Below are 57,671 nucleotides of genomic sequence, written 5' to 3'. Positions count from 1 at the left end.
CTGCTCAAGCAACTACTGCCGGTCGTGCTGCCAATTGTGTTGGCGTACATAGGCAAACAACTTGGATCGGACGGCGCCGCCGCCGAGACCACGGCGTCGCAGCAACGGACGTCCGGTGGCGGGCTGGGAGACATCCTGGGCAGCATCCTCGGCGGCGGCAACGACAAGTCACTCGGCGGCATCCTGGGCAGCGTGCTGGGCAATAAGGGCGGTGGCCTCGGGGACATCCTCGGCGGGCTCCTCGGTGGCAAGAAATAGACTGTGCGACAACAGGATTGCGCTGAGTGCAAACCTGTTTCGGGCGCAGCAAGATGGGTAAGTCTGTGTTCAGGGGTACCAGGACGGACGGTCGGCGGGTGTCGACCGTACTTGGAAACGACAGGGATGGAGAGGGTAAGTCATGTCAGACACGCTCACCGAAGGACAGAAGCTGGTCAGAGGGGAGTCGCTGGTCTCCAACAACGGCGCCTACACCCTGACCCTGCAGGACGACGGCAACCTGGTGCTGGCCGCTCGGGGAAAGCCGTTGTGGGACACCGGGACCAACGGTCAGAATGTGGTGCGCGCCGAGGTGCAGACCGATGGCAACTTCGTGCTCTACACGTCGGACAAGCCGGTGTGGCACAGCGACACCAAGGGCAAGAAGCAGGTCCGGCTGGTCCTGCAGGACGACCGCAACCTGGTGCTCTACGCCGGTGACGGTAAAGCCGCGTGGTCGACCAAAACCGAGACCGACGCGCCCCCGCCCCCCGAGCCGGTCGCCGAGGCAGAGAAGTCCGGTTCCGAGTCCGCCAAGGGCGGTTGGTGGGGTTCAGACGAGCCGGCCCAGAACGCCGTCGCTGAATCCCACGAAGAGGCACCCGCCGAACCGCCCCCGGCCGAGCCTGCTGCCCGTACCCACACCGTCGAGTCCGGCGACACGCTGTGGGCCATTGCCGAGCGCTTCTACGGCGACGGCAGCAAGTACCAGCTGATTGCGGACGCCAGCGGCATCCCCAACCCCGACTTGATCTACCCCGGTCAGGTGCTCACGATTCCGTAATCGGCTCCGGTCTCGGAGGCCCAACCCGGCGGCGCGGCTGGCGGTTCCTAGAATTGTGCGGTGACCGCCAGCCCCCGCCCCGCCGACGACCAGCTGCCCAAGTCGTGGGATCCGGCCGCGATGGAGGGCGCCATCTACCAGAAGTGGCTGGATGCCGGCTACTTCACCGCGGACCCGCACAGCGACAAGCCGCCGTACTCGATCGTGCTGCCGCCGCCCAACGTGACAGGCACGCTGCACATGGGTCATGCGTTGGAGCACACCATGATGGATGCGCTCACCCGTCGCAAGCGCATGCAGGGCTACGAGGTGCTGTGGCAGCCGGGCATGGATCACGCCGGCATCGCCACCCAGAGCGTGGTGGAGAAACAACTCGCGGTCGACGGCAAGACCAAGGAAGACTTTGGCCGTGAACTGTTCGTCGAGAAGGTGTGGGACTGGAAGCGGGAGTCCGGCGGCGCGATCGGCGGTCAGATGCGCCGGTTGGGCGACGGCGTGGACTGGAGCCGTGACCGGTTCACCATGGACGAAGGTCTGTCGCGGGCGGTACGGACGATGTTCAAGCGGCTCTACGACGCCGGGCTGATTTATCAAGCCGAGCGACTGGTCAACTGGTCACCGGTGCTGGAGACAGCCATCTCCGATCTCGAGGTCAACTACCAGGACGTCGAGGGCGAGTTGGTGTCGTTCCGTTACGGCTCCCTCGACGACGCCGAACCCCACATCGTGGTCGCCACCACCCGGGTCGAGACGATGCTGGGTGACACCGCCATTGCGGTACACCCCGACGACGAGCGCTACCGTCAGTTGGTCGGGACCAAGTTGCCGCACCCGTTCGTCGACCGCGAGATGATCGTCGTTGCCGACGCGCATGTGGATCCCGAATTCGGTACCGGCGCAGTCAAAGTCACCCCCGCCCACGACCCGAACGACTTCGAGATCGGATTGCGGCATCAGTTGCCGATGCCGTCGATCCTGGATACCAAGGGGCGCATCGTCGGCACCGGGACGCAGTTCGACGGCATGGACCGCTTCGAGGCCCGGGTCGCGGTGCGCGAGGCACTGGCGGCGCAGGGCCGAGTCGTGGCCGAAAAACGGCCCTATCTGCACAGTGTCGGGCACTCCGAGCGCAGTGGTGAGCCGATCGAGCCACGGTTGTCGCTGCAGTGGTGGGTCCGGGTGGAGTCGCTGGCCAAGGCGGCCGGCGACGCGGTTCGCAACGGGCACACCGTGATTCACCCCGCCAGTCTTGAACCGCGGTGGTTCGCGTGGGTGGACGACATGCACGACTGGTGCATCTCGCGCCAGCTGTGGTGGGGTCACCGCATCCCGATCTGGTACGGGCCCGACGGCCAGCAGATGTGCGTCGGTCCCGACGAGACACCGCCCGACGGGTGGGAGCAGGACCCCGACGTGCTGGACACGTGGTTCTCTTCGGCACTGTGGCCGTTCTCCACTCTGGGTTGGCCGGAACAGACCGCCGCACTGGAAAAGTTCTACCCGACAAGCGTTCTGGTCACCGGCTACGACATCCTGTTCTTCTGGGTGGCCCGGATGATGATGTTCGGCACGTTCGTCGGCGGCGACGACACCATCACCCTCGCCGGTCAGCGCGGCCCCCAGGTGCCGTTCACCGACGTGTTCCTGCACGGTCTGATCCGCGACGAATTCGGCCGCAAGATGAGTAAGTCCAAGGGCAACGTCATCGACCCGCTGGACTGGATCGACAAATACGGCGCGGATGCGTTGCGGTTCACGTTGGCGCGGGGGGCCAGTCCCGGGGGTGACCTGGCGATCGGCGAGGACGCCGTCCGCGCGTCGCGCAACTTCGGCACCAAGCTGTTCAACGCCACCCGGTACGCGCTGATGAACGGCGCGGCAGCAGCCTTCCGGGCACCTTTCCCCGCCCTCGACGAGTTGACCGACGCCGACCGCTGGATTCTGGGCAGGCTGGAACAGGTTCGGGCCGAGGTGGATTCGGCCTTCGACAGCTACGAGTTCAGCCGCGCCTGCGAGTCGTTGTACCATTTCGCCTGGGACGAATTCTGCGACTGGTACGTCGAACTGGCCAAAACGCAACTCGCGCAAGGTAATCCGCACACTGCGGCGGTGTTGGCCGCTGGGCTGGACGCCCTGCTGCGGCTACTGCATCCGGTGATTCCGTTCCTCACCGAGGCGCTGTGGCAGGCGCTCACCGGTCAGGAGTCGCTGGTCATCGCCGAATGGCCGAGTTCGTCCGACATCGAGCTGGACAACGTTGCCGCACAACGGATCACCGACATGCAGAAACTGGTGACCGAGGTGCGCCGGTTCCGTAGCGACCAGGGTCTGGCCGATCGGCAGAAGGTGCCGGCACGGTTGGTCGGTGTCCAGGACGTCGATCTGAACGAGCAGGTGCCCGCCGTGACGTCACTGGCCTGGCTCACCTCACCGGGTGCGGACTTCGCGGCCTCGGTGTCGCTGGAGGTGCGGCTGAGCGCGGGGACGGTGGTCGTCGAGCTGGATACGTCGGGCACCATCGACGTCGCCGCCGAACGGCGTCGGCTCGAAAAGGACTTGGCGGCGGCGCAAAAGGAACTGGCGTCCACCGCCGCCAAGCTCGCCAACGCAGACTTCCGGGCCAAGGCGCCCGAAGCCGTCGTCGGTAAGATTCGCGACCGACAGCAGTTGGCGCAGGAGGAATCCGACCGCATCACCGCGCGATTGGCGGCGCTGCGGTGAGTTCCGAGGCATCCGACTGGTCCGAACAGGCCACCGACGCGGCGCCGACCCCGGACGAGATCGCGTCGTTGTTACAGGTGGAACACCTGCTGGACCAGCGCTGGCCGGAGACCCGCATCGAACCCAGCCTGACCCGGATCAGCGCGCTGATGGATCTGCTCGGTTCGCCGCAACTGAGCTATCCCGCCATCCACATCGCCGGCACCAACGGCAAGACCTCAGTCGCCCGCATGATCGATGCGCTGCTCACCTCGTTGCAGATGCGCACCGGGCGCACCACCAGCCCGCATCTGCAGTCCGCGGTCGAGCGCATCTCGATCGACGGCACGCCGATCACCCCGGCGCGTTACGTCGAAACCTACCGGGAGCTCGAGCCGTTCGTGCAGATGGTCGACGAACAGTCGCAGGCAACCGGGGGCCCGGCGATGAGCAAGTTCGAGGTGCTCACCGCAATGGCGTTCGCCGCGTTCGCGGACGCGCCCGTCGACGTCGCCGTCGTCGAGGTGGGCATGGGCGGCCGGTGGGACGCCACCAACGTGATCAACGCGCCGGTGGCGGTCATCACCCCGATCAGCGTCGACCACGTCGACTATCTCGGCGACGACATCGCCGGGATCGCGGGGGAGAAGGCGGGCATCATCACCCGCGCGCCCGACGGCGCGCCCGACACCGTCGCGGTCATCGGCCGGCAGACGCCCGAAGCCATGGAGGTGCTACTGGCGCAGTCGGTGCGCGCCGATGCCGCAGTGGCCCGACAGGATTCGGAGTTCGCGGTGCTGCAACGTCAGGTCGCCATCGGCGGCCAGGTGCTGGAACTGCAGGGCCTGGGCGGGGTGTACTCCGATATCTACCTGCCGCTGCACGGCGAACATCAAGCGCACAACGCGGCGCTGGCGCTGGCCGCGGTCGAGGCCTTCTTCGGCGCCGGCGCCCAGCGCCAACTCGACATCGACGCCGTGCGGGCCGGCTTCGCCGCCGTCGCCAGCCCGGGACGGCTGGAACGGATGCGCAGCGCCCCAACGGTTTTCATCGACGCCGCGCACAATCCCGCCGGGGCTGCCGCGCTGGCCCGGACGCTGACCGACGAATTCGACTTCCGCACGCTGGTCGGCGTGCTCAGCGTGCTGACCGACAAAGACGCCGACGGCATTCTGGCGGCCCTGGAACCGGTGCTCGATTCCGTCGTCGTCACGAATAACGGCTCACCACGCGCGCTGGACGTCGAGGCGCTCGAGCTGGCGGCGCAGCAGCGGTTCGGTCCGGACCGGGTGGTCACGGCCGAGAACATGCGCGACGCCATCGACGCCGCAACCGCCCTGGTCGACGATGCCGGTGCCGAGGACGGGATCGCGTCAGGAGCCGGGATCATCATCACCGGGTCGGTGGTCACCGCCGGGGCGGCACGAACCCTGTTCGGGCGTGATCCGCAGTGACTGAACAGGGGCCGCCGCGGCCCGACCCGTGGAAGAGCTTCGCCGGGGTGATGGCCGGGACCCTGATCCTGGAAGCGATCGTGGTGCTGCTGGCGATACCGGTGGTGGGCGCGGTCGGTGGCGGCTTGCACGCGGCGTCACTGAGCTATTTGATCGGGGTGGCCGTGCTGCTGGTGGTGCTGTCCGGACTGCAGCGCAAGCCCTGGGCGATCTGGGTCAATCTGGGGTTCCAGCTGGCGCTGGTGGCCGGCTTCCTGCTGGATCCGGCCGTCGGCTTCATCGGGCTGCTGTTCACCGGGGTGTGGGCGTTGATCGCCTATCTGCGGGCCGAGGTGCAACGCCGGCAGGCGGCTCAGGCCCTCGAACCGCCGCCGGATTAGTGCCAGGACCGGCGGGCCTCTACTCTTGGGCACCGTGAGCGAACGGACCCTGGTACTGATCAAGCCCGACGGTGTGCAACGGCAGTTGATCGGCGAAATACTCAGCCGCATCGAGCGCAAAGGCCTCACCATCGCGGCGCTGGAGCTCAGGAACGTCGACGACGAGCTGGCCCGCAGCCACTACGCCGAGCACGAGGACAAACCGTTCTTCGGGTCGCTGCTGGAGTTCATCACGTCGGGACCGGTGGTGGCCGCGGTCGTCGAGGGGCCCCGCGCCATCACGGCGTTCCGGCAACTCGCTGGTGGCACCGACCCGGTGGAGAAGGCCACACCCGGCACCATTCGCGGTGATTTCGGGCTGGAAACGCAGTTCAACCTGGTGCACGGGTCCGATTCGGCCGAATCGGCGCAACGCGAGATCGGCCTCTGGTTCCCCAGCTCCTAACCGCTTCTCAGGCCGGTTTGCCGGCCATCGGTCTCCGGGGTGACGGACTTCATTCCCGGGTGTGGGATACTGACTCTCGGGTGAACGGCGTCGAACTGGCGGCGGACACCCGAATGAAGACTTGGGCAAGCGCGACCATCGCCAGTCCGCTATGCGGCGCAGCATGTCAAGCCGTCATTCAGTACGGTGCCGAGTGGGTCCGATCTGGGTCGCTCGGCGCGAGACCATCACAAGTCCGGGAGAAGTGACCCGGACCCATAGCGAAGCCCTCGCGTGGCCGCGTCGATAGGACGCGCCCGGGGGCCTGAGGAGAAACGTGGTAGACGGTGCCCCATCTTCAGACCAGACAAATGAGCCGACACAGGAACTGCCGGACCGCCTGAGAGTCCATTCGCTCGCGCGCACCCTGGGGACCACCAGCAGGCGGGTCCTCGATGCCCTGGCCGCGCTGGACGGACGAATCCGCAGCGCGCATTCCAGCGTGGACCAGGTCGACGCGGTACGGGTTCGGGATCTCCTGGCGGCCCAGCCCGACACCGTCCCCGACGCCCCCGCGACCGCTGCGGCACCCGATGCCGGTGCCGAGCCGGAATCGCGGCTGATGCTGGAAACCGCGGAAGGCGTCGTCGAGCGACCGCCGTACATGCCGCTGTTCGTCGCCCCCCAGCCGGTGCGGGTCGAGGCCAGAGTCGACGTGGCAGTGGATGACGACGAGTCCACCGACGACTCCGCCGACGATTCCGACGACAGTGACGGCGCCGGCGATGCTGACGACGAGGGAGCGGGAGATCGTCCGGCCAACAAGCGGCGTCGCCGGGGACGTCGTGGCCGTGGTCGCGGTCGTGGCGAGCAGGGCGGCGACGGTCCCCAGGACAGCCCGAACGGGGACTCCGCAGGCCCCAGCGGCGACCAGCGTGCTGGCGAGGCGGACGGTGCCGACCAGGACGAGGACTCCGACGATGCCGACGAGTCCGATGACTCCGACAACGGCGACGACGAGAACGGTTCGGCCGACGGCGGTAGCCGCCGCCGGCGGCGCCGGAGACGGCGCAAGTCCGGAGCCGCCGAGGAAGGCGACGACAGTCCTTCGCCGGACGATCCGCCCAACACCGTCGTGCACGAGCGGGCACCGCGCAGCGGTGGCGGCAAGCAGGGCGGCGACAACGGCAGCGGTTCCGGTTCCAACGAGATCAAGGGAATCGACGGTTCCACCCGTCTGGAAGCCAAGCGTCAGCGCCGCCGGGACGGGCGCGACGCCGGCCGGCGGCGCCCGCCGGTCCTGACCGAAGCCGAATTCCTCGCCCGCCGTGAGGCCGTGGATCGGGTGATGGTGGTGCGTGACCGCGTCCGTACCGAGCCGCCGCACCCCGGCGACCGCTACACGCAGATCGCGGTGCTCGAAGACGGCATCGTGGTGGAACACTTCGTGACCTCTGCGGCTTCGGCATCGCTGGTCGGCAACATCTATCTGGGCATCGTGCAGAACGTGTTGCCGTCGATGGAGGCGGCGTTCGTCGACATCGGCCGTGGCCGCAACGGCGTGCTCTACGCGGGCGAGGTCAATTGGGAGGCCGCCGGTCTGGGCGGGTCCGACCGCCGCATCGAACAGGCCCTCAAGCCCGGCGACTACGTGGTGGTGCAGGTCAGCAAGGACCCGGTGGGGCACAAAGGCGCGCGGCTGACCACGCAGGTGTCGCTGGCCGGACGTTTCCTGGTCTATGTGCCGGGAGCTTCGTCGACCGGTATCAGCCGCAAACTGCCCGACACCGAACGTCAACGGCTCAAGGAGATCCTGCGCGAGGTGGTGCCGTCGGACGCCGGGGTCATCATCCGCACCGCATCCGAGGGAGTCAAAGAAGAGGACATCCGCGGCGACGTCACCCGGTTGCAGGAGCGCTGGAACGAAATCGACGCCAAGGCCGCCGAGACCAAGCAGAAAGCGGCCGGCGCCGCGGTCGCTCTGTACGAAGAGCCCGACGTCCTGGTCAAGGTCATCCGGGACCTGTTCAACGAAGACTTCTCCAGCCTGATCGTGTCCGGCGACGAGGCCTGGACGACCATCAACGAGTACGTGAATTCTGTTGCCCCCGAGCTGGTTTCGAAGCTCAACAAGTACGAGCCGGCGGACGGCAACGGGCCCGATGTGTTCGCGGTGCACCGCATCGACGAGCAACTCGCCAAGGCCATGGACCGCAAGGTGTGGTTGCCTTCCGGTGGCACGCTGGTGATCGACCGGACCGAGGCGATGACGGTGATCGACGTCAACACCGGCAAGTTCACCGGTTCCGGGGGAAACCTGGAGCAGACCGTCACCAAGAACAACCTGGAGGCGGCCGAGGAGATCGTGCGACAGCTGCGGCTGCGCGACATCGGCGGCATCGTGGTCATCGACTTCATCGACATGGTGCTCGAATCCAACCGCGACCTGGTGCTGCGCCGGATGACCGAGGCGCTGGCCCGCGACCGCACCCGCCACCAGGTGTCGGAGGTGACCTCGCTGGGCCTGGTCCAGCTCACCCGCAAGCGGTTGGGCACCGGGTTGATCGAGGCGTTCTCGTCATCGTGTCCCAACTGCGCCGGCCGTGGGATTCTGCTGCACGCCGATCCGGTCGACTCGGCCCCGGCGACCGGGCGCAAGTCCGAGACCAGCGGCCGTCGCAACCGGCGGTCGAAGAAGAACCGGTCCGAAGAATCCGTGGAGAAGGCGGTGGTGGCGAAGGTCCCCACGCACGCGCCCGGAGAACACCCGATGTTCAAGGCGATGGCCGCATCGTCGCGTGACGACGACGATGACGCCGACGACGCGGGCGAGGACGCATCTGTCGAGGCCGAGCAGACCACCGAGGGCGCGGTTGCGGATGCTGATGCCGCCGTCGAAGTCTTCGAGGACATCGAAGACACCGACGAGGACGACGACGACGCGGACGATGACGACACGGACGATGACGACACGGACGATGACGACACGGACGACGAGGAAGATGCTGACGACGACGAGGACCTCGATGACGATGACGAGGACCTCGACGACGAAGATGTCGACGAACTCGACGACGAAGACCTCGAGGACAACGACGATGAGGACAGCGACGACGACGAGGACGGTGAAGACGAGGACAGCGACGACGACGAGGACGACGTGGTCAGCGTCGCCACCGGCGTCGAGCAGGTGTCCGCGCCGGTGTCGGTCGCACCGCGCCGGCGGCGTGCGGCCGGCCGGCCGGCCGGGCCACCCATCCACGGGGACTGACGGCCGGGGTCGGTTTGACCCTGTAGCCGCTGGTCACGTACCCTAGGACAGTTGTCGTCAGGCCGTGCGGACGCTGGCCGACGACAGCGGGACACGCAAGCCCGCACCAGACCACCCACCGCGCAGAGTCGCTGGCACGTGCGCGAGCCAACGCAGGCAGCAGAACAGGCAGGAGTGAGACCGATGGCTACCTACGCAGTCGTCAAGACCGGCGGTAAGCAGTACAAGGTTGCCGTCGGCGACGTCGTCAAGGTCGAGAAGATCGAATCCGAGCCGGGCTCGAACGTGTCGCTGCCGGTCGCCCTGGTCGTGGACGGCGCCGACGTCACCACCGACGCCGATGCGCTCGCGAAGGTCGCCGTCACCGGCGAGGTGCTCGAGCACACCAAGGGCCCCAAGATCCGGATCCACAAGTTCAAGAACAAGACCGGCTACCACAAGCGTCAGGGACACCGTCAGCAGCTGACGGTCCTCAAGGTCACCGGAATCAAGTAAAAGGGCGGCAGACATGGCACACAAGAAGGGCGCTTCCAGCTCACGCAACGGCCGGGATTCCGCAGCTCAGCGGTTGGGCGTCAAGCGGTTCGGCGGTCAGGTCGTCAAGGCCGGCGAAATTCTGATCCGCCAGCGCGGCACCAAGTTCCACCCCGGCGTCAACGTCGGGCGCGGCGGTGACGACACCCTGTTCGCAAAGGCGGCCGGGGCGGTCCAGTTCGGCGTCAAGGGCGGCCGCAAGACCGTCAGCATCGTCGGGCCCAGCTCGGACTAGTCCGGGCCCGAGTGCCGCGGGTGCGCCCGCCGGCTTATTGAGGGGAAGCCCGATGGCTCGATTCGTCGATCGGGTGGTCATTCACGCACGCGCGGGTTCCGGCGGCAACGGCTGCGCGTCCGTCCACCGCGAGAAGTTCAAGCCCCTGGGCGGGCCCGACGGCGGCAACGGCGGCCGCGGCGGCAGCATCGTGTTCGTCGTCGACCCGCAGGTGCACACCCTGCTGGACTTCCATTTCCGACCGCATGTCACCGCGCCGTCCGGCAAGCAGGGGGCGGGCAACAATCGCGACGGCGCCGCGGGTGCCGATCTGGAGGTCAAGGTTCCCGACGGGACCGTGGTGTTGGACGAGAACGGCCGACTGCTGGCCGACCTGGTGGGCATCGGCACCCGGTTCGAAGCCGCCGCCGGCGGCCGCGGTGGTCTGGGCAATGCCGCGCTGGCCTCGCGTGCCCGCAAGGCGCCCGGCTTCGCACTGCTCGGTGAGCCCGGGCAGGCCCGGGATCTCACCCTCGAGCTCAAGACCGTCGCCGACGTCGGGTTGGTCGGGTTTCCCTCGGCCGGAAAGTCTTCGCTGGTATCGGTGATCTCAGCGGCCAAACCCAAGATCGCCGACTACCCGTTCACCACGCTGGTGCCCAACCTGGGCGTGGTGTCGGCCGGCGAGCATGCGTTCACCGTCGCCGACGTGCCGGGTTTGATTCCGGGCGCTTCGGAGGGCCGCGGCCTGGGTCTGGACTTCTTGCGGCACATCGAGCGCTGTGCGGTGCTGGTGCACGTAGTGGACTGTGCGACGGCAGATCCCGGTCGCGACCCGATCTCCGACATCGATGCGCTGGAAGCCGAACTCGCCGCGTACACGCCCACTCTGCAGGGCGATGCGGTGCTCGGTGACCTGGCCGAGCGTCCGCGTGCGGTGGTGCTGAACAAGATCGACGTTCCCGAGGCGCGTGAGTTGGCCGAGTTCGTCCTCGACGAGATCGCCGAACGCGGCTGGCCGGTGTTCCTGGTCTCCACGGCGACGCGGGAAGGCTTGCAGCCGTTGATCTTCGGGCTGTGGAAGATGGTCTCGGAATACAATGCGGCGCGGCCGGCGCCGGTGCCGCGCCGGCCGGTGATCCGTCCGGTTCCTGTCGATGAGAGCGGTTTCACCGTCGAACCCGACGGCGCGGGTGGCTTTGTGGTGACCGGTGCGCGTCCCGAGCGCTGGATCGGTCAGACGAACTTCGACAACGACGAGGCCGTCGGCTATCTCGCCGACCGCCTGGCCCGCCTCGGCGTCGAGGATGAACTGCTGCGACTGGGCGCGCGGCCCGGCTGCGCGGTGACGATCGGTGAGATGACGTTCGACTGGGAACCGCAGACTCCCGCGGGAGTGCAGGTTCCGCTGACCGGTCGGGGCACCGATGTCCGGCTGGAGCGCAATGATCGCGTCGGCGCCGCGGAGCGAAAGGCCGCTCGGCGCCAACGCCGCGAGCACGAGTCGTGATCAGCGAGCACCGCAAGGCCATCCGAACGGCGCGCAGTGTCGTCGTCAAGGTCGGCACCACCGCACTGACCACCGAGACCGGCATGTTCGACGCCGGCCGGTTGGCGGTCCTCGCCGACGCCATCGAGACCCGCATGAAGGCGGGCACCGACGTCGTCATCGTGTCCTCGGGTGCCATCGCCGCAGGCATCGAGCCGCTCGGATTATCGCGTCGGCCCAAGGATTTGGCGACCAAACAGGCCGCGGCCAGCGTCGGGCAGGTGGCCCTGGTGAACTCCTGGAGCGCCGCTTTTGCCCGCTACGGCCGCACCGTGGGGCAGGTGCTGTTGACCGCGCACGATATCTCGATGCGGGTGCAGCACAACAACGCTCAGCGCACCCTGGACCGGTTGCGGGCACTGCACGCGGTCGCGATCGTCAACGAGAACGACACGGTGGCCACCAACGAGATCCGGTTCGGCGACAACGACCGGCTCTCGGCGCTGGTGGCGCATCTGGTGGGTGCCGACGCGTTGGTGCTGCTGTCCGACATCGACGGGCTCTACGATGCGGATCCGCGAAAGTCCGCCACTGCCAGGTTCATTCCGGAGGTGCGGGGTCCGCAGGATCTGACCGGAGTGGTCGCCGGGCAGAGCAGTCATCTGGGCACCGGCGGCATGGCATCGAAGATGTCGTCGGCGCTGCTGGCCGCCGACGCCGGGTTGCCGGTGTTGCTTGCTCCGGCAGCCGAAGTCGCTCAGGCGCTCACCGACGCGTCGGTGGGCACGGTGTTTGCGCCGCGCGCCGAACGGATGTCGGCGCGACGATTCTGGGTGCGGTATGCCGCCGAGTCCACCGGGTCACTGGTCCTGGACGACGGCGCGGTGCGCGCCGTTGTGACGCAACGGCGTTCGTTGCTGCCTGCCGGCATCACCGGGGTTTCGGGCAAGTTCTTCGGCGGCGACGTCGTCGAATTGTGCGGATCGGAAGGGGTGGTGGTGGCCCGGGGTGTGGTCGCGTACGACGCGGGTGAACTGGCCGGCATGATCGGCCGTTCCACCTCGGACCTACCCGGTGAATTACGCCGTCCGGCGGTACACGCCGACGATCTGGTAGTCGTGCAACAACTTCAGTAGGTCACTGCGCAGGCTGTAGATACAGTGAGCCCCAGACTATTTCAGTCAGGGTCGCGGCCAGCTGGGTGTCGTACTCCGACGGCTGGACCGGCAGGTTCTGGTGGCAGGCCCGCTCGACCATCCAGGTCAATGCGCTGGCGGTGGTCACCGCATGCAGCTGCGGACGGATCGACCCGTCGGCCTGGCCTTCTTCGATGACCCGCGTCAAGCGCCCGCTGACGTTGTTCAGCAGGTCGCGGTAGGCCTGCGCGGTCGTGGGGTCGTAACCGGAGACTTCGTTGAGCGCCACCAGAACTGGTTGGTGACGACGGAAATTGGCGATGATGCTGGCCATTGCCACCCGGGCGTCATCGGGATTATGCCGCCAGGCCACGTCCCACCAGCGCTCTCCACTGGTAGTCAGGTCGTCGAGTACCTGATTGGCGAGGCGGCGCAACAGGTGGCCCTTGTCTTCGAAGTAGATGTAGAAGCTGGCCCGCGAGATGCCGGCCTCGGTGGCCAGGCGATCGACGCTGAGTTCGGTGAAGCTGGTGCCGTCGCGCATCAGCCGTTCGGTGGCCTCCAACAGCCGGCGTTCCATCTGCTCTTGCCGCTGCTCACGCTCCTGCTGGCGATTGCCCTGGGATTTGCGTGTCACGGCCGGCATTCGACGAGCATAACCGACCCATGGACGTCTTGACTAGACGAAGTGTCTAAGCATATCGTCGAATCAACGGAAGGACGCATTCATGAGCACATCTGTGCAGCCCGCCACCCGCCCTTATGATGCGATCGACCTGTCCTCCAAGGCTTTTTGGTCGACGACGGCCGCCGACCGGGAACGATCTTTCGCCACATTGCGAGCCGAGCGGCCGGTCAGCTGGCAGCCGCCGGTAGAAGGCGACCTGATCGACAATCCGGCCGATCCCGGCTACTGGGCGGTGACCCGCCGTGCGGACATCGTCGAGGTCAGTCGCACCAATGAGGTGTTCCTGTCCGGCAAGGGCGTCATGTTCGCCGACATCCCCGAAGAGTTGCTGGAGGCGTCGCAGTCCTTCCTGGCGATGGACCCGCCGCGGCACACCAAACTTCGCAAGCTGGCCAGCGCGGCGTTCACCCCCCGACAGGTCCGGCGTATCGAAGATTCGATCAAGCACAACGCCAAGGTCATCGTCGAGGAACTGCGGGCCGCCGGCAGCGGCGCCGACTTCGTCGACATCTGCGCCAAAGAACTGCCAATCCGCACCCTGTCGGACATGATGGGCATCCCGGAATCCGAGCGCCACCAGGTGGCAAGCGCGGCCGACGCCGTGGTCTCCTGGGCTGATCCCGAATTCCTCGACGGTCGCAACCCGCTCGAGTTGCTGTTCCAGAATCAGCTGTACCTGCACCAGGTGGCCGGAGCGCTGGCCGCGCAGCGCCGCGAACAGCCAGGAGACGATCTGTTCAGCAGCCTGGTGACCGCCGAAGTGGACGGTGATCGCCTGACCGACGCGGAGGTGGCCGCCTTCTTCGTCCTGCTCGCCGTGGCCGGCAACGACACCACCCGCCAGACCGCCAGTCACGCATTGAAGGCGCTCACCGACTTTCCCGACCAAAAAGATTGGCTTTCCAGTGATTTCGACAACCGCATCGGCACAGCGGTCGAGGAGTTCATCCGGTGGGCCACCCCGGTGATGACCTTTCGCCGTACTGCGGCAAAGGATTACGAACTCGGTGGTCAGACCATCCGGGCCGGGGAGAAGGTCGCCATGTTCTACGCCTCGGGAAACTGGGACCGCGACGCCTTCGACCATCCCGAACGGTTGGACCTGGGCCGCAATCCCAATCCGCATGTGGGCTTCGGCGGTGGTGGCGTGCACTTCTGCCTCGGCGCGCACGTGGCGCGAGCACAGCTGCGTGCCCTGTTCGGCGAACTACTGCGCCAGGTGCCGGAAATTCAGGCCGGCGAACCGTCTTACGTCGTCGGCAATTTCATTCACGCCATCCGGCGCATGCCCTGCACTTTCTGACAGCTCGGCGCAACAGGAGTACAGTCGCGCACGCTTGTAGGGCTGTGCTCCTGACCCGTCCGACCACGGCGCTGTCGCCGGTCTGGTCGTCGCCAAGAATCTGTTGAGAATCCGCACAGTCGCTTCCGAGAAGCTCGTCACATCAGCGAGTTGGTCACCCTGACCGGTCGCACATGCCAGAGATTCGGAGAAGACCATGTGGGCATTGACAACATCGAACGGACTGCGCGTCGACAACATCCGGTACGAGCACGACGCCCGGATGGCCGTTCACAACCTGGGTTATCCGCGAGTCATCGGTCCCTACTCCTGGCAGGTGATCGACAACCAGGGCCGCCAGTTCGTCGCCGAGGTCAGAAGGGCGCGTTGACGCTCAGTTCGGTGACTAACAAGCTCAACATCTCCGAACAGCCCCCGTCGACCTTGACGTCAGCCATGTCGTCACCCCGGGTGCGACCCCGATTGACGATCGCCACCGGCGTGCCGGTGGCGGCGGCGTGGCGCACAAATCGGTACCCGGAGAACACCGTCAGCGACGAACCTGCTACCAACAGGGCATCAGCCTGATCGACAAGTGAATAGGATTGAGCGACGCGGTCTTTCGGTACGCTCTCACCGAAATACACGATGTCGGGTTTGAGCATGCCGCCGCACCGCGGACAGTTCAGGTAGCGGAACGAGTCGGTCTCTTCGACGACGGCGTCGGCGTCCGGAGCCACCGCCAACCCACCGACGGCTTCGGCACGTTCGGTGAAGCCCGGGTTGAGCGCTTCGAGTTCGTCCGCCAGCGCCTCGCGGCTCATGGTGAAGCTGCAGTCCAGACAGGCCACCTGCGCATAGGTGCCGTGCAGATTGATGACGTGCCGGCTGCCGGCCTTGGTGTGCAGCAGGTCGACGTTCTGGGTGATCAGCCCGGTCACCGCGCCCGCCTGCTCCAACGCGGCCAGCGCCCGATGCCCGGCATTGGGCCGGGTGTCGTCCATGTGTCGCCAGCCGACGTGGTTGCGCGCCCAGTACCGCTGCCGGAACGCGGGGTCGGAGGTGAACTGGCGGATCGTCATGGGATTGCTGGGCGGCGACTCCGGACCCCGATAGTCGGGGATGCCGGAATCGGTGGACAGCCCCGCGCCGGTGAGTACCGCCACGCGCCGACCGCTCAGCAGCGCGACCAGTTCGGGGGATTCCACCCCTTCGAGGATAGAACGCTGCGGGGTCCCGCCGAGCCGGCGACCACGGCTCGAGCAGCCCTTCGCGGTTCGGATGTTTGCCCGAACTCTGCGGGGGCAACATCGGGCGTAGTAGTGGGCCACGTGACAATGAGGGGCGATGAGCTTCTATTCCGCATATCAGCACGGGTTCGTGCGCGTCGCCGCATGCACGCACCAGACCACAATTGCCGACCCGGCAGCTAACGCCAAGTCAGTACTGGAGTTGGCGCGCGCCAGTCATGAGGAGGGTGTCGGGCTGGCGATCTTTCCGGAGCTGACGCTGACGGGATATTCGATCGAGGACATCCTGCTGCAAGATGCCCTGCTGAACGCAGTCGAGGAAGCGTTGCTCGACATCATTGCGGCGTCCGCGGACCTACTGCCCGTGCTGGTCGTCGGCGCGCCGCTGCGGCGACTGCACCGCATCTACAACACCGCTGTCGTCATTCACCGCGGCGCGGTGCTCGGGGTGGTGCCCAAGTCCTATCTGCCGACCTATCGGGAGTTCTACGAGCATCGGCAGATCGCGCCCGGGGACAGTGAGCGGGGCACGATCCGATTCAGGGACGTCGAAGCCCCGTTCGGTGCCGATCTGCTGTTCGCCGCCTCTGATGTGCCAGGCCTCGTGCTGCACGTCGAAGTCTGTGAGGACATGTTCGTTCCGGTCCCCCCCAGCGCTGAGGCGGCGCTGGCGGGCGCGACGGTGCTGGCCAATCTTTCCGGCAGTCCGATCACCATCGGGCGTGCTGAGGACCGTTGCCTGTTGGCGCGGTCCGCATCGGCGCGGTGCCTGGCCGCGTACCTCTATGCCGCGGCGGGGGAGGGCGAGTCGACAACGGACCTGGCTTGGGACGGTCAGACGATGATCTGGGAGAACGGCACCGAGCTTGCGTGTTCGGAGCGCTTTCCCAAGGGGCCGCGCCGGTCGGTCGCCGACGTCGACCTGGAGTTGCTGCGCTCCGAGCGGCTACGGATGGGCACCTTCGACGACAACCGTCGCCACCACCGGGCGACCGCCGACTCGTTCCGTCGCATCGACTTCCGGCTCGACCCACCCGACGGCGACATCGGCTTGCTGCGCAACATCGAGCGGTTTCCCTTCGTCCCGGCCAATCGTGAACGGCTGGAACAGGATTGCTATGAGGCCTACAACATCCAGGTGTCTGGCCTCGAGCAGCGGCTACGCGCACTGGATTATCCGAAGCTCGTCATCGGTGTGTCCGGAGGTTTGGATTCCACCCACGCCCTGATCGTCGCGGCCAAGGCGATGGATCGGGAGGAGCGTCCCCGCAGCGACATCCTGGGATTCACCTTGCCCGGCTTCGCCACCGGCGATCACACCAAGAACAACGCGATCAAACTCGGTGAAGCGTTGGGAATCACCTTCGAGGAGATCGACATCCGCGAAACCGCCAACCGCATGTTCGAGGAGATCGGCCACCCGTTCGCCCGCGGCGAGAAGGTCTACGACGTCACCTTCGAGAACGTGCAAGCGGGACTGCGCACCGATTATCTGTTCCGCTTGGCCAACCAGCGCGGCGGCATAGTCCTTGGCACCGGCGACCTTTCGGAGCTGGCACTGGGGTGGTCGACGTATGGCGTCGGCGATCAGATGTCGCACTACAACGTCAACGGCGGTGTACCCAAGACGCTCATTCAGCACCTGATCCGGTGGGTCATCTCGTCCGAGCAGTTCGAGCAGGAGGTGTCCGATGTGCTGCAGTCGGTCGTCGACACCAAGATCACCCCGGAACTGGTGCCTGCCGGCGAGGAGGAAGACCTGCAGAGCAGCGAGGAGAAGGTCGGACCGTATGCACTGCAGGATTTTTCGCTCTTCCAAGTACTGCGGTACGGATTCCGGCCTTCCAAGATCGCCTTCCTGGCCTGGCATGCCTGGCACGATCCCGACCAAGGCGAATGGCCGCCCGGATTTCCCGAGCAGAATCGCCCCTCCTATTCGTTGAGCGAAATCAGGCACTGGCTTGAGGTTTTCGCGAAGCGGTTCTACTCGTTCAGCCAATTCAAGCGCTCTGCATTGCCCAATGGCCCCAAGGTGTCTCACGGCGGGTCACTCTCGCCGCGCGGGGATTGGCGTGCGCCGTCGGACATGTCGGCACGGATCTGGCTCGACGAGATCGAGCGAGAGATCCCCGAAGACTGAGCTTCCCGCACTCCTGACGTCACCACCACACGAGCACCGCGGGTAAATCACAGGCCGACTCCGCATCACCTTTCGGTGAAGGCGCGGACACAGCAAGGCCTCACTTCTGCGCGGAGTCCCGCTAGCGGCAGCCCGCGAACTAGTGTGCACCAAGATCGGAGACCCGTAACGAACCGGCGGCAGAAGGGAAGCCGATTGACGTCGGCTGAGCCAACAGAGGCAGCACCGGAGATTGAGAGTGCTCCGGGTAAGAAGCGCGCCACCGGGTTCCTGTCTCGCATCCGCTCCCGGGTAAGTATCCAGTCTAAAATACTTGTCGCCCTACTACTCTCGAGCATCCTGTCGGTGGCGGTGATCGGCCTCATCGGTGCTCTCTCCGGCCGCAGTGCGTTGCGGGAAGTCGAGTCCGAGCGGCTCATCGAGTTGCGCGAATCCCAGAAGCGCCAGATCGACGCGCTGTTCTCGGAAGTGGCCAACTCTCTGGACGTCTACAGCGGCGGATTCAGCGTCAACCAGGCTGTGCTGGCGCTCACCGCGGGGTTCAGTCAACTGGCTACCGCGACGATCAACCCCGCCCAGCAGCAGGCGATCACGAGCTATTACGACAACCAGATGATCAAGCCCGTCAAGCAGGTGACCGGGGAGGAGATCGATCTCAACGCAGTCCTGCCGAATACCAACTCCCAGAAGTACCTGCAGGCCAACTACACCGCCGCGGTGCGCCCCAACTCGGAGCCGGTGCTGGATGCCGGCGACGGCAGCGCCTGGTCGGCGGCCAACGCGCGCTACGACTTTTACATGCGTGACATCGTCAACCGGTTCGACTACCGGGATGCGCTGTTGTTCGACCTGGACGGCAATGTCGTGTACTCGGTCCGCAAGGGGCCGGACCTCGGCACCAATATCCTGACCGGGCCCTATCGGGAATCCAATCTGCGTGATGCGTACCGGAAAGCGTTGCGGTCCAACGATGTCGAGTACGTCTGGATCACCGACTTCCAGCCCTACCAGCCCGCGCTGGGCGCTCCGACCGCGTGGGCGGTCTCACCCATCGGCATCGACGGCAAGATCGACGGCGTGATGGCGTTGCCGTTGCCGATCGCCAAGATCAACAAGATCATGACCGCCGACAAGCATTGGCAAGCCGCCGGGATGGGTGCGGCGACCGAGACGTACCTGACCGGTCCCGATGGCCTGATGCGTTCGGATTCGCGGCTTTTCCTGGAAGATCCCAAAGAGTACCGGCATCAGGTGATCGCCACCGGCACGTCGTCCGAAATCCCGGACCGGGCGATGAAACTGGGCGGCACCACGCTGGTGCAGCCGGTCAAGAGTGCCGGCGTGCAGGCCGCGCTGCGCGGCGAGACCGGCGTCATGCGCGGCACCGACTACACCGGCAACCAAGAGCTGGAAGCCTATGCGCCGTTGGACATTCCGAACTCCGACCTGCACTGGGCGATCCTGGCAACCCGGGATGATTCGGACGCCTTCGCGCGGTTGGGACGGTTCAGCAAGACGCTGGCGGTCGCGGTCACGGCGATGATCTTTGTGATCAGTGTGGCTTCGATGCTCATTGCGCAGGCCGCTGTTCGCCCGTTGCGGCGGTTGGAGCTGGGCACCCAGAAAATCAGTTCCGGTGACTACGAGGTCACGATCCCGATCACGTCGCGTGACGAAATCGGAGATCTCACCAATGCTTTCAATGAAATGAGTCGCAATCTTGCGATCAAGGAAGAGCTTCTCAACGAGCAACGCCGAGAAAACGACCGGCTACTGCTGGCATTGATGCCGGAGTCCGTCGTCCAGCGCTATCGCGAGGGGGAGGCCACCGTCGCGCAAATGCATCAGGACGTTGCCATTATCTTCGCCGACATCGTCGGGGTCGACGAGATCTCCAACGACCTGACCGGACAGGAACTGGTCGAAGTCGTCGACGATCTGTTCCGTCAGTTCGATGCGGCGGCCGAAGCCCGCGGCGTCGAACGGATTCGAACCTTTCACAACGGTTATCTCGCCAGCTGCGGCGTCATCACACCGCGGCTCGACAGCATCCACCGCAGCATCGAATTCGCGCTCGAAATGCGGCGGGTCATCGAGCGTTTCAACAGCAAGAGTCGGCACGTGCTGGGCCTGCGCGTCGGCATCAACACGGGAAACGTCGTCAGCGGACTGGTTGGCCAGTCCGGACTCGTCTACGACATGTGGGGCGCGGCGGTGAGCCTCGCATACCAGATGCACAGCGGCGCACCGCAACCCGGCATCTATGTGGCGGCACAGGTGTACGAGGCGATGCGTGACACCCGTAAGTTCACACCGGCCGGCACCATCCTGGTTGGCGGTACCGAACAGACGATCTACCGGCTGATCGAGCGACAATGACGAATCCGCTGCATTCTTCGTGGTTCTACTGGGCACTTGCGGTGGCGATCGGCTTTCCGCTCGGGTTGATCCTGCTCACCGAACTGCAACACTCGCTCGTTCGCCGACGGAGTCGGCTCACTCGGCAGGTCAGCATGGTGCGCAACTGGCTGCTGCCGCTCGGTGCGCTGTTGCTGCTGCTGGTCAAGACTTCCCAGATTCCGGCCGGCGACGCCCCGGTTCGCTTACTCACCACGCTGTTCGGGTTCCTGGTCCTGGTGCTGTTGCTATCCGGGCTCAATGCAACCGTGTTCGAAGGTGCGCCCGAAGAGAGTTGGCGCAAGCGGGTTCCGGCGATCTTCCTCGACGTCGCTCGCTTCGCGCTGATCGGGCTCGGCCTGGCCGTGATCCTGTCCTACATCTGGGGCGTCCGCGTCGGCGGCGTTTTCACCGCCCTGGGCATCACGTCGGTGGTCATCGGGTTGATGCTGCAGAACTCCGTCGGCCAGATCGTGTCGGGTTTGTTCATGCTGTTCGAACAGCCGTTCCGGATCAACGACTGGTTGGACACCCAGACGGCGCGGGGACGCGTCATCGAAGTGAACTGGCGGGCCGTACACATTCAGACCGGCAGCGGACTGCGGATCATGCCGAACTCGATGCTGGCCAGCACGGCGTTCACCAACCTCAGCCGCCCGGCGGGCCCGCACAAGTGCTCGATCACCACCACCTTCGCCACCACGGACCCGCCGGACCAGGTGTGCGCCATGCTGTCGACGGTCGCCAGCGGGCTGCCGCTCATCCAGGCCGGTACCGTTCCGGCCTCGATCGCCCTGGGCGGCGGCGGATACCGCACCACGCTCATGGTCACCTCACCGGCCGACGAAGGAGCCACGCAGTCGACCTTCCTGCGCTGGATCTGGTACACCGCGCGGCGGCAGCAACTGCACCTCGACGGCGCCGAGGATGATTTCTCGACGCCCGCCCGGGTCATGGAAGCCCTGCGCACCGTGGTGGCGAGCGAGCTGCGGCTCACCCTGACCGACCAGCAGTTCCTCGCCCCGTACGCCAGAATCGTGCGGTACGGCGCGGACGAGGTCGTGCAGTACCCGGGAGCGGTGCCCACTGCGATGACCTTCCTCATCGCCGGCAGAGTGCGACTGACCGTGACCGACGAGGACGGCGTGATGGTGCCGGTCTCGACTCTGGATGAAGGTTCTTTCATCGGTGTCACCGCGCTGACTCGGCAACCCAACGTGGCGGGTGCGTATGCGCTCGACGAAGTGACCGCGCTGGAGATCGACCGCGAACACCTGGAAAAGATCGTGATGAACAAGCCGATGCTGCTCCAGGACCTGGGCCGAATCATCGAGGAACGGCAAAGTACCGCGCGGCGCATCTCCCGGCGGGAGAGGGTCAGCTGACCCTCCAGGGGCCCGACCTCAGCACCCTGTAACGGTGGTCGAAGCAGAAGTCCGGCTGACCCAGCCCGACTGAGTGGCATTAAGCCCGATACCCTGGGCTAATGAGTGTGCAAGCCCACGCCCGCAGCGTGCCGGCACCCGATCTGCGCCTGGAGGTGCACGATGCCGCCCGACGCGCCCGGGTGGCTGCCCGCGTTCTGGCCGCAACGCCCACGGTGGTCAAAGACCGCGCGTTGCACGCTGCGGCGGACGAGATCCTGGCCGACGTCGAGGCGATCCTCGCCGCCAATGCCGAGGACCTGGACGTCGCCGGGCGAGCCGGCACTCCGGCCGCGATGCTCGACCGGCTGGCATTGAGTCCGCAGCGGATCGACGGCATTGCCGCCGGTCTGCGTCAGGTCGCGGGACTGCCCGACCCGGTCGGCGAGGTGCTGCGCGGGTCCACCCTGCCCAATGGTTTGCAGCTGCGCCAGCAGCGGGTTCCGCTCGGCGTGGTCGGGATGATCTACGAGGGCCGCCCCAACGTCACGGTCGACGCGTTCGGTCTCACCCTGAAGTCCGGCAACGCGGCCCTGCTGCGCGGCAGCTCCTCAGCCGCGCGATCCAACGAGGCCCTGGTCACGGTGCTGCGTCGCGCGCTGGTCGGCCAGGGCCTGCCGGCCGACGCTGTCCAGCTGCTGTCCTCGGCCGACCGGGCCACCGTCACGCACCTCATCCAGGCGCGCGGCCTGGTGGACGTGGCCATCCCGCGCGGCGGCGCCGGACTCATCGAAGCGGTGGTGCGGGACGCGCAGGTTCCCACCATCGAGACCGGCGTCGGCAACTGTCACGTCTACGTCCACCACGCCGCCGACCTCGACGTCGCCGAGCGAATCCTGTTGAACTCCAAGACGCGCCGGCCCAGTGTCTGCAACGCCGCGGAGACCTTACTGGTCGACGCCGCGATCGCCGGGCAGGCGATGCCGCGGCTGCTCAGTGTCCTGCAGGACGCCGGCGTCACCGTGCATCTCGACGCCGGCGAGGAGGACCTGCGTCGGGAATATCTCGCGATGGACATCGCGGTGGCCGTGGTCGACGGTGTCGAGGGTGCCATCGCGCACATCAACGAGTTCGGCACCGGGCACACCGAAGCCATCGTGACCACCGATCTTGCTGCCGCGCAACGTTTTACCGAGCAGGTGGACGCCGCGGCGGTGATGGTGAACGCGTCGACCGCGTTCACCGACGGTGAGCAGTTCGGGTTCGGCGCCGAGATCGGCATCTCCACCCAGAAGCTGCACGCCCGCGGCCCGATGGGGTTGCCGGAGCTGACCTCGACCAAGTGGATTGTGTGGGGTGACGGCCACACCCGTCCGGCCTGAACCCTAGGAGTCATAGATGAGCGTGCCCGCGCGGCCCGTGCCGCTGTTCGCCGACATCGCCGACGTCTCGCGCCGGCTGGCCGAGACCGGTTACCTGCCCGACACCGCTACTGCCACTGCGGTTTTCCTGGCCGACCGGCTCGGCAAGCCGTTGTTGGTGGAGGGCCCGGCCGGGGTCGGCAAGACCGAACTGGCGCGGGCGATTGCGCAGGCGACCGACTCCGGTCTGGTCCGTCTGCAGTGCTACGAGGGCGTCGACGAGGCCCGCGCGCTGTACGAGTGGAACCACGCCAAGCAGATTCTGCGAATCCAGGCCGGCTCGGGTGACTGGCAGGCCACCAAGGACGACGTGTTCAGCGAGGAGTTCCTGCTGCAACGGCCGTTGCTGACGGCGATCCGCCGTACCGAACCCACGGTGTTGCTGATCGACGAAACCGACAAGGCGGACATCGAGATCGAAGGTCTGCTGCTGGAGGTGCTTTCAGACTTCGCGGTGACCGTCCCCGAACTCGGCACCATCACCGCGACGCGAACACCGTTGGTGGTGCTGACCTCCAACGCCACCCGCGAACTGTCCGAGGCCCTCAAACGTCGTTGTCTGTTCCTGCACATCGACTTTCCGACCCCGGAGCTGGAACGTCGGATCCTGCTGTCCCGGGTGCCCGAACTGCCGCAACACCTCGCCGAGGAACTGGTGCGCATCATCGGGGTGATGCGCGGGATGCAGCTCAAGAAGGTGCCGTCGATAGCCGAGACCATCGACTGGGGCCGCACGCTGCTGGCGCTGGGGATGGACACCATCGACGACGCGGTCGTCGCCGCCACCCTCGGGGTGGTACTCAAACACCAGTCCGACCAGCAGCGCGCGGCCGGAGAACTAAGGCTCAACTGATGGCTACCCGACGCATCCGGCCCAGCCGGCCACTCGCCCCACACGGGTTGCCCGGACACTTGGTCGGGTTCGTGGAAGCGCTTCGCGGCAGCGGGATTTCGGTGGGCCCGTCGGAGACGGTGGACGCCGGACGGGTGATGGCCACGCTGGGGTTGGGTGACCGTGAGGTGCTGCGCGAAGGGTTGGCGTGTGCGGTGTTGCGCCGACCGGAGCATCGGGAGACCTACGACGCCATGTTCGATCTGTGGTTTCCCGCCGCGCTGGGCGCCCGCGCCGTGGTCACTGAAGGTGACGGGTCCGAAGACCCGGACGCGCTGCCGCCCGACGATGTCGAGGCAATGCGCCAGTTGCTGCTGGACCTGCTCACCGAGCACCCTGAACTCGCCGACATGGACCAGCGGCTGGTGCAGATGATCGCAAGCATCGTGGAGGCCTACGGCAAATACAATTCCAGCCGCGGCCCGTCGTTTTCCTCCTACCAGGCGCTCAAGGCGATGGCGCTGGACGAGTTGGAGGGCAAGCTGCTGGCCGGGTTGCTCGCCCCCTACGGCGACGAGCCCACCCCGAGTCAGGAACAGATCGCCAAAGCGCTTGCTGCGCAGCGTATCACGCAGTTGCGCAAGATGGTCGACGCGGAGACCAAGCGTCGGACCGCCGAGCAACTGGGCCGGGAGCATGTGCAGATGTACGGCATTCCGCAGCTTTCCGAGAACGTCGAGTTCCTGCGCGCGTCGGGTGACCAGCTGCGCCAGATGCGCCGCGTGGTCGCGCCGCTCGCGCGCACCCTGGCGACCCGGCTGGCTGTGCGGCGGCGTCGCTCCCGCGCGGGATCGATCGACCTGCGCAAGACGCTGCGCAAGTCGATGTCCACCGGCGGCGTGCCGATCGACGTGGTGCTCAAGAAGCCCCGTCCAGCGCGCCCGGAACTGGTGGTGTTGTGCGACGTGTCCGGGTCGGTCGCCGGGTTCAGTCATTTCACGTTGTTGTTGGTTCATGCGCTGCGACAGCAGTTTTCCCGCGTCCGGGTGTTCGCCTTCATCGATACCACCGACGAGGTGACGCACATGTTCGGTCCGGAGGCCGATCTGGCGGTGGCTATTCAGCGGATCACCCGCGAGGCGGGTGTGTATGCCCGCGACGGGCACTCCGACTACGGCAATGCATTCGTCACATTCATGCAGGGCAACCCGAATGTGCTGTCGCCGCGCAGTTCGTTGTTGATCCTCGGCGACGGCCGCACCAACTACCGCAACCCGGCGGTGGACGTGCTCGACGACATGGTCACCGCCGCCCGGCATGCGCACTGGCTCAACCCGGAGCCCAAACACCTCTGGGGCAGCGGTGATTCGGCCGTACCGCGCTACCAGGACGTGATCACCATGCACGAATGCCGGTCGGCCAAGCAGCTGGCAGCCGTGATCGACCAGTTGCTGCCCGTCTGAGTTCAGCTGGTTTTGCGGAACACCAACCAGCGCATCTCGATCGGGCTGTTCTCGCGCTCGACGGGAAACACGTCCAATCCGCTGACCCACGCTGCATACCAACTGGTTTGCGGCCACCCACCGGGCGGCAGGTGGGCCTGCTCGTAGTCGTACACCGACTCGTCGGAGATCAGTTCGAGAGGCAGACCGGCCACTGCGTCGTCGAGTTCCTGGCGGGTGAAAATGCTGGTGTACGCCTGTTGCCCGAATTCACGTGTGGCACTGTCGAGTTCGAAACCGTTGCGGGTCAGGAATGCGTTGAACACCAACTGTGCGCCGGGAGCCAGGCATTCGGCGGCGAGCTCGAGCAGGCCGCGTAACTGCTGCGTGGTCCGGAAATCGGACACCACCTCGGACAGCGTGATCAGTTGATAGTCGCGCCGCAGGTCATCGGTGGTCTCGAAAACATTGCGCACGATGATGCGTACGTCGAGCTGTTCCTGACGCGCCTGCGTGCGGATGATTTCGGCGAACTTGGGCGTCAGCTCCACCACATCGACCGGATGCCCGCGCCGGGCCAGTGGCAGCGCGTTTCGTCCGGTGCCCGCACCGATTTCGAGTATCCGATGTGTGGTGGGATCGGTGGCTTCGCCGGCCAACGCCCAGACACGGGCGTCGGGCTGGGTGCCGAACAACGGTGGCTCGCGAGTGGCGATCCAGTTCTCGTAAGCCTCGGCCACGGTGAACCATCGAGCGTTGACCTGATAGTGCAGCGTCGGGCCGACGGGGGCGTTGTAGGAGATGACGATGTTCGAACGATGCGAGATGGAATAGGCCTCCGCCAGTTGGCCTTCCAGCACCTTGCGCAGATGGGCCAGCTCGTCTTCGTTGAATTCCCGTCCGACCCCGCTGAAGATCCGGCTGCACATCTGCACGTATTCCTCGAGCATGCTCGGAATAGCCGGCAGCGATATCTCACCGGTGACCACCGATCGGGTGTAGACCCGCTTGGTCATGGCGTCTCGCCACTGCTGCGCCTGATCTGTTGTTGGCAGCGAATTTTCCACAGACTCCTTGTACACGATTGAAGCTCCCGATGGGGCGCCATCGCACCAAAAGGACGTCTCGGTTCAGCTGAGCAACTCGATCTGCACATTCAATGCGCGGTAAACCTCCAGTGCCCGCCGGTCGCGGGTGGCGAGTGGTAGGCGGTGCTCATTGGCCGAGGCGCCGACCAGGGCGTCATACACGGTGCCGCCGGCGATGCCGATCGTTCCCAGATCGTCAAGCAGTGCGGTGGCCGCGCGCGCACCGAGATATCTGGTTTCCGGGAATGTCTGGGCGAGCAATCGTGCGACGGTCGCCGCGGTCCGGCGGGCCGGCGGCGGCAACCTGGTGAGCACCGAGAACGTTTCGAAAGCGGCATGTCCCGCCAACCCCAGGTCGCACCCGCGCAGCGCGCGGAAGGTCTGCTCGTGCTGGGCATGGTCGGCGACGACGAGCGCAACCGCGACGCTGGTGTCGACCAGCAGCGTGCCGGATCTAGCGCTGGCCGGCATCGCGCAGCGTCCGCACCACGGCGTCGTCGATGTCGGCCCCACCCGCCGGAATCACCAGACGGCCGTCCCGCTCCCCGAGCGACTCCCCGGCGACGGGTTCGACTCGCAGGGCCGCACCGTCGGCCGTCACCTCCACCTCGCCCGGTCGCAGGCCCAGCTGATCCCGCAATGGCTTAGGAATAACCAATCGACCTGCCTTGTCAATGGTTGCACGCATGCCTAGAGAATACCGTGACCGCTGCTCCAGTAAGCTGGCACACCATGCAAACGCGGCTGCGCAGGCTGGGAGTGATGGGTGGGACGTTCGATCCCATTCATTACGGCCACCTGGTCGCTGCCAGCGAGGTGGCCCATGCGTTCGCGCTCGACGAAGTGGTGTTCGTGCCCAGCGGCCAGCCGTGGCAGAAATCCCGCAATGTGTCCGCCGCTGAGGACCGGTATCTGATGACGGTGATCGCCACCGCATCCAACCCCCGCTTCTCGGTGAGCCGCGTCGACATCGACCGCGGCGGTCCCACCTACACCAAGGACACGCTGCGGGAACTGCGCACCCTGAACCCCGATGCCGAGCTGTACTTCATCACCGGAGCCGACGCGCTGGCCTCGATCCTGTCCTGGCAACGCTGGGAGGAACTGTTCGAGCTGGCGCGGTTCATCGGGGTCAGCCGGCCGGGCTACGAGCTGAGCCAGGACCACATCACCGGCGTGCTGAGCGATCTGCCGGAGGATGCGCTGACGCTGATCACCGTTCCTGCGCTGGCCATCTCGTCGACCGACTGCCGGGAGCGCGCCGCGCAGCGCCGGCCGCTGTGGTACCTGATGCCCGACGGCGTCGTGCAGTACGTCTCCAAGCGGCATCTCTACCGGGCACCCGAGGAAAGCGAGGACCCGGCCGCCCGCAGCCTGGCCGCCGGTAAAAGCACATGAGCGCAAATCAGGAAGCGATCGACATGGCCACGGTGGCCGCCCACGCTGCGGCCGCCAAGCTCGCCGACGACGTGCTGGTCATCGATGTCTCCGGCCAGCTGGTCATCACCGACTGCTTCGTGATCGCTTCGGCGTCCAACGAGCGCCAGGTCAATGCGATCGTCGACGAAGTGGAAGAGAAGATGCGCCAGGCCGGTCACAAACCGGCCCGCCGCGAGGGGGCGCGGGAAGGCCGCTGGACCCTGCTGGACTACCGCGACATCGTCGTGCACATCCAGCACCAGGACGACCGCAACTTCTATGCGCTGGACCGGCTATGGGCAGACTGCCCCGTGGTTCCGGTGGACCTGTCCGACCCGGAGGTGGACGCGCCATGACCGCGCGCCGGTTGGTGATGCTCCGACACGGGCAGACCGACTACAACCTGGGCAGCCGCATGCAGGGTCAGCTCGACACGGACCTGAGTGAGCTGGGCCGCGCTCAGGCGGTTGCGGCGGCAGAGGTGCTGGGCAAATTGCAGCCCCTGCTGATCGTGTCGTCGGACTTGCGCCGCGCCTATGACACCGCGACCAGCCTGGGGGAGCAGACCGGACTGCCGGTGCGGGTGGACGCGCGACTGCGCGAGACCCACCTCGGCGAGTGGCAGGGTATGACGCACAGCCAGATTGACGCCGACGTTCCGGGGGCCCGGCTGGCGTGGCGCGAAGACGCCCGCTGGGCACCGCACGGCGGGGAGAGCAGAGTCGACGTTGCCGCCCGCAGTGTGCCGCTGGTCGCGGAGTTGGTCGCCGGCGCGCCCGAGTGGGGGGATGCGGGCGCCCCGGAGCGCCCCGTGGTCCTGGTCGCGCACGGCGGCCTGATCGCCGCGCTGTCGGCGGCGCTGTTGAAGTTGCCGGTCGCCAACTGGCCGATCCTGGGTGGCATGGGCAACTGCAGTTGGGTGCAACTGTCCGGGCATTCCGAGGGTGGCGCCGGCTTCGACGAGATCGGGTGGCGGTTGGACGTGTGGAACGCCTCGGCGCAGGTGTCCAACGATGTCCTCTGAATACCGACCGGTCGGTAAACCGACCCTGTTGATCTTCGCCGACTCGCTGTCCTACTACGGGCCCGCCGGTGGTTTGCCAGCAGACGATCCGCGCATCTGGCCCAATATCGTTGCCGCTGAACTGGGTTGGGATGTCGACTTGATCGGGCGCATCGGGTGGACCTGTCGTGACGTGTGGTGGGCAGCGACTCAGGACCCCCGCTCCTGGGCTGCGCTGCCCCGGGCCGGCGCGGTGATCTTCGCTACCAGTGGGATGGACTCACTGCCGTCGGTGTGGCCGACCGCGTTGCGTGAGTTGATCCGGTACGTGCGCCCGCCCCGGTTGCGGCGCTGGGTCCGCGACGGATACGGCTGGCTCCAGCCACGGTTTTCGCCGGTGGCCAGGCCCGCCCTTCCTCCCCGGTTGACCGCCTATTACCTGGAAAAAACCCGCGGTGCAATCGATTTCAACCGGCCTGGCATTCCGATTGTGGCGTCGCTGCCGTCGGTGCACATCGCCGAGACATACGGCAAGGCGCACCACGGGCGCGCGGGAACCGTCGCAGCGATCACCGAATGGGCCCAACAGCATGATGTTCCGTTGGTGGACCTCAAAGCCGCTGTCGCGGATGAGATCATGAGCGGGCGAGGAAATCCCGACGGCATTCACTGGAACTTCGAAGCGCATCAGGCGGTCGCCGAACTGATGCTCAAGGCGCTGGCCGAAGCCGTGCAGAAGACTAGCGCGCCGAGCGAGAAATCCCGCCGACCGTGAGCCGCGCCGGTGACGATGCAGAGCGTAGCGATGGGAAGGAGCGGCGCCGGTGACCGTCGTCGTGGTCACTGACAGCTCGTCGCGGATTCCGGTCGATCTGCGCGACACGTGGGGTATCCGGGAGGTCCCGCTGCACATCCTGCTCGATGACGCCGACCTGCGTGACGGCGTGGACGACATCCCCGCCGACATCCACAAGCGCAACGCCACCACCGCGGCAGCGACTCCTGCTGAGCTCGGGGGCGCATACGAACAGGCGCTGGCCGACAGCGGCGGTGACGGCGTTGTGGCAGTGCATATTTCGTCGGGGTTGTCCGGAACCTACCGGGCCGCCGAACTCGTCGCCACCGACCTCGGACCGGCGGTACGGGTGATCGATTCCAAATCGACGGCAATGGGCACCGGATTCCTGGCGCTGGCCGCCGCGCGCGCCGCTGCGGCGGGCGAGGATCTGGCTGCCGTCGCCGCTGCCGCAGCGTCCGGGGTGTCGCTGACGCACGCCTATATGGTGGTGCACCGGCTGGACAATCTGCGCCGCAGCGGCCGGATCGGCGGTGCCAAGGCGTGGTTGGGCACCGCCCTGTCGCTCAAGCCACTGTTGCACATCGACGATGGAAATCTGGTTCTGGCACAACGGATCCGGACTACCCGGGGCGCTCTCACGGCGCTGGTCGATCAGGTGTGTGAATTGGTGGGGGAGCACCCGGCTGCGCTCGCGGTGCACCATGTCGCCAACCCGGCGGGCGCGCAGGACGTGGCGGCGGCGCTGGCCGAACGGCTACCGAAGTGTGAACCGGCGATCGTCACGCCGCTGGGTCCGGTGCTTGCGCTGCACGTCGGCGACGGAGCGATTGCGGTGTGTCTCCAACTGGCCGAATAGTTTTCGGCGCATCAGAAAGCCTTGGGCCGCAACAACTCAAGGGCGTTCCGGAACAGATCGAGGTCTACCGGGTCAGCACAGCCTGACCGGTTGCGAGGTCACGTCCGGGCGAAGGTGCGTCGGGCGTTGTCGCCGCGCGGATGCACCACTTGCGGCCACCAGAACCAGCGCCCGAGCAGCGTGGCGATCGACGGCATCAGCAAGGTGCGCACGATCAGAGTGTCCAGCAGCAGACCGATACAGACGGTGGACCCGAACTGGCCGAGCACTCGCAGGTCACTGCCCAGCATGGAAGCCATGGTGAACGCGAACACCAGTCCGGCCGCCGTCACCACTCCGCCGGTGCCGGCCATCGACCGGATGATCCCGGTTTTCAGCCCGGCGTGGATCTCCTCTTTGAACCGGGAGACCAGCAACAGGTTGTAGTCCGACCCGACGGCCAACAGGATGATCACCGACAACGCCATTACGATCCAGTGGATCCGGATGCCGAACAGGTCCTGCCAGATCAGCACCGACAACCCGAAGGACGCCGCGATGGAACTGGCCGCGGTTCCGACGATGACCATCGACGCAACCACACTGCGGGTGAGCAGCAGCATGATCATGAAGATCAGCGTCAGGGCCGACACCACGGCGATCATCAGGTCGTACTTGGCGCCGTCATGCATGTCCTTGAAGGTGGCGGCGGTACCACCGAGATATACCAGCGCATTCGACAGCGAGGACTGTTTGAGGCCTTCCTGCGCGGCCGTGCGCTCCGCATCCACCCGGGCAATGCCTTCGGGCGACATCGGATCACCCTGGTGGGTGATGAAGAAGCGTGCCGACTTTCCGTCCGGCGACAGGAACATCCGGAGGCCGGTCTGGAAGTCCGGGTTGTCGAACGCTTCCGGCGGCAGGTAGAACATGTCGTCGTTTTTGGCAGTGTCGAAACTCTGCCCCATCACAATCGCGGTGTCGCTCAGCGACTTCATCTGATCGAGCATGGCCTTGAACGTGGCCTGCATTGTCAGTGTCAACGCTTTCGTCGTCTTCATGGTGGTGATCATCGGCGGGATCAACACCAGCATCTGGTGGGTGGCCGCAGCGGTCCGCTGAATGTCCTTGGTCAGTTCGTCGAATTGTCCTGCGAGCTGGTCGAATCCGTCCAGCGACTCGAACAGTGACCGCAACGACCAACAGATCGGGATGTCGAAGCAGTGCTTCTCCCAGTAGAAGTAACTGCGGATCGGACGCCAGAAGTCGTCGAAGTCGGCGATGTGGTCGCGCAGTCGGTTGGTGATCTCGGCGGTTTCGGCCGTGGTCTTGGCGCTGTCGTCGGCGGCACTGGAGAGATCCTGCGTCACCTTGTACATGCGCTGCATCGTTTCGATCATGAACTGCATCTGGTCGGCCATCTTGGTGATGTCAGCCATTCGGTCCTGCAGGAAGGCCATGTTCTGCATCGTGGTCTGGCTCTGCATGCTGTTCTGAAAAGGTATGGAGCTGTGCTGGATTGGGATGCCCAGCGGTCTGGTGATGTCCTGCACCATCGCGATGCCCACGGTGCGCATCACGTTCTTGGCGACTCGGTCCAGCACCAGCATGTCGGCCGGGTTGCGCATGTCGTGGTCGGCCTCGACCATCAACATGTCGGGGTTCATCCGCGCCTCGGAGAAGTGCCGGTTCGCGGCCTCCTGGCCTTGGTTGGACGGGGCGGCGGTCGGCAGATAGAAACGGTCGTTGTAACTGGTCTTGAAGCTCGGCAACGCAACCATGCCGATCAGGACGACCGCGGTGCTGACCGCGAGAACCGGTGCGGGCCAACGCACCACCGCGGTGCCGACCCGTCGCCACATGCGTCCCTGCTTGGCTGCCCGCTTGGACTCGAACAGGTGCAGCTTGCTGCCCACGAAGACCACCGCGGGACCCAATGTGACGCCGGCCAGCACCACCACCAGCATCCCGATCGCCACCGGTGCACCCATGGTGTTGAACCAGGGGAGCCGCGCGAAACTCAGGCAGTAGGTGGCGCCCGCGATCGTCAAACCCGAGCCCAGCACCACGGGGGCCACGCCGCGAAATGTCGTGTAGTAGGCGGTTTCCCGGTCCTCACCGGCGCGCAGCGCTTCCTGATATCGCCCGACCAGGAAGATTCCGTAGTCGGTACCGGCGGCGATCGCGAGCATGGTGAGGATGTTCGCAGCGAACGTGGTGAGCCCGAATGCGTTGTGGTAGGCCAATACCGCGACGACGCCGCGCGCAGAAGCCAGTGCGACGAACGTCATGAACAACTGGACCAGCGTGGTGACGATGGACCGGTAGACCAGTAGCAGCATGATGGCGATCGCGCCCAGCGTGAACAGGGTGATCTTGGCCAGACTGGCGTTGCCTATCACATGCATGTCGTCGCTGAGCGCAGCCGGGCCGGTGACGTAGACCTTCAGCCCGGCCGGCACCGCGTTTTTATCGATGACCTTGCGTACCGCTTCCACCGATTCGTTGGCTTCGGTGGTGCCTTGATTGCCACCCAGATTCAACATCACGTAGGCGCCCTTGGCGTCGGCGCTCTGGGCGCCGGCCGCGGTCAGCCGGTCGCCCCAGAAGTCCTGGATGTGCTGAACGTGTTTGGGCTGCTCGCGAAGCTGACGAATCAGGTTGTCGTAGTAGCGGTGCGCCTCGTCGCCCAGCGGTCCCTGGCTCTCCAGCACGATCATCACGGTGCTGTTGGAGTCGAACTCCTTGAAGTTGTGGCCCAGGCGCATCATCGCTTTCATCGACGGCGCGTCCAGCGGGGTCATCGGGGCGGAATGCTGCTCGCCGACGACTTCCAGTGACGGGACGACGACGTTCACCAGCACCGTGACGAACACCCAGGCCAGGATGATCGGGATCGCGAAGAGGCGGATGGCGTGCGGGATGGCGGGGCGGTGCGGGCGGGCAGCGGGCGCGGTGGTGTCGGCGCGGTCCTGCACGTTGATCGGGCCGGTCGCCGCACCCCGGGTGTCTTCGAGGTTGCTCATGCGGACTTCACCAGGCAGAAGGTCTGCGGGTTGACGCCGTCGGAGTTCTTCTGCTCCTTGACGATTCCGTCCACGGTGATACGGCAGCCGATCTGGCTGCCGTCGGACTGGGCCATGATGTTGGCACTCACCGAGGGCAGCGTCGTCGAGATGGTGAACGACCACGGCAACGTCGCGGCATTGACCTGATGGGTGTTGGCGTCGGCGTCCCAATAGTTGATGTTGGCGGTAGCGCCGGGCGAGCCGTAGATGTCGTACGTGACGACCTTGGGGTTGAACTGCACGATCTCGATCCCGGCGCCGGCGTTGGCATTGAGATCCTGGGAGCCGAATATCTTGTGAAGCCGCGACACGGCCAGGCCCGCGACGGCGAGCACCACCACCAGGACCAACGGGATCCACGCTCGTTTGAGCAGGCGGGCAGCGGTACCTCCGAGCGAACCGGTCTTCAACGCCACCGCCCAGCCACCGCCTTCCGCACGCCGATCGCACGATGCAACATCTGATCGAAGAGCTTGCTTCCCGCCCGCCGGACATTGCCGAGGAGAATCTTTGCTCGGCTAAGTATGCTAACCCTTAGTGCACGCGAGCGTTCCTCGGGGTGGCCGCGACGTGTCCAACGGCACAGCCGGGGCGCGGCGGCGACAACCAACCCGGCAGTGACCCTAGCGTGCGAACCGGCCGGTGATGGGTGGCAGATCGGCGAGTGTGACGATGCCCGGTCTGGCGGCCACCACCGCCGGTACCGCATTGGTGACCGGCAGCGCGGTGTAGATCATGCCCAGGCCCATGAACCCGGGTTCTTTCCAGTCCCGTGGCGGCAGACAGTGCAGCACCGTACGCATGTTGGGCAACCCGAACACCTGAATGACGTGCCCGTGCTCCAGAGGCTTGGGCGGAACCACGTGGTCGCCCATGGTCCAGTTGAACCCGACGCTGACCACGTTGCGCTCGCCCTCCCAGCCACGGTGGTAGCCGTGTACGCCGGCGACGGTCCCGGCGGGGATGGTCATGAAACCCAGATCGCTGTCGCCGGTCGCGGCGGTGAACGTGACGTCGAAGGTCATCCGGTCCAGCCGCGCGCCGATCGCGTCGGCCATCATCGCGGCGGATTCGGCGAACACTTCGCTTTCCCGCCGCACGCTCTCGGCCAATCCCGGCGTGTCGGGGAGTTGCGAGAAGCCCATCGCGGTCTGGGTTCCGGCCGACTCGTAGGTCGAACAGTCCACCGACTCGGTGATGCGAATCTCATCCACCCGCTCGCAGGACCCGCTGAGCACCATCGCGACCATGTTCGTCATGCCCGGGTGCGCGCCGCTACCGAAGATCGTCGAGTTGCCGCGCTGGCAGGCTTGCAGAATGCGCTCGCGGTCCTGCGGTGTCTGTTTGCCACCGGTGATCCACGCCGCGCTGGAGCACACGTTCACCCCCGACTCCAGTAGCCGCTCCAACTCATCGATGTTGGGCCACAACGGGTTATAGCAACAGGCGTCGGCACCGAGCGCGAGCAGCGCGTCGATGTCGTTGGTGGCCTGGATGCCCGTGGGTTTCGGCCAGCCCGACAGATCGGCGGCATCGACACCGACTTTGTCGGCGCCGTGCGCGTAGACCCCGACCAGTTCCAGGTCGGGCCTGCCGATGATGGCGTGCAACGAACGCCGCCCGATGTTGCCAGTCGTCCACTGGATCACCCGCAGGGGACGGTCAGTCATCGGGTTCTCCTTTGCACGCGCCTGCTCAGTGGTGGCCCTGACCCAACACGGCCAGCGCCCCGGAGAGTATCTGCGACATCGGATCCGCGCCGCCACCGAAGGTGGCCTGGGTGGCCGGGGCGGTGACGGCCGCGGGGTCGAACCCACGCACCGGGTCCACCTGGATCGGAGCGGTCAGCGGATCGTCGTTGCGCGAATACGCGGCGTTGACCATCGGGGTCAGTTCGGCGTCCATCTGACTGAGCAGTTCGTCCGGCACCCCGAGGTAGCCCAGTGGCAGGATCAGCGGCAGATGCCGCTCGGGGATCAGGTATGTCGTTGTCTTGGCGCCCCGGGAGTTGACCGTGGTGCGGATGTTCTGCGGCGGCACCATGCTGGGGTTGGTGAAGGCGACCGCGGTGTGCCCGGTGGCCAGGCCCACCAGCGTGTTGGCCAGGGCCAGCAAGTTGTCCGGCCGGTCCGGGAAGTCGGCGATCGAGTCGTAGGCGGAGACGAAAACGCTTGTGTCGTATTGGCTTTCCACCGGCGGCGGGATGGTGTAGTCCAACGCGGGTACCACCGACCCGACCGGGAACATCGCGGTCAGGAAACTCTGCCCGAAGGCGTGCCGCGCGACCGGGTCGCCGAAAGTGGCAAACGTCAACTGGTCCGGCGGGGGAGCAGTCGGATCGTTGGCGAGCCGGGCCTGCACGGCGTTGAGGACAAGTGAACCCTCGGACAGTCCGATCGCGGTGCCCGGGCCGCCGGCGCGGATCGCCGAGTAGAGATTGTCCTCACCGACCACCACCGACTCGCCGACACTCGGACCGTCCGCACCAAGGCCGGGAAAGGACTCGTCCAATTGGCCGATGCCCGGGAAGATCCGGCCCAGTACGTGGCCCTGTACCTGACCGGCCGGGTAATTGACGATCTGGCGTCGCAGACCCGGGAACCATTCGTCGCCTTCGCGACGGATGTACTCGTCGTACGGGATGCCCAGCACGTGGGCGCCACCCAGTGCGTAGGCGTTACCACCGGGGGTCGGCGGGTCGGCGGGTGGTTCGTCGGCATTTGCCAGGCCGACGCCGAAATATCCTGTGGCGCAGACGGTTACCAGCGCGGTGACCCCTGCGAGCAGTTTCTTCATCGGCATACCCCGCCCGTCCGGCTCAGTCCCGTAGTTGTGCATACACCCGCTCCTAGTCGACCCGCTCGCCCGGTGACTCCCGCGACCTGAGCCGGGACGGCCACCAACTCGCCGCTCCGACCAGGGTAGCGATGGCGGGCACCGTCACGGTGCGCACCAGGAAGGTGTCCAGCAGGATCCCGACACCGATCACGAATCCGGCCTGGATCACCGTGCCGATGCTGGAGAACAGCAGACCGAACATCGACGCGGCGAAGATCAGACCGGCCGCGGTGATCACGCCGCCGGTCGAGGTCAAGGTGCGGATCACGCCGTAGCGCATGCCGTGCGGCGACTCGTCGCGCATCCGGGAGACGAACAGCATGTTGTAGTCGGCCCCCACCGCGACCAGCACCACGAACGCCAACGGCGGAACGCTCCAGTGCAAGTGCTGACCGAGCAGAAATTGGAACACCACAACGCCGATGCCCACCGCCGACAGGTAGGAGATGATCACCGAACCGACCAGATACAGCGGCGCGACCACCGCGCGCAGCAACGCCATCAGGGTCAGCAGCACGACGAGGATGGTGACCACGATGATGTAGCGGATGTCGCGCTCGTAGTAGTTGCGGGTGTCGCGCAAGGTGACGGGATATCCGGCCATCGATATCGAAGCGTCCGCCAGAGCGGTGTTCGGCTGGGCGCTTCGCGCTGCGTCGGTGATCGCGTTGACCTGGTCCATCGCCTCGGCGCCGAACGGATTGAGTTTGGTCTGCACCAGGTAGCGCACCGAGCGACCGTCGGGCGAGATGAACATCTTGGCGGCCTTCTTGAACTCCTCCAGATGCAGCAGCTGGGCCGGAATGTTGAATCCCGCCATCGACGGATCGGCTGCTTCGTTCTTCATCGCCAACAGGAACGCCGACGCCTCCCCGAGCCCGTCACCCAGCTGTCGGACCTGGTCGACCAGTTGTTCCACGCCGTCGGCCAGCTGGCGGCTACCCCCGGCGAACCGGTCGGCGCCCTGTTGCAGATTGGTCAGGCCCGACTGCAGGCCGCCGGGCTGGTCCAGTCCCAATGAGTGCATCGCTCGGGTGAAGCCGGTGAGGACGGCGCGCAGCCGGTCCACCGAAGCGTTCAGGGTCTGCCGGTCCTGGAACGTCTGCAGCTGTCCGGCCAGCTCGTTGATCTGGTCGAGGCTGCCGTCCCCACGTGCCCCGACCAGTCGTTGGAACTGGACGCGGGTGTCACTGCAGGAGAGGTCGGCGTCGCAGACCGGGTTGTTCTGCAATGCCGCCAATACCGGCCCGATCCAGGCGAACATGTCCCGGACGGCGCTGAAGTTCACTCCCATCGAGTTGCCCAGGGCGTTGATGCTGTTGACCAGCTTGGCCGCGGTCACTACCTCCCGCACCAGCTTCTCGCCGCCGTACTGCGTTTTCATGGAGGCGAACGCATCGGTCAGACCCTGCATGCTGGCCACCATCTGGCTGACCTGGCCGCGCACGTCGCCGAGGTTGGCGGCCAGCGTATTGGCGCCGCTGACCAACTTGCTCAGGTCGTCGTTGTGGTCGTTGATCACGTCGGACGCGCCGCCGAGTCGGGCGCCGACGGCACCCGCCTGGTAGGTGGCGCGGAACTCCTGCGGCACCACGCCGGTGGGCCGGGTGATGCCGCTGACCCTGGCGATGTCGGGCAACTGACTGACCCGGTCCGCCATCTGTTCCAAGTCGGCGAGCGCCTTCGGGGTGCGCAAGTCGTGCGGCGACTGGATCAGGATGTATTCAGGGACGGACTGGTTCACCGGGAAGTGGCGTTCCAGCGCGGCGTACCCGATCGAACTCGGGGCCGACGCCGGCACCACCTTGCGGTCGTCGTAGTTGTAGCGCACCAGGGCTGCGCAGCTCGCCAGCGCGATCAGCACCAGGACGCTGCCCACCAGATGGGCGGTCGGACGGCGCACAATGCGGATTCCCGACCGCCGCCAGAACCGGGCGGTGAGATCGCGCCGGGGCCGGACCCAGCCACGTGGTCCGGCGATCACCAGAATGGCCGGCAACAAGGTCACCGCGGCCAGAAACGCCACGCCGATCCCGATCGCTGAGGACGCACCGACCGTCGAGAACACCCCCATCCGGGCGAAACTGATGCCGAGGAAGGTGACGCCCACCGTGGCGGCGGACGCGGCGATCACTTTCCCGATGGAGATCAAGGCCCGGCGCACCGCGTCGTCGAAATCGGCGCCGTCCCTCAGATAGTCGTGATATCGGCTGATCAGGAAGACGGCGTAGTCCGTGCCGGCGCCGGCGATCATCGCGCTCAGAAACACGATGGACTGGTTCGACACGCCGAACCCGGTCAGCTGGGAGAACCCGGCCACCAGGCATTGCGCGACGAGCAGCGACATCCCGATCGCCGTCAACGGCAGCAACATGGTGACCGGGTTGCGGTAGACGAGTAGCAGGACGGCGAGCACCAGGACCCCGATGGCGATCTCGATCGGCAGTCTGTCGTGGTCGCCGGCGGCGGTGAGATCGGCGACGGTGGCTGCCGGCCCGGTCAGGTTGGCGGTCAGCGGCGTTCCGGCGACGTTGTGTTTGACGACGTTGGAGACGCGTCCGAACGCGGCGTAGGACCGGGGTGTGCCCAGCTCGCCGGCCAGTCCGACCGGCAGCACCCACGACTTGTTGTCTTTGCTGGTCAAGACCGGCCGCAGCGGCGGGGTGCCGATGAAGTCCTGCACCATCACGACATCTCTGGTGTCGCCGCGCAAATCCGCCACCAGCTTGCGGTAGACGGCTTCGTCGGCCGGTCCCAGCCCGCGGTCGTTGGTCAGGACCACCAGCAGTAAATTCTCCGAGCTGGACTCGTGAAACGCTTCGGTCATCTTGCGGGCGGTGACGGCCGACGGCGCGTCGCTGGGCAGGATGGACAGCGGATGTTTCTGGGACATCTCGTTGAGCGACGGCATCGTCAGCGGCAGGGCGACGGCGATCGCAACCCACAGCCCGATCACCAGCCAGGGCCAGCGCACCACTACATCGGCTAGCCGTCGCACTGCGTCCCCACCTCCGGTCCCAGCGTGCGCCCCCCAGCGACACTCGTTGTCCCACTTGCCATTCCGCGCGAAACGGCGCACCGCGCCGGATCGGAGACCGGGCATTTCGGGACAGCGCTATCCATCGAACTACCCCACACTACGCAACGCGGCCCCAATCACCGCTCTCAGCAACTCGGGTGCACACCGACTTCATCGCCTGCAGGTAGCGGGCGACGGACTTCTGCGCGACCGGGTTGTCGGGGAACATCACCGCCATCGAAGTGCCCTGCCCGTACCGGAATATGTAGATGGTCAGTTGATAGGAATACCGGCCGTCGGAGTAGATCCCGATGTTGTCGGCATAACCCATGTCGGCGGCGGCCAACACGGCGTTGAGCGGAGCCGCGTCGCCGTGCAGAAAATTCGAGACCGGGAAATTCGGCCGGGGCCAGTTGAGCCAAGGGGCCAACTCCAGCACCCGGTAGAACGGGACCTTCGCCATGTCCAGGCCCGAGTCGAAGGAATTCTGCGCGGCCCACGCCGCGTCCCCGAACGATGCCGCGGCGATCGGAATGGTGATCGGGACCAAGCCGGTGAACCAGCCCTGGGTCATGAAATTCTCCGACGTGCGGCGGGTATCGCGCGGGGTCAGGCCGTAGTAGGTCAGGGCACCGGTGAACTCATGTTCGACCAGGGCCATGCAGGCGAACAGGCCGCCGATGAACCGGGCGCCGGCACCGTCGCACGCGGATTCGAATTGGGCCGTCTGCTCCGGGTCCATCAGTTGGAGGGTGACCATGTCGCTGTCGGACGGCTTGCGCGGATTGCCCAGCGGAAGCGGGAATTCGGGAAAGCCGCCGCCGTTGTTCTCGGCGAAGTCGATCCAGGCGCGCACCTGTGGCGAATCCTCGGTCAACTGCGCGGTGAAGTCACGCTGCTGGACGCAGAAGTCGTCGTAGCTGCCGGTCTCGGGCAAGGCGAGCGGTCCGTTGCCGGCGGTCAGCGACTGATACATCGCGTGAGATTCCAGCATGGTGATGCCGATCAGCGTCGCGTCCCCGTGGACGTGATCGATGCTGGCATAGAAGGTGAACTGGTCGTCACTCTGCACGATGCCGAAGCTGAAGCAACCCCATTCCAGGGGATTCGGTGTGGAGATCACATGCCGCCGAATCTCGTCGGCATCCATTTGACCGTGATTGACCGGAGCGAATTCGATGTCCGTCGGATCGGCGAGGGTGTGGCGGACCAGATCACCGGTGTCGGTGCATTCGAACCAGCTGCGGTAGGTGTCGTGGCGGCGCAGGTAGGCGTTGAGTGCTCGATCCATGATGTCGATATCGCAGTGACCGGGAACCTCGCAGCCGGCGAGTATGAGCCGGGAAAAGTCGAGTCCAGCGGAGGTGCGCTCGTGATAATTCCGCAGATGCTGGGCCTGCATGTAGCTGACCGGAACCGAACTGACCGGAGCCTGCCGTGCCTTTTCCCGCGCTGCATCGGTCGGGTGCCAGGAGATAACCGTCCCGGGCCGAAAGCTCCATTGATTGATGGTGCCGATCGTGATTTTCCCGATGCGCAATATTTCCTCCCGGGTCTGCGCTACCCCGGTGCGGCCGCGCTGTTACCCAGATCAACATAACCGTTCCCCGATGGCACCGGTGAGCACGGCCGGAACGGGGTCGCAACCTGTGACCTTGCTTAGTCGCGGCGTGGCGGATCCGCTCGCTTGCCATACTGGGCGCGGGAAGGGTGCGGCTGCAGCGCAACCGGGCCGGCCGACCAGAGAGGGCAATGCATGGCAATCGTGGCGGAACCGACGGGGCCGACATCAGGGTTTGCAATCGTCGGTTATGCGGCGCGGTTCCCCGGTGCTGCCGATGCAGACGAGTTCTGGGACGTGCTGCGGCAGGGCCGCGATGCGGTCTCCGACGTGCCCCGGGACCGGTGGGACGTCGATGAGTTCTTCGACCCCGATCCGGACGCGCCGGGAAAAATGGTTGCGCGCCGCGCAGGATTCATCGAGGACGTGACGGGGTTCGACGCGCCGTTCTTCGGGGTCTCGACCCGCGAGGTGCGGTTGATGGACCCGCAGCATCGGCTGCTGCTGGAGACGGCGTGGCAGGCGGTGGAGCACTCCGGTACCGCCCCGATGGCGCTGGCCAATTCCAACACCGGGGTGTTCATGGGTCTGTCCACCCATGACTACCTGGGCATGGCGTCCGACGAACTCGACTACGCCGAGATCGAGGCCTACATGGCGATCGGCACGGCGGCTGCTGCGGCAGCCGGCCGGATCAGTTATCGCCTGGGACTGCAGGGCCCGGCGGTGACGGTCGACACCGCGTGCAGCTCGTCGCTGGTGGCGATCCATCAGGCGTGCCAGGCGCTGCGGTTGGGCGAGTGTGACCTGGCGCTGGCCGGCGGGGCCAACGTGCTGCTCAGCCCCGCGACCATGATCACGTTCTCGCATGCGCACATGCTTGCGCCGGACGGACGCTGCAAGACGTTCGACGCGGCCGCAGACGGCTACGTGCGGGGCGAGGGTTGCGGCGTCATCGTCATCAAACGGCTCGACGACGCGATCCGCGATGGCGACCGTATCCGGGCCGTGATTCGCGGCAGCGCGATCAATCAGGACGGCGCTTCGGGTGGTCTGACGGTTCCCAACGGGGTCGCCCAGCAGCGGGTGATCACCGAGGCCCTGCACCGCGCCGGCGTCGCAGCCAGTGACGTCGGATACCTGGAGGCGCACGGGACCGGGACCTCGCTGGGTGATCCGATCGAGGTGCAGGCCGCCGGTGCGGCGCTCGGCAAGGGTCGCGACCCGGGCCGCCCGCTGCTGATCGGGTCAGTCAAGACCAACATCGGGCACCTGGAAGCGGCCGCCGGAATCGCCGGTGTGATCAAGGTCATCCTGGCGCTGGAGCACGAGGCGCTGCCCAAGCACCTCAATTTCCGCAAACCGTCGCCGCACATCCCGTGGGACCGGCTCGCGGTGCGCGTCGTGCAGGAGGCCACCGCCTGGGAACGCAACGGCGCGCCGCGCATCGCCGGGGTCAGTTCGTTCGGGTTCTCCGGGACCAACGCGCACGTCATCCTCGAAGAAGCGCCCGCTCGGGTGCCCGCACCCGCCGTGATCGACGACAGTGAGGACCGCCGGTTCAGCCTGCTGCCGCTGTCGGCCCGCAGCCCGGCCGCCCTGGTGCAGCTCGCGCAGCGGTATCGCGAGTGGATGACCGCGCATCCCGAGGCCGCTCTGACCGATCTGTGCTTCACCGCCGGTGTGGGTCGTTCCCACTTCGAGCACCGCGCCGCGCTGGTGGTGAATTCGGTGGAGTCCGCGAGTGAGCTGTTGGGCGCGCTGGCCGACGACCGACCGGCCCCCGGCCTGGTGCGCGGTGAGTCCGCTGCCGACGTCCCGAAGACGGCCTGGCTGTTCCCCGGCCAGGGCAGCCAGTTCGCCGGCATGGCCCGGGAGTTGTTCGAGACCGAACCGGTGTTTGCCGAGACGATGACCCGGTGCGCGGCAGTGGTCGACGCCGTGCTGGACCAGCCGCTGCTGGACGTCATCTTCGCGCCCGACGGATCAGACACCTTGCGCCAGACCAGCTATGCCCAGCCCGCCCTGTTCGCGGTGGAGATGGGTCTGGCCCGGCTCTGGCAGTCGTGGGGACTTCAGCCCGACGTCGTGCTCGGGCACAGCGTCGGCCAGTACTCGGCGGCCTGCGTCGCCGGTGTCTTCAGCCTCGAAGACGGCGCGTTGCTGCTCGCCGAACGCGGCCGTCTGTTCGGGAACCTGCCCGCGGGTGGCCGGATGGTTGCGGTGTTCGCCGCCGCCGAGCGGGTGGAGAGCTTCACCGATGAATTCCCCCGACTCTCGGTGGCCGCCTACAACGGCGCCAACACCGTGCTGTCGGGACCTGCCGAGGATCTGGACCGGGCGGTGGCCGCGCTGACCGCCGACGGAGTGCGGTGCGACTGGCTGGACACCAGCCACGCGTTCCACTCGGCGCTGTTGGATCCGGCCCTCGACGAATTCGAGTCGTACGCAAGCCGTTTCGAATACCGCTCGCCGCAGCGTCTGCTGGTGTGCAACCGCACCGGTGCCGCGCTGGGCAGGACGGTGAAACTGGACGCGCGCTACTGGCGTCGTCATGCGCGCCAGCCGATCGAATTCGCCAAGAGCGTGGCCACTTTGGCCGACCTCGGCTGCGCGGCACTGCTGGAGGTCGGGCCGCAGCCGGTGCTCACCGCCGCGGCACTGCGGGTCTGGCCCGACCCGGCCACCGCGCCGCGCGCGATCGCGTCGCTGCGCCGCAACGGTGCCGACCACCGCCAGATCACCGAAGCCCTGGCCAGCGCCTACACCACGGGGCACCTGCCTGATTTCGGCGCGCTGCAGCATGGGGCCACCCACAAGCTCGACCTGCCCACTTACCCGTTCCAGCGCCGCCCGTACTGGTACCGGGACAGCCGCGCCCCGGTCGCCGAGACCGCCGCCCCCGCTGCGCGGACCGAGGCGGTGCGCCTGCTCGAGGACGGCCGGATCGACGAACTCGCCGCGCTGCTCGACGGTGACAGCGGCAACCAACAGACTGCGGAAATTTTGAAAAAGTTTGCCGCGCAGCATAATCGCCAGCGGGCGGTGCAGTCGATCGTCGACGCGCGCTACGAGATGCGCTGGCAGAAGTCTGCGGTGGCCAAGGTGGGCGCCGGTGAGGGCTCGGCCTGGCTGCTCATCGGTGACGACGCCGAACTCGCCGCGTCGTTGACCGAGGCGCTGACCGCGCGGGGTCACCGGTACCGGATCCTCGGGTTGCCGGCCTCCGACGCGGACCGCGACCGACTCGAAGCCGCATTGCGCGCCGCGGTGGCCGAGGAACCCTCGCTGCGCATCCTGTGCCTGGCTGCCCTGGAACGCGGCGGTGTCTCCACTGCGCCGTCGATGCGTTCGCTGCTGCGGATGCAGCACCGGGTGCTCGGCGGAGCCAAACACCTGTTCCGCGCCGCCGTTGCCGCCGAACTGCGTACCCCTATCTGGCTGGTCACCCGCGGTGCGCAGCGGGTCGTCGACGCCGACGTCGTGTCGCCGGTGCAGAGCTGCCTCTGGGGATTCGGTCGCGCGGCCGCGCTGGAGCATCCGCAGGTGTGGGGCGGGCTGGCAGACCTGCCCGACGGCAGCACCGACGAGTGGTCCCGACTGATCGACCAGCTGGCCGTGACCTCACCCAACTCGGCGGTCCGAGAAGACCAGATCGCGTTGCGCGACCAGGCTGTCTACGTTCCCCGGCTGCACCGTCGGCCCGGCCTGCCGGTCGCCGCGCCGCTGCAACTCCGTTCTGACGCAACGTATCTGGTGACCGGTGGGCTGGGTGCCGTCGGTCTGGAGATTGCCGGATACCTGGCGTCGCGCGGTGCCCGGCAGCTGGTTTTGACCGGTCGGCGGGCGCCCGGTGACGGTGCCCGGCAGCGCATCGAGGCCATCAGCGGCGAGCATGACTGCCAGATCAGGGTGGTCGCGGCCGACGTCGCCGACCCGCACGACGTGGCCCGCCTGATGGCCACCGTGCAGTCCGAGCTGCCCGCGCTGGCAGGCATCGTGCACGCCGCCGGTGAGATCGGCAACACACCCCTGCAGACTCTCGAGGACACCGAAGTTGACCGTGTCTTTGCTGGAAAAGTCTGGGGCGCTTGGCATTTGAGTGAGGCTGTGGCGGATTTGCCCGGGGACCAGAAACTGGACTTCTTCCTGTGCACCTCCTCGATCGCCGCGGTCTGGGGCAGCTTCGGCCAGACCGCCTACAGTGCCGCCAACGCCTTCCTCGACGGGTTGGTGTGGCGGTTGCGCGAACAGGGCGTGCCCGCCATGAGCGTGAACTTCGGTCCCTGGATGTCCGGGCTGTCCGGAGCGTCCGGCATGGCCGACGAGGACGCCCGCGCCCGTCTCGAGCAGCGCGGCGTCAAAGCTCTGTCGTCCGCTGACGCGCTGGCCGGGATGGCCGAGGTCATGGCGGCGGCATCGGAGACCCCGAACGGCGTTGTGGCACGGGTTGATTGGGCCCGCTTCCTGCCGCTGTACCAGCTGGGTGGCCGGCGGTCCTTCCTCGCGGAGCTCGAGCGCGAGGTGCCCGAGTCCGGAACGGCGGCAGCGGCATCGGGGGCATCCGGTCCCACTCGATTGGTCGAGCAGCTGACCGCGGCTCCGGTGCAGCAGCGCAAGAAGATTCTGGTCGAGTTCCTGCGCGACGTGGTGGCGGACGTGACCCGGACCGACGGGTCCGAAATCCGCGAGGAGGCCGGCTTCTTCGACCTCGGTATGGACTCGTTGATGGCCGTCGAACTGCGGCGGCGGGTCGAGCAGGCCGTCGGCAGGGATCTGCCGGCGACGCTGGCGATGGATCATCCGCGCCTGGTCGACGTGGCGGACTACCTGCTCGGCGACGTACTGCGACTGGGTGCCCAGCCCTCGGCGGCCGCGGCGCCGACCCAGCCGACGTCGTTGACGTCCGGAGCCGCCGACGAGCCGATCGCGATCGTCGCGGTGGCGTGCCGCTTTCCGGGTTCGCCCAATCCCGAAGCGTACTGGGACCTGTTGTCCGGCGGTGTCGACGCGATCCGTGAGATCCCCGAGGACCGGTTCGACATCGACGAGTTCTACGACCCGGATCCCGAGACGCCGGGCAAGATCTACAGCCGCAACGGGGGGTACCTGGAAGGCATCGCGGAATTCGATCCGGAGTTCTTCGGCATCTCCCCGCGCGAGGCCGTGTGGATCGATCCTCAGCAGCGGTTGATGCTGGAGATCGTCTGGGAGGGTTTGGAGCGCGCCGGATATTCGCCGACGGCGTTGCGCGGCAGCCGCAGCGGCATCTTCGTCGGGGTGGCCGCCAACGAGTATTCGCATCTGCTGTCGCGGGACTCGGTGGACAGCATCGAAGCCCACTTCATCACCGGCAATGCGCTCAACGCCATCGCGGGCCGGGTGGCGTTCGCGCTCGGGCTGGAGGGCCCTGCGGTGGCGGTGGACACTGCCTGCAGTTCGTCGCTGGTGGCTGTCCACCAGGCCTGCCAGGCACTGCACTCCGGTGACTGCGATCTGGCGCTGGCCGGCGGGGTCAACGTGTTGCTGAGCCCCGCGTCCATCGTCGCCGCCTCCCGAGCCCGGATGCTCTCGCCCGACGGTCGTTGCAAGACCTTCGACGCCGCGGCCGACGGGTACGTGCGCAGCGAAGGCTGCGGGATTCTGGTGCTCAAGAGACTCAGCGACGCTGAGCGTGCCGGGGACCGGATCTGCGCGGTGATCCGCGGCAGCGCGGTCAACCAGGACGGCGCTTCCAGTGGTCTCACAGTGCCCAACGGCGGTGCGCAGCAACGCCTTATCGCCTCGGCACTGACGCGCGCCGGTTTGAGCGGCGGCGACGTCGACTATCTCGAGGCGCACGGGACGGGCACCGCGCTCGGTGACCCGATCGAGGTGCAGGCCGCCGCGGCCGCCTACGGTACCGGCCGCACCCCGGACCGGCCCCTGCTGCTCGGATCGGTCAAGACCAACATCGGCCACCTCGAGTCCGCTGCGGGCGTCGCCGGACTGATCAAAGTCGTGTTGTCGATGCAGCACGAAATGCTGCCGCACCTACTGCATTTCGGGAACCCGTCGCCGCATATCCCGTGGAGTTCGCTACCGGTGCGGGTGGTGGACGAGCCGATGCCGTGGCAGACCAACGGCAGGCCGCGGCGGGCCGGGGTGAGCTCGTTCGGCTTCACCGGCACCAACGCGCACGTACTGATCGAGGAGGCGCCGCCGGTTGTCGACGACCTGGCCGGCACCGATGACGACGGGGTGGTGGCGCCGAAGGCGGACACCGCTGACGAACAGGTCAAGGTGTTGCCGCTGTCGGCGCGCTCCCCGCAGGCGCTGACGGCGTTGGCGCAGCGGTACTGCGAATGGCTCGACGCGCATCCTGAGGTCGACATCGCCGACGTCTGCTTCACCGCCGGAGTGGGCCGCTCACAGTTCGAACACCGGGCCGCGCTGGTTCTGGACCCGGGCGGGGACCCGGTGCGCAACGCCCGCGACCAGCTGGTCGAGTTGACCGAGAATCGGCTGCGACCGGGGGTGCTGCGCGGCGAATGCGCCGACCCGCCGACCACGGCGTGGTTGTTCACCGGGCAGGGCAGTCAGTACCCGGGCATGGCACGCGAGTTGTTCGCTGCCGAACCGGTATTCGCCGACGTCCTGCAGCGATGTGCCGCCGCGGTCGATGACCTGCTGCCGCGGCCACTGTTGGAGGTGATGTTCGCCACCGACCGGGACAGTTCGGAAACGTTGCGGCACACGTCTTTCGCGCAGCCGGCGTTGTTTGCCGTCGAGATGGGTCTGGCCCGGCTGTGGCAGTCGTGGGGCATCGAGCCCGACGTGGTTCTCGGGCACAGCGTGGGCCAGTACGCGGCCGCCTGCGTGGCCGAAGTGTTCAGCCTCGAGGACGGGGCCCGGCTGATCGCCGAACGCGGTCGGTTGTTCGGCAATCTGCCGGCCGGCGGCAGAATGGTCGCAGTCTTCGCCGATGCCGGACACGTCGAGGCCGTCGCCGACAAGTCGCCGCGGGTTTCGGTCGCCGCCTACAACGGCCCTAACACGGTGCTGTCGGGCCCGGGCGAGGACTTGGAGCAGGTCGTCGAAGCCCTCAGCGAGGACGGGATCCGCTGCAACTGGCTGGACACCAGCCACGCCTTCCATTCGGAGTTGCTGGAACCCGCGCTGGACGAGTTCGAGTCGTATGCGGCGGGTTTCCAGTTCGCGGTTCCGACTCGACCGCTGGTCTGCAACCGCACCGGCGGGGTACTCAGCGCCGAAACCCCGCTCAACGCGCAGTACTGGCGGCGGCACTCCCGGCAGCCGGTGCAGTTTGCCGAAAGCGTGCGCACGGTGGCGCAGCTGGGATGCACGGTGTTGATGGAATTGGGTCCGCAGCCGATCCTGACCGCGGCCGCGGTGCAGGTGTGGCCCGAGCACGCGACCGCGCCCCGCGCGATCGTCTCGCTGCGCAAGGGCACCGACGCGCGGCGCCAGATCGCCGAAGCGGTTGCCACAGCCTATGTTTCGGGGCATCGTCCGGATTTCGCCAAGCTGTATCACTCGCCGCGCCGCCGGCTCGAACTGCCGACCTATCCGTTTCAGCGCCGGCACTTCTGGCCCAAGACCTCCGGCATCATCGGCGGCGGCGAAGGTGTCGCGGCGTCCGGGATCCTGGGCAGCGCAAAAGACCTCGCCTCCGGTGACGCCGTCTACACCAGCCGGTTGTCGGTCAAATCGCAGCCGTGGCTGGCTCATCACGTCATCTACGGCACGGTCGTCGTCCCGGGCGCGACGTACGCGGCGATGGCCCTTGCCGCCGTCGGCCCGCCGGCGCGGGTGCAGGATGTCTTCTTCTACGAGCCGATCATCCTGCCGGAGAAGAGTTCTCGTGAGGTGCAGCTGACGCTGACCCCGACCGAGGATGGCAGCGGCTTCACCTTCAAGGTGCACAGCCGCCCCTACGGGGTGCGCGATGTCGACTGGTCGTTGAACGCCGACGGGACCGTCGTGACCGGTGTGGACGACGAGTCGGCGCTGGATACCGAGGATTCCGTCGAAGCGGCGACCGAGCAGCTGAGCCGCACCCGGCCGCAACAGCTGTTCGAAACCTTCGCCGACATGGAATTGGCCTGGGGGCCAACCTGGTCGACGTCCCTGAAGTCATTGTGGGTGGGTGAAGGCGAGGCGATCGGCGATGTCGTCGTCGGCGACGAACTCAGCGAGCACCTCGGCGGGGAACCGATCCATCCGGTGCTGCTGGACCTGTGCACCGGTGTCGCCTTCCCGGCGTTCCCCGCGCTGCTGGCAGCCGAGCACGGCGTGGCCGACCTGTTTCTGCCGCTGCGGTACGGCCGAGTGATGCTGCGCGAACGGATGCCACGCCGGTTCTTTTGCCGGGCGAAGTGGCACGGCAATGCACTGGACAACGAAACACAGGTCTTCGACCTCGATTTCGTGGACCGGGACGGGCGCCTGTTGGGCGGTATCCGCGAGTTCACCGTGAAGCGCGCGCCCCGCGAGGCGTTGCTGCGTGGGCTCGGAGGTGACGCCACCAGACTGCTGTACACCCTGGGCTGGCACGAGGTGCCGCCGCCGCCGTCCGATGGTGATGAAAGCATCTCCGGCACGTGGCTTGTCGCCGGATTCGACGAGCTGGCCACCGAGTTGCCCGGCTGCCTGCGCGTGGATCGCAACGCCGACGCCGAACAGTGGCGGCAGCTTATCGCGCAGGCCCAGGACCGCGGAATGCCGATTTCCGGGATCGTGTTGCGCGGCAGCTCCGGACCGGCCGGCGAGGAGTCCAGCGCCGAGTTCGCGCAGCGCCTGCAGACCGAGATCGGCGAAGTGATCGACGTGGTGCAACCGCTGCTGGCTGACGAAACGGTGAAACTCACCGGCGGACTGTGGATCGTCACCGAACGAGCCGTCGCCGCAGAACCGGGTGAGCCTGTCGACCCGGTGCAATCCGCGCTGTGGGGGCTGGGACGGACCATCGTCGCCGAACAACCGATCCTGCGCTGCCGCCTGGTCGACCACGACGGGTCCGAGGAAGCGGTGTCCGCGCTGGCCAGACTGCTCGGCGCTCCCGGCGAGGAACCCGAATTCGCGCTGCGGCAAGGAAAGTACCTGGTTTCGCGGCTGATGCCGTGGGCCCGCAGCGGACATCTCGCGGTACCCCGCGCCGGCGACTACGTGCTGGCGCCGACCGAGCGCGGTGCGATCGACAACCTGCGTCTGACCGAGTCAGAGGTCAACTCGCCCAGCGAGGGCCAGGTGCAGATCCAGGTGGAGGCCGCCGGCCTCAACTTCCGGGATGTGCTCAACGTGCTCGGCCTGTATCCCGGCGACCCGGGGCTGATCGGTGGCGACTTCTCCGGCATCGTCACCGAATTAGGCAGCGGCGTAACCGGACTCGCGGTCGGCCAACGCGTGATGGGCTTCATGCAGGGCGCGTTCGCCAGCCGGGTCAACGTGCCGGCGCAGTTGCTGGCGCCCGTTCCGAAGGGACTGAGCGCGGTCGACGCGGCCAGCATTCCCGCCGCCGCACTCACCGCGCGACTCGCGTTCGACTGGGCCAAGCTGCGGCCGGGCGACCGGGTCTTGGTGCATGCAGCCAGCGGTGGGGTCGGGCTGGCCGCGGTCCAGTTGGCCCAACAGCACGGTGCCACGGTCTTCGCCACCGCCAGCACCTATAAGCGGGCCATGCTGCGCAAACTGGGCGTGCAGTACGTCTATGACTCGCGCAGTACGGATTTCGCCGACCAGATCCTCGCCGACACCGGGGGAGCCGGTGTCGACGTGGTGCTCAACAGCCTGACCAATGACGGGTTCGTCGCTGCCACCGTGCGGGCCACCGCGCGCAACGGACGATTCGCCGAAATCGCCAAGCGCGACATCTGGTCGCCGGAACAGATGGCGGCTGAACGGCCGGACATCGCCTACGAGATCGTCGCGCTGGACGGCACCATCGTGTCCGACCCCGCGCACATCCAGCGTCTGCTGGTCGAGGTGTCGGAGGGACTGGGCAACGGCGAGTGGTCGCCGCTACCGGTGGAGATCTATCCGCTGACCGAAGCCAAGACCGCCTTCCGCCGCATGCAGCAGGCACGTCACATCGGCAAGATCGTGCTACAGATGCCCAAACCGCTTCAGCTGCACGGTGATCGGAGTTACCTGATCACCGGTGGTCTGGGAGCGCTCGGGCTGCACACAGCCGCCCACCTGGCGCAGCTCGGCGCCGGCGACATCGTATTGACCAGCCGGCGAGAGCCCGATGCCGAGGCGCAGCGGACCATCGCCGACATCACCGAGCGGTACCGGTGCCGGATCCACACCTTCGCCGCCGACGTCGGTGAGGAGACTGCGGCCGCCGAGTTGCTGGGGCGGATCCGGTCGGAGCTGCCGCCGCTGGCCGGGGTGGCCCATCTGGCCGGTGTGCTCGACGACGCGCTGCTGACCCAGCAGGACGCGGCGCACTTCCAGACAACCCTGCAACCGAAAGCATTGGCGGCGTGGCATTTGCATCGGTTGACGGCAGACGACGACCTCGATTTCTTCTTGCTGTATTCGTCGGCCTCCAGCGTGCTGGGCTCGCCCGGACAGGCAAACTATGCAGCGGCCAATGCACTGCTGGACGGACTCGCCGCCTACCGCAAGGCCCAAGGTCTGCCCGCAGCCAGCATCAACTGGGGTCCGTGGGGCAAGGGCGGCATGGCCACGTCACATGCGGCGCGCGCCAATCTCGGTGCACAGGGCCTGCTTCCGCTGGAGCCCAGCGCGGCCCTGAGTGCGCTGGGCGAGATCCTCGCCCACGGCACCGGGCAGGTCACCGTGATCAAGGCCAACTGGCAACGGCTCGCCAAGATGCTCGGCGGTGCCCGGCCGCCGATCCTCGACCACCTGCTGCCCAGTGATGCCACAGCGACACCCGGCGACAGCGAATTGTTGCGTCAGCTCTACGAAGTGCCGGAAGCGCAACGCGCCGACTTCATCAGCGAGTACCTGCAGCACGAGGTGCAACAGTTCCTGCGGCTTGCGCAGCCGCCCGCGGCCAGCAGCCGGTTCCTGGACCTGGGTACCGACTCGCTGATGGCGGTGGAACTGCGCAACCGGTTGCACGCGCAGTTCGGCGGGGCGTTCACCATCAGCGCCACGGCGGTCTTCGACTACCCGACAATCCGGTCGCTGGCCGAGTATCTGGCCGAGCAGCTGCCGGAGACGGACGGGGAAGTCCCGCAGGCCGAGGACGCGGACGGCGAGTCCGAATCAGCACCGGGGCCGGCTGACTGACGCGTCAGTCGCTGACGTCGAACCCGGCGATCACCTTGGTGGGCCGCAGCCGCACCACCAGCTCGCCGGGCACGGCGTTGCGCCGGCCGAACTCAGCAGCCCGATCGGCGCCCATGTACCGGGCGCCGGTTCGGGTCGCAATGTCCAGCAGCTGCTGCGGATCGTCGCTCACCGAAGCCTGGCCCTGAACCTGCACGAACGAGTAGGGCGGGTGCGGGTCGTCGACGCAGATCGTGGCCCGTGGATCACGCTGCAGCGCACGCCCTTTCGCGGTCCTGCTGTCGGTGGTGAACACCAGTGCGCCGTCGTCGACGACGAACCAGACCGGCGCCACCAGCGGGCGGCCGTCGCTGGCGGTGAAGGCCAGCATGCCCGTCCGAGTGCCTTCGGACAGGAAGGCGATGACGCGGTCGGACAGTTCGGCCATGCGATTTACAACTTTGCCAGGTCGTATTCGCCGACGTTGTCGATGAGCACCCGCAGCTGATCTCCGGTGGAGCCCAGCGTGTTGTCGATCGCGGTGAGCCGCGCCGTGTAGTGGCCCACCGGGTATTCCGCGGTCATGCCGATGCCGCCGTGCAGTTGGATCGCCTCCTGCCCGATGTGCCGGCCGGAGCGCCCGATCTGCAGCTTGGCGCGCGCGGCGATCACCGGGTCGTAGTTGCCGTCGGCGATGGACATCGCCGCGTACAGATTCATGCTGCGCGCCAACTCCAGCGAGACATACATGTCGGCGGCGCGCTGCGTCAGCGCCTGGAATTTGTTCAAGGTGACCCCGAATTGTTTGCGGGTTTTCAGGTATTCAGTGGTCAGCCGCAGCGCTTCCTCCATCGCCCCCAGCGCTTCGGCACACAGCGAAGACTGAATCCGGATGACGGCGTTGCGGATCGCCACCGAGGCGTCGGCGGCATCGCCCAGCGGTTCGGCGGCGGCGTCGTCCAGGTCGATCTGGGCGCCGCGCTGGCCGTCGAAGGTGGCGTAGGACCGTCGGGTGGCATTGTCGGCGTCGACCAGGAACAGGCCGGTGCCGCCGTCCGGCAACGTCGCGCTGACCACCAGCGTCTCGGCGCAGTGCCCGGCCAGCACCGGGTTCTTGCGTCCGCTCACAGTCCACGAATCACCTTGCTGCACAGCGCGAGTGGCGATCTCCGCCGACGCACCCCGCTGTCCGGGCTCCAGGTGGGCGAACGCCAGCAGCAGTTGGCCCGCGGCGACCTCGTCGAGCAGTTCCTTCTGCGCAGCACTGCCGAGTTCGGCGATCAGCGCACCCGGGGCCAGGGCAGCGTGCACGATCGGCTCCGGCGCCAGGCGGCGCCCCACTTCGGTGAGGACCACGGCGATCTCCAGTTGGCCGGCTTCTTCCGGATCGAAGCCGAGACCCAGAATCCCGGTCTCGGCCAACTGACTCCACACCTCACGACTCCAGCCGAGCTCGGTGTCGACCACCTTGTTGCGGCTTTCCGTGTCGTAGCTGCGCGACAACAGCTCCCGGGCGGTGTCGCGCAACAGCACCTGCTCTTCGCTCAACTGAAAGTCCATGACTGCCTCACAATCCCAGAATGGTGGACGCGATGATGTTGCGTTGAACTTCGTTGCTACCGCCGTAGATCGAGGTCTTGCGGTAGTTGAGGTAGTGTGGCGCACTGGCTTGCGCCCAAGCCGGCGAAGCGATTTCGTCACCGTCGATCGGTAGCGCGTCGGCACCGGCCGCCTCGAGCATCAACTCGGTGGACAGCTGCTGCAACTGGCTGCCGCGCAATTTGAGCACCGACGAAGCTGGGTTCGGTTTACCGCCCGACGAACCGGAGACGACCCGGGCCTGGGTGAGTTCCAGTGCCAGCACCTCGTTTTCGGCTTCGGCCAGCCGCGCGGCGAACAGCGGGTCGTCGAGCAGCCCGCTCTCCGCGGCGTGCCGCTTCACCTCGGCCAACCGCACCTTGGTGCGACCCACCTGCGCGATGCCGGTGCGTTCGTTGCCCAACAGGAACTTCGCGTACGTCCAGCCCTGATTCTCTTCGCCGACAAGCTGATTGGCGGGAACCCGGACATCGGAGAAGAACACCTCGTTGACTTCGACGCCCCCGTCGATCAATTTGATCGGGCGCCACGTGATACCCGGGGTGTCCATCTCCATGAGCAGGAACGAGATGCCCGCCTGCCGTTTGGGTGCCTGCGGATCGGTGCGCACCAGGCAGAAGATCCAGTCCGCGTACTGACCCAGTGTCGTCCACGTCTTCTGCCCGTTGACCACGTAGGTGTCACCATCGCGGACCGCGGTGGTGCGCAGCGAGGCGAGGTCTGAGCCGGCTTCGGGCTCGGAGAAGCCCTGGCACCACCAGATGTCCAGCGCCGCCGTGGGCGGCAGGAACCGTTCCTTGATCTCCTGGGACCCGAATTCGGCGATCACCGGTCCGACCATCTTGGTGTTGAAGTTCAGCGGCTCGGGCACACTGGCCAGCTGCATCTCGTCGTTGTAGATCTGCGACTGGGTGGGTGTCCAATCCTTGCCGCCCCACTCGACCGGCCAGCCGGGCACGGCGAGCCCGTTCTCGTGCAACAGCTTGTGGTTGGTCACGATCTGCTCGCGGGTCAGCGATCCGCCCTGGCGAACCCGGTCCCGGATCTCGGCGGGGATTTCGGTGGTGAAGAAGGTACGAAGTTCGTCGCGGAACGCGGCTTCCTCGGATGTGAGCGCCAGCTTCATTGCAGCCTCCTGTGTCGGTGAACGTGAGCTCGTCGAGAGACGGTGGACGTCCGGCCCGGATCGTTCGCGCCGGTTCCATCTTGACCCATCCGTTCCGGCGCCCGTGCACAGCCTCGGGTTAGTCCACAACCGGGTGTTGAGGTGCCGATTTTCGGGCTGGTGTGGCGGTGGGCGCGCCTACGGTCGGCGCATGCGAACAGAACCTCCCGCGGAGCGACTGCACCGGCGGTTCGGGTCCGGCCCGGGTACCGACTCCGACGCAGCCGAATCCGAGGCTGAAGACAGCGAAGCAGGTACCGAAGACGACCCGAACTCGTTGTTGCCGCGCTGGCTTCCTGAGCCCTCTGGTGGACGCGGCTGGATGGAACGGGTGCGCGCCGATCCGGGTCGTGCCGGTGCCGTCGGGTTGGCGGTGATCGCCGCGCTGGCGGTGCTGATCACCGTCTTCACGTTGGTGCGTGACCGGCCGGCGCCGGTCACTTCGGCCAAACTGCCGCCGGTGGAACGGGTTTCGTCGACCGGGCCGAGGTCCTCGGGCAGCCCCGGCCCACCGGTGGGTCCAGTCGTAGTCAGCGTCGTTGGCCTGGTGCGCAAGCCCGGCTTGGTGACCTTGGCGCCAGGTGCGCGTATCGCCGACGCACTGCAGGCCGCCGGCGGGCCGGTCGACGGCGCAGACACCATCGGGCTCAACATGGCCCGCCCGCTCGGTGACGGCGAACAGATCGTCGTCGGCCTGGCGCCACCGTCGGGCAAACCGTCGGTGCTCGGCAGCTCCGTCGGCACAGGCAGCCCAGCCGGACCGGTGCCATCGCAAGTCGCGACCACCTCAGGCAAACCCGGTACCGCAAAGCAGGCGCTCGACCTGAACACGGCGACCGTGGAACAGCTGGACGCCCTGCCCGGGGTCGGACCGGTCACCGCGGCCGCGATCGTGGCCTGGCGCCAGGCCAACGGCAGGTTCACCAGCGTCGACCAGCTCGGGGAGGTCGACGGGATCGGGCCGGCGCGGCTGGACAAACTGCGCGCCCTGGTTCGTGTTTGACTCGGCAGCGTCCGACCGGGGGGTTGGTGCCGGACCCGGCGTCGCGCCTGGACGTGCGGCTGGTGCCAGCTGCCATGACCGCCTGGATCGTGACGGCCGGTGGGATCGTCTGGCCCATCGGTGCGGCGCTGACCAGCTGCTGCGCGATGTTGACGGCGACGGCGGGTCTGGTGTGGTGGCGGCGGGGTCGCGGAACGACTTTCGTCGGTGCCGGTCTGGTCGCGGTCGGCGTGGTGGGTACCGGCTACGGGCTGGCGATCGCGCTGCGTACCGACGCGCTCGGTCACCACCCGATCACCGCGGCATTCGGCACCGTCGAGCCGGTGACGGTCAGCCCGAGCGAGAGCCCGCTGTTGCTGCGGTCCGGCCGGCTGATGTTCCGAGCCACCCTGCTGCGGCTGCGCGACGCCGAAATATCAGGCCGTGCAGTCGTTTTCGCGCGCGCTTCAGAATCCGACGGTGGGTTCGGCGAGCTGTCGGTGGGCCAGCCGGTGCGGTTCACCGCACGGATCACTCAGCCCACCCGTCGTGACCTGACGGTTGCGGTGCTAACTGCCACGGGCCATCCGACGGTCGGCAGTGCGAATTCTGTGCAACAGGCCGCACACACCGTCCGCCGTCGCTTCAGCGTGGCTGTACACCAGGTGTTGCCCGCGGACGAGGCCGCAATGCTGCCCGCGCTGGTCCTGGGCGACACCTCACAGGTCAGTGCCGCAACCAACGGTGAGTTCCGCGCGGCCGGCATGACGCACCTCACGGCGGTCTCCGGGGCCAACGTCACGATTGTCTGCGCGGCGGTGCTGCTTTCGGCACGGTTGATCGGGCCCCGGGCCGCCGTGGCGCTGGCCGGGCTGGCACTGATCGCTTTCGTCATCGTCGTGCAGCCGACGCCGAGCGTGCTGCGGGCGGCCGTGATGGGCGCGATCGCGCTGACCGCGATGCTGACCTCGCGACGCCGGCAAGCCATTCCGGCTTTGGCCACCACGGTGTTGTTGCTGCTGGTGGTGGCACCGCAACTGGCTGTTGACGTCGGTTTTGCACTGTCGGTGATCGCCACCGCCGCGTTGGTTGTCGTCGCGCCCGCCTGGTCGCGCCGGTTGACCGCCCGCGGCTGTCCGAAGCCGTTGGCCGACGCGTTGGCCGTTGCCGCGGCGGCTCAGGTGGTGACCGCGCCACTGGTCGCAGCGATCTCCGGCCGGTTCAGCCTGGTCGCTGTGGTCGCCAATCTGGTGGTGGCGCCGGTCATAGCCGCGATCACTGTGCTGGGCACGGCCGCGGCGGTGCTGGCGGTGTGCTGGCCGGCGGCATCGCAGCTGCTGATCCGGTTCACCGGGCCCGAGGTGTGGTGGGCGCTACGCGTTGCGCACTGGGCCGCCGGCGTGCCAGGTGCCGCGGTGCCAGTGCCGACGGGCGTCGCGGGCCTGGTGGTGGTCGGCTGCACCAGCGTGCTGGTGGTGGTGATGTGGCGATGGCATTGGTTTCGGGTTGCCGCGGTCTGCGGGGCGCTGGCCGGCGCCCTTTCCCTCACGGCCTGGTCGGTTTCCGTGGCGATCGCAAGCGCGGCGTAGCC

41 protein-coding genes (1 of these 41 cut by a window edge) are annotated in these 57,671 nt (G+C 66.8%); 27 read left to right on the top strand and 14 right to left on the bottom strand.

Annotation, left to right across the window (positions count from 1 at the left end):
* From ACZYZ9_RS03880 to proB, 11 genes are all read left to right on the top strand, one after another.
* On the top strand, positions 1–258 hold the final stretch of the coding sequence (locus ACZYZ9_RS03880) for a DUF937 domain-containing protein (protein WP_463824858.1). Its footprint begins 333 nt before the window's first position; the window shows 258 of its 591 coding nt (coding positions 334–591); its start codon lies beyond the left edge, outside the window; the stop codon is at positions 256–258.
* Positions 259–400: 142 nt separating this feature from the next.
* Positions 401–1,042: a LysM peptidoglycan-binding domain-containing protein gene (locus ACZYZ9_RS03875; RefSeq protein WP_463824857.1), complete on the top strand. Its 642-nt coding sequence runs from the start codon at positions 401–403 to the stop codon at positions 1,040–1,042.
* Positions 1,043–1,102: 60 nt separating this feature from the next.
* Complete coding sequence (locus ACZYZ9_RS03870; protein WP_463824856.1) at positions 1,103–3,763, top strand: valine--tRNA ligase; 2,661 nt, start codon at positions 1,103–1,105, stop codon at positions 3,761–3,763.
* Entirely contained in the window at positions 3,760–5,196 is a 1,437-nt protein-coding gene (folC, locus tag ACZYZ9_RS03865; RefSeq protein ID WP_463824855.1) for a bifunctional tetrahydrofolate synthase/dihydrofolate synthase, read from the top strand. Before ACZYZ9_RS03870 ends, folC begins: the two co-directional genes overlap by 4 nt.
* A 50-nt stretch (positions 5,197–5,246) precedes the next feature.
* The gene (locus ACZYZ9_RS03860) at positions 5,247–5,576 is read left to right on the top strand and encodes a DUF4233 domain-containing protein (protein ID WP_463824946.1); all 330 of its coding nucleotides are present in this window, start codon (positions 5,247–5,249) and stop codon (positions 5,574–5,576) included.
* Positions 5,577–5,610: 34 nt separating this feature from the next.
* Positions 5,611–6,021, top strand: a complete 411-nt coding sequence (ndk, locus tag ACZYZ9_RS03855) for a nucleoside-diphosphate kinase (protein WP_463824854.1) — start codon at positions 5,611–5,613, stop codon at positions 6,019–6,021.
* A 316-nt stretch (positions 6,022–6,337) separates the two neighbouring features.
* Positions 6,338–9,271 carry a ribonuclease E gene (gene rne, locus ACZYZ9_RS03850; protein ID WP_463824853.1) on the top strand — a complete coding sequence of 978 codons (2,934 nt, stop codon included), beginning with the start codon at positions 6,338–6,340 and terminating at the stop codon, positions 9,269–9,271.
* A 183-nt stretch (positions 9,272–9,454) separates the two neighbouring features.
* Complete coding sequence (gene rplU, locus ACZYZ9_RS03845; RefSeq protein ID WP_463824852.1) at positions 9,455–9,766, top strand: 50S ribosomal protein L21; 312 nt, start codon at positions 9,455–9,457, stop codon at positions 9,764–9,766.
* A 13-nt stretch (positions 9,767–9,779) separates the two neighbouring features.
* Complete coding sequence (gene rpmA / locus ACZYZ9_RS03840) at positions 9,780–10,040, top strand: 50S ribosomal protein L27 (RefSeq protein WP_463824851.1); 261 nt, start codon at positions 9,780–9,782, stop codon at positions 10,038–10,040.
* 52 nt (positions 10,041–10,092) lie between these two features.
* Positions 10,093–11,529, top strand: a complete 1,437-nt coding sequence (gene obgE / locus ACZYZ9_RS03835) for a GTPase ObgE (RefSeq protein ID WP_463824850.1) — start codon at positions 10,093–10,095, stop codon at positions 11,527–11,529.
* On the top strand, positions 11,526–12,644 hold the full coding sequence (gene proB / locus ACZYZ9_RS03830; RefSeq protein WP_463824849.1) for a glutamate 5-kinase: 1,119 nt from the start codon (positions 11,526–11,528) through the stop codon (positions 12,642–12,644). The genes obgE and proB overlap by 4 nt, the downstream gene beginning before the upstream one ends.
* Position 12,645: 1 nt before the next feature.
* Here proB and ACZYZ9_RS03825 read toward each other — a convergent pair whose 3' ends face one another.
* The gene (locus ACZYZ9_RS03825) at positions 12,646–13,290 is read right to left on the bottom strand and encodes a TetR/AcrR family transcriptional regulator (protein ID WP_463824848.1); all 645 of its coding nucleotides are present in this window, start codon (positions 13,288–13,290) and stop codon (positions 12,646–12,648) included.
* Positions 13,291–13,372: 82 nt separating this feature from the next.
* On the opposite strand from ACZYZ9_RS03825, the gene ACZYZ9_RS03820 reads away from it, so the two are divergent.
* Together ACZYZ9_RS03820 and ACZYZ9_RS03815 are read left to right on the top strand one after the other, a co-directional pair.
* The gene (locus ACZYZ9_RS03820) at positions 13,373–14,635 is read left to right on the top strand and encodes a cytochrome P450 (protein WP_463824847.1); all 1,263 of its coding nucleotides are present in this window, start codon (positions 13,373–13,375) and stop codon (positions 14,633–14,635) included.
* 205 nt (positions 14,636–14,840) lie between these two features.
* Positions 14,841–15,005, top strand: a complete 165-nt coding sequence (locus ACZYZ9_RS03815) for a hypothetical protein (RefSeq protein WP_463824846.1) — start codon at positions 14,841–14,843, stop codon at positions 15,003–15,005.
* Here the strand turns inward: ACZYZ9_RS03815 and ACZYZ9_RS03810 are convergent.
* The gene (locus tag ACZYZ9_RS03810; protein ID WP_463824845.1) at positions 14,989–15,822 is read right to left on the bottom strand and encodes an NAD-dependent protein deacetylase; all 834 of its coding nucleotides are present in this window, start codon (positions 15,820–15,822) and stop codon (positions 14,989–14,991) included. The two genes, ACZYZ9_RS03815 and ACZYZ9_RS03810, sit on opposite strands and share 17 nt — an antisense overlap.
* 139 nt (positions 15,823–15,961) lie before the next feature.
* On the opposite strand from ACZYZ9_RS03810, the gene ACZYZ9_RS03805 reads away from it, so the two are divergent.
* The 6 genes from ACZYZ9_RS03805 (at position 15,962) to ACZYZ9_RS03780 (ending at position 25,481) form a co-directional block, all read left to right on the top strand.
* Positions 15,962–18,004 (top strand): NAD(+) synthase, encoded by a 2,043-nt coding sequence (locus tag ACZYZ9_RS03805; protein WP_463824844.1) that lies wholly within the window; start codon positions 15,962–15,964, stop codon positions 18,002–18,004.
* A 195-nt stretch (positions 18,005–18,199) separates the two neighbouring features.
* Entirely contained in the window at positions 18,200–20,383 is a 2,184-nt protein-coding gene (locus tag ACZYZ9_RS03800) for an adenylate/guanylate cyclase domain-containing protein (RefSeq protein WP_463824843.1), read from the top strand.
* The gene (locus tag ACZYZ9_RS03795; RefSeq protein WP_463824842.1) at positions 20,380–21,786 is read left to right on the top strand and encodes a mechanosensitive ion channel domain-containing protein; all 1,407 of its coding nucleotides are present in this window, start codon (positions 20,380–20,382) and stop codon (positions 21,784–21,786) included. The genes ACZYZ9_RS03800 and ACZYZ9_RS03795 overlap by 4 nt, the downstream gene beginning before the upstream one ends.
* Before the next feature lie 101 nt (positions 21,787–21,887).
* Positions 21,888–23,147 (top strand): glutamate-5-semialdehyde dehydrogenase, encoded by a 1,260-nt coding sequence (locus tag ACZYZ9_RS03790; protein WP_463824841.1) that lies wholly within the window; start codon positions 21,888–21,890, stop codon positions 23,145–23,147.
* A gap of 16 nt (positions 23,148–23,163) precedes the next feature.
* Positions 23,164–24,039 (top strand): AAA family ATPase, encoded by an 876-nt coding sequence (locus ACZYZ9_RS03785; protein ID WP_463824840.1) that lies wholly within the window; start codon positions 23,164–23,166, stop codon positions 24,037–24,039.
* On the top strand, positions 24,039–25,481 hold the full coding sequence (locus tag ACZYZ9_RS03780) for a vWA domain-containing protein (protein ID WP_463824839.1): 1,443 nt from the start codon (positions 24,039–24,041) through the stop codon (positions 25,479–25,481). Before ACZYZ9_RS03785 ends, ACZYZ9_RS03780 begins: the two co-directional genes overlap by 1 nt.
* Positions 25,482–25,483: 2 nt before the next feature.
* Here the strand turns inward: ACZYZ9_RS03780 and ACZYZ9_RS03775 are convergent, their stop codons facing one another.
* From ACZYZ9_RS03775 to ACZYZ9_RS03765, 3 genes are all read right to left on the bottom strand, one after another.
* Entirely contained in the window at positions 25,484–26,476 is a 993-nt protein-coding gene (locus ACZYZ9_RS03775) for a class I SAM-dependent methyltransferase (RefSeq protein WP_463824945.1), read from the bottom strand.
* Positions 26,477–26,590: 114 nt separating this feature from the next.
* Complete coding sequence (locus ACZYZ9_RS03770; protein WP_463824838.1) at positions 26,591–27,019, bottom strand: PIN domain-containing protein; 429 nt, start codon at positions 27,017–27,019, stop codon at positions 26,591–26,593.
* Positions 27,003–27,236, bottom strand: a complete 234-nt coding sequence (locus tag ACZYZ9_RS03765) for an AbrB/MazE/SpoVT family DNA-binding domain-containing protein (protein ID WP_463824837.1) — start codon at positions 27,234–27,236, stop codon at positions 27,003–27,005. Before ACZYZ9_RS03765 ends, ACZYZ9_RS03770 begins: the two co-directional genes overlap by 17 nt.
* A 44-nt stretch (positions 27,237–27,280) precedes the next feature.
* On the opposite strand from ACZYZ9_RS03765, the gene nadD reads away from it, so the two are divergent.
* Genes nadD through ACZYZ9_RS03740 form a run of 5 tightly spaced genes read left to right on the top strand, consistent with a single transcriptional unit; the run spans position 27,281 to position 30,625 of the window.
* On the top strand, positions 27,281–27,946 hold the full coding sequence (gene nadD / locus ACZYZ9_RS03760; RefSeq protein WP_463824836.1) for a nicotinate-nucleotide adenylyltransferase: 666 nt from the start codon (positions 27,281–27,283) through the stop codon (positions 27,944–27,946).
* Positions 27,943–28,323, top strand: a complete 381-nt coding sequence (gene rsfS / locus ACZYZ9_RS03755) for a ribosome silencing factor (RefSeq protein WP_463824835.1) — start codon at positions 27,943–27,945, stop codon at positions 28,321–28,323. The genes nadD and rsfS overlap by 4 nt, the downstream gene beginning before the upstream one ends.
* The gene (gpgP, locus tag ACZYZ9_RS03750; RefSeq protein WP_463824834.1) at positions 28,320–28,991 is read left to right on the top strand and encodes a glucosyl-3-phosphoglycerate phosphatase; all 672 of its coding nucleotides are present in this window, start codon (positions 28,320–28,322) and stop codon (positions 28,989–28,991) included. Before rsfS ends, gpgP begins: the two co-directional genes overlap by 4 nt.
* Complete coding sequence (octT, locus tag ACZYZ9_RS03745; protein WP_463824833.1) at positions 28,981–29,745, top strand: diglucosylglycerate octanoyltransferase; 765 nt, start codon at positions 28,981–28,983, stop codon at positions 29,743–29,745. The genes gpgP and octT overlap by 11 nt, the downstream gene beginning before the upstream one ends.
* A gap of 49 nt (positions 29,746–29,794) precedes the next feature.
* Entirely contained in the window at positions 29,795–30,625 is an 831-nt protein-coding gene (locus ACZYZ9_RS03740) for a DegV family protein (protein WP_463824832.1), read from the top strand.
* A gap of 98 nt (positions 30,626–30,723) precedes the next feature.
* Here ACZYZ9_RS03740 and ACZYZ9_RS03735 read toward each other — a convergent pair whose 3' ends face one another.
* The 6 genes from ACZYZ9_RS03735 to ACZYZ9_RS03710 form a co-directional block, all read right to left on the bottom strand.
* On the bottom strand, positions 30,724–33,630 hold the full coding sequence (locus ACZYZ9_RS03735) for an MMPL/RND family transporter (protein ID WP_463824831.1): 2,907 nt from the start codon (positions 33,628–33,630) through the stop codon (positions 30,724–30,726).
* On the bottom strand, positions 33,627–34,046 hold the full coding sequence (locus tag ACZYZ9_RS03730) for an MmpS family transport accessory protein (protein ID WP_463824944.1): 420 nt from the start codon (positions 34,044–34,046) through the stop codon (positions 33,627–33,629). The genes ACZYZ9_RS03735 and ACZYZ9_RS03730 overlap by 4 nt, the downstream gene beginning before the upstream one ends.
* A gap of 249 nt (positions 34,047–34,295) precedes the next feature.
* Positions 34,296–35,342, bottom strand: coding sequence for an NAD(P)H-dependent amine dehydrogenase family protein (locus tag ACZYZ9_RS03725; protein WP_463824830.1), 1,047 nt, complete (start codon positions 35,340–35,342; stop codon positions 34,296–34,298).
* Between the two features lie 25 nt (positions 35,343–35,367).
* The gene (pe, locus tag ACZYZ9_RS03720) at positions 35,368–36,468 is read right to left on the bottom strand and encodes an acyltransferase PE (RefSeq protein WP_463824943.1); all 1,101 of its coding nucleotides are present in this window, start codon (positions 36,466–36,468) and stop codon (positions 35,368–35,370) included.
* A 52-nt stretch (positions 36,469–36,520) separates the two neighbouring features.
* Complete coding sequence (locus tag ACZYZ9_RS03715; protein WP_463824829.1) at positions 36,521–39,508, bottom strand: MMPL/RND family transporter; 2,988 nt, start codon at positions 39,506–39,508, stop codon at positions 36,521–36,523.
* A 139-nt stretch (positions 39,509–39,647) separates the two neighbouring features.
* Entirely contained in the window at positions 39,648–41,069 is a 1,422-nt protein-coding gene (locus ACZYZ9_RS03710; protein ID WP_463824828.1) for a condensation domain-containing protein, read from the bottom strand.
* A gap of 216 nt (positions 41,070–41,285) precedes the next feature.
* Between ACZYZ9_RS03710 and ACZYZ9_RS03705 the strand changes: the two genes are divergently transcribed.
* A complete protein-coding gene (locus ACZYZ9_RS03705) occupies positions 41,286–52,355 on the top strand; it encodes a type I polyketide synthase (protein WP_463824827.1) in 11,070 nt (3,689 codons plus the stop codon).
* Between the two features lie 4 nt (positions 52,356–52,359).
* On the opposite strand, the gene ACZYZ9_RS03700 is transcribed toward ACZYZ9_RS03705, so the two are convergent.
* From ACZYZ9_RS03700 to ACZYZ9_RS03690, 3 genes are read right to left on the bottom strand one after another with little or no spacing between them, the layout of a single operon-like run.
* Positions 52,360–52,782, bottom strand: a complete 423-nt coding sequence (locus ACZYZ9_RS03700) for a PPOX class F420-dependent oxidoreductase (protein ID WP_463824826.1) — start codon at positions 52,780–52,782, stop codon at positions 52,360–52,362.
* 5 nt (positions 52,783–52,787) lie between these two features.
* The gene (locus ACZYZ9_RS03695; RefSeq protein ID WP_463824825.1) at positions 52,788–53,894 is read right to left on the bottom strand and encodes an acyl-CoA dehydrogenase family protein; all 1,107 of its coding nucleotides are present in this window, start codon (positions 53,892–53,894) and stop codon (positions 52,788–52,790) included.
* 7 nt (positions 53,895–53,901) lie between these two features.
* On the bottom strand, positions 53,902–55,059 hold the full coding sequence (locus tag ACZYZ9_RS03690; protein ID WP_463824824.1) for an acyl-CoA dehydrogenase family protein: 1,158 nt from the start codon (positions 55,057–55,059) through the stop codon (positions 53,902–53,904).
* A gap of 190 nt (positions 55,060–55,249) precedes the next feature.
* On the opposite strand from ACZYZ9_RS03690, the gene ACZYZ9_RS03685 reads away from it, so the two are divergent.
* Together ACZYZ9_RS03685 and ACZYZ9_RS03680 are read left to right on the top strand one after the other, a co-directional pair.
* The gene (locus ACZYZ9_RS03685; RefSeq protein WP_463824823.1) at positions 55,250–56,101 is read left to right on the top strand and encodes a helix-hairpin-helix domain-containing protein; all 852 of its coding nucleotides are present in this window, start codon (positions 55,250–55,252) and stop codon (positions 56,099–56,101) included.
* Positions 56,102–56,175: 74 nt separating this feature from the next.
* Complete coding sequence (locus tag ACZYZ9_RS03680; protein ID WP_463824822.1) at positions 56,176–57,669, top strand: ComEC/Rec2 family competence protein; 1,494 nt, start codon at positions 56,176–56,178, stop codon at positions 57,667–57,669.
* The last annotated feature ends 2 nt before the right edge of the window (positions 57,670–57,671 follow it).

This window comes from Mycobacterium sp. IDUB_28, assembly GCF_055419285.1.
This window is presented reverse-complemented; position numbering and strand designations above follow the sequence as displayed.

Excerpts from the sequence above, each read along its gene's own strand:
- ACZYZ9_RS03875 (WP_463824857.1), top strand. The coding sequence starts at position 401 with ATGTCAGACACGCTCACCGAAGGACAGAAGCTGGTCAGAGGGGAGTCG.
- ACZYZ9_RS03860 (WP_463824946.1), top strand. The coding sequence starts at position 5,247 with ATGGCCGGGACCCTGATCCTGGAAGCGATCGTGGTGCTGCTGGCGATA.
- rplU (WP_463824852.1), top strand. The coding sequence starts at position 9,455 with ATGGCTACCTACGCAGTCGTCAAGACCGGCGGTAAGCAGTACAAGGTT.
- rpmA (WP_463824851.1), top strand. The coding sequence starts at position 9,780 with ATGGCACACAAGAAGGGCGCTTCCAGCTCACGCAACGGCCGGGATTCC.
- obgE (WP_463824850.1), top strand. The coding sequence starts at position 10,093 with ATGGCTCGATTCGTCGATCGGGTGGTCATTCACGCACGCGCGGGTTCC.
- ACZYZ9_RS03825 (WP_463824848.1), bottom strand. The coding sequence starts at position 13,290 with ATGCCGGCCGTGACACGCAAATCCCAGGGCAATCGCCAGCAGGAGCGT.
- ACZYZ9_RS03820 (WP_463824847.1), top strand. The coding sequence starts at position 13,373 with ATGAGCACATCTGTGCAGCCCGCCACCCGCCCTTATGATGCGATCGAC.
- ACZYZ9_RS03805 (WP_463824844.1), top strand. The coding sequence starts at position 15,962 with ATGAGCTTCTATTCCGCATATCAGCACGGGTTCGTGCGCGTCGCCGCA.
- ACZYZ9_RS03795 (WP_463824842.1), top strand. The coding sequence starts at position 20,380 with ATGACGAATCCGCTGCATTCTTCGTGGTTCTACTGGGCACTTGCGGTG.
- ACZYZ9_RS03790 (WP_463824841.1), top strand. The coding sequence starts at position 21,888 with ATGAGTGTGCAAGCCCACGCCCGCAGCGTGCCGGCACCCGATCTGCGC.
- ACZYZ9_RS03785 (WP_463824840.1), top strand. The coding sequence starts at position 23,164 with ATGAGCGTGCCCGCGCGGCCCGTGCCGCTGTTCGCCGACATCGCCGAC.
- ACZYZ9_RS03780 (WP_463824839.1), top strand. The coding sequence starts at position 24,039 with ATGGCTACCCGACGCATCCGGCCCAGCCGGCCACTCGCCCCACACGGG.
- ACZYZ9_RS03775 (WP_463824945.1), bottom strand. The coding sequence starts at position 26,476 with ATGACCAAGCGGGTCTACACCCGATCGGTGGTCACCGGTGAGATATCG.
- ACZYZ9_RS03770 (WP_463824838.1), bottom strand. The coding sequence starts at position 27,019 with ATGCCGGCCAGCGCTAGATCCGGCACGCTGCTGGTCGACACCAGCGTC.
- ACZYZ9_RS03765 (WP_463824837.1), bottom strand. The coding sequence starts at position 27,236 with ATGCGTGCAACCATTGACAAGGCAGGTCGATTGGTTATTCCTAAGCCA.
- nadD (WP_463824836.1), top strand. The coding sequence starts at position 27,281 with ATGCAAACGCGGCTGCGCAGGCTGGGAGTGATGGGTGGGACGTTCGAT.
- rsfS (WP_463824835.1), top strand. The coding sequence starts at position 27,943 with ATGAGCGCAAATCAGGAAGCGATCGACATGGCCACGGTGGCCGCCCAC.
- gpgP (WP_463824834.1), top strand. The coding sequence starts at position 28,320 with ATGACCGCGCGCCGGTTGGTGATGCTCCGACACGGGCAGACCGACTAC.
- octT (WP_463824833.1), top strand. The coding sequence starts at position 28,981 with ATGTCCTCTGAATACCGACCGGTCGGTAAACCGACCCTGTTGATCTTC.
- ACZYZ9_RS03735 (WP_463824831.1), bottom strand. The coding sequence starts at position 33,630 with ATGAGCAACCTCGAAGACACCCGGGGTGCGGCGACCGGCCCGATCAAC.
- ACZYZ9_RS03725 (WP_463824830.1), bottom strand. The coding sequence starts at position 35,342 with ATGACTGACCGTCCCCTGCGGGTGATCCAGTGGACGACTGGCAACATC.
- pe (WP_463824943.1), bottom strand. The coding sequence starts at position 36,468 with ATGAAGAAACTGCTCGCAGGGGTCACCGCGCTGGTAACCGTCTGCGCC.
- ACZYZ9_RS03705 (WP_463824827.1), top strand. The coding sequence starts at position 41,286 with ATGGCAATCGTGGCGGAACCGACGGGGCCGACATCAGGGTTTGCAATC.
- ACZYZ9_RS03700 (WP_463824826.1), bottom strand. The coding sequence starts at position 52,782 with ATGGCCGAACTGTCCGACCGCGTCATCGCCTTCCTGTCCGAAGGCACT.
- ACZYZ9_RS03695 (WP_463824825.1), bottom strand. The coding sequence starts at position 53,894 with ATGGACTTTCAGTTGAGCGAAGAGCAGGTGCTGTTGCGCGACACCGCC.
- ACZYZ9_RS03690 (WP_463824824.1), bottom strand. The coding sequence starts at position 55,059 with ATGAAGCTGGCGCTCACATCCGAGGAAGCCGCGTTCCGCGACGAACTT.
- ACZYZ9_RS03685 (WP_463824823.1), top strand. The coding sequence starts at position 55,250 with ATGCGAACAGAACCTCCCGCGGAGCGACTGCACCGGCGGTTCGGGTCC.
- ACZYZ9_RS03680 (WP_463824822.1), top strand. The coding sequence starts at position 56,176 with ATGACCGCCTGGATCGTGACGGCCGGTGGGATCGTCTGGCCCATCGGT.